61 protein-coding genes, 2 tRNA genes and 1 pseudogene (2 of these 64 running past the window's edge) are annotated in these 53917 nt (G+C 70.2%); 22 read left to right on the forward strand and 42 right to left on the reverse strand.

Annotation, left to right across the window (positions count from 1 at the left end; genetic code table 11):
- On the forward strand, positions 1-102 hold the 3' portion of the coding sequence (locus EI982_RS10525) for a phosphoribosylaminoimidazolesuccinocarboxamide synthase (protein WP_157689663.1). Its footprint begins 912 nt before the window's first position; only the last 102 of its 1014 coding nucleotides appear in the window; its start codon lies off the left edge, out of view; it ends in the stop codon at positions 100-102.
- On the opposite strand, the gene EI982_RS18910 is transcribed toward EI982_RS10525, so the two are convergent.
- On the reverse strand, positions 99-230 hold the full coding sequence (locus tag EI982_RS18910) for a hypothetical protein (RefSeq protein WP_257628153.1): 132 nt from the start codon (positions 228-230) through the stop codon (positions 99-101). The two genes, EI982_RS10525 and EI982_RS18910, sit on opposite strands and share 4 nt — an antisense overlap.
- Positions 231-324: 94 nt before the next feature.
- Here EI982_RS18910 and purS point away from each other — a divergent pair, with 94 nt between their 5' ends.
- Positions 325-576, forward strand: a complete 252-nt coding sequence (gene purS / locus EI982_RS10530; RefSeq protein ID WP_157689664.1) for a phosphoribosylformylglycinamidine synthase subunit PurS — start codon at positions 325-327, stop codon at positions 574-576.
- Positions 573-1265 (forward strand): phosphoribosylformylglycinamidine synthase I, encoded by a 693-nt coding sequence (purQ, locus tag EI982_RS10535; RefSeq protein ID WP_157689665.1) that lies wholly within the window; start codon positions 573-575, stop codon positions 1263-1265. Before purS ends, purQ begins: the two co-directional genes overlap by 4 nt.
- On the opposite strand, the gene EI982_RS10540 is transcribed toward purQ, so the two are convergent.
- From EI982_RS10540 to EI982_RS10550, 3 genes are all read right to left on the reverse strand, one after another.
- Positions 1262-3487, reverse strand: a complete 2226-nt coding sequence (locus tag EI982_RS10540; RefSeq protein WP_157689666.1) for a hypothetical protein — start codon at positions 3485-3487, stop codon at positions 1262-1264. The genes purQ and EI982_RS10540 overlap by 4 nt on opposite strands.
- Before the next feature lie 98 nt (positions 3488-3585).
- Complete coding sequence (locus EI982_RS10545; RefSeq protein WP_157689667.1) at positions 3586-4656, reverse strand: archaeosine biosynthesis radical SAM protein RaSEA; 1071 nt, start codon at positions 4654-4656, stop codon at positions 3586-3588.
- 53 nt (positions 4657-4709) lie between these two features.
- Entirely contained in the window at positions 4710-5087 is a 378-nt protein-coding gene (locus EI982_RS10550) for a VanZ family protein (RefSeq protein ID WP_157689668.1), read from the reverse strand.
- Between the two features lie 108 nt (positions 5088-5195).
- Here EI982_RS10550 and EI982_RS10555 point away from each other — a divergent pair, with 108 nt between their 5' ends.
- Complete coding sequence (locus EI982_RS10555; RefSeq protein ID WP_157689669.1) at positions 5196-7130, forward strand: aldehyde ferredoxin oxidoreductase family protein; 1935 nt, start codon at positions 5196-5198, stop codon at positions 7128-7130.
- A gap of 43 nt (positions 7131-7173) precedes the next feature.
- Here EI982_RS10555 and EI982_RS10560 read toward each other — a convergent pair whose 3' ends face one another.
- Together EI982_RS10560 and EI982_RS10565 are read right to left on the reverse strand one after the other, a co-directional pair.
- A complete protein-coding gene (locus tag EI982_RS10560; protein ID WP_157689670.1) occupies positions 7174-7770 on the reverse strand; it encodes an NUDIX hydrolase in 597 nt (198 codons plus the stop codon).
- Between the two features lie 38 nt (positions 7771-7808).
- Positions 7809-9116, reverse strand: coding sequence for a hypothetical protein (locus EI982_RS10565; RefSeq protein WP_199243811.1), 1308 nt, complete (start codon positions 9114-9116; stop codon positions 7809-7811).
- A gap of 112 nt (positions 9117-9228) precedes the next feature.
- Between EI982_RS10565 and EI982_RS10570 the strand changes: the two genes are divergently transcribed.
- Positions 9229-10158 carry a cell division protein CdpA domain-containing protein gene (locus EI982_RS10570; protein ID WP_157689672.1) on the forward strand — a complete coding sequence of 310 codons (930 nt, stop codon included), beginning with the start codon at positions 9229-9231 and terminating at the stop codon, positions 10156-10158.
- A 147-nt stretch (positions 10159-10305) separates the two neighbouring features.
- On the forward strand, positions 10306-11334 hold the full coding sequence (locus EI982_RS10575; RefSeq protein WP_157689673.1) for a disk-shape morphogenesis protein volactin: 1029 nt from the start codon (positions 10306-10308) through the stop codon (positions 11332-11334).
- Here EI982_RS10575 and EI982_RS10580 read toward each other — a convergent pair.
- Complete coding sequence (locus EI982_RS10580) at positions 11310-11858, reverse strand: TFIIB-type zinc ribbon-containing protein (protein WP_157689674.1); 549 nt, start codon at positions 11856-11858, stop codon at positions 11310-11312. The genes EI982_RS10575 and EI982_RS10580 overlap by 25 nt on opposite strands.
- Positions 11859-11978: 120 nt before the next feature.
- Here EI982_RS10580 and EI982_RS10585 point away from each other — a divergent pair, with 120 nt between their 5' ends.
- Complete coding sequence (locus EI982_RS10585; RefSeq protein WP_157689675.1) at positions 11979-12854, forward strand: hypothetical protein; 876 nt, start codon at positions 11979-11981, stop codon at positions 12852-12854.
- A 15-nt stretch (positions 12855-12869) separates the two neighbouring features.
- Here the strand turns inward: EI982_RS10585 and fer are convergent, their stop codons facing one another.
- From fer to EI982_RS10650, 13 genes and pseudogenes are all read right to left on the reverse strand, one after another.
- Positions 12870-13517: a ferredoxin Fer gene (gene fer / locus EI982_RS10590; RefSeq protein WP_157689676.1), complete on the reverse strand. Its 648-nt coding sequence runs from the start codon at positions 13515-13517 to the stop codon at positions 12870-12872.
- A gap of 342 nt (positions 13518-13859) precedes the next feature.
- A tRNA-Pro gene (locus EI982_RS10595) sits at positions 13860-13932 on the reverse strand.
- A 49-nt stretch (positions 13933-13981) separates the two neighbouring features.
- Positions 13982-14593 (reverse strand): tRNA (pseudouridine(54)-N(1))-methyltransferase TrmY, encoded by a 612-nt coding sequence (gene trmY / locus EI982_RS10600; RefSeq protein WP_157689677.1) that lies wholly within the window; start codon positions 14591-14593, stop codon positions 13982-13984.
- A gap of 34 nt (positions 14594-14627) precedes the next feature.
- The gene (locus EI982_RS10605; RefSeq protein ID WP_157689678.1) at positions 14628-15143 is read right to left on the reverse strand and encodes a DUF7974 family protein; all 516 of its coding nucleotides are present in this window, start codon (positions 15141-15143) and stop codon (positions 14628-14630) included.
- Between the two features lie 68 nt (positions 15144-15211).
- A pseudogene (locus tag EI982_RS10610) lies at positions 15212-16150 on the reverse strand (ABC transporter ATP-binding protein); the annotation flags it as partial.
- Entirely contained in the window at positions 16147-17184 is a 1038-nt protein-coding gene (locus tag EI982_RS10615) for an ABC transporter ATP-binding protein (RefSeq protein WP_157689680.1), read from the reverse strand. The gene EI982_RS10615 and the pseudogene EI982_RS10610, both read right to left, overlap by 4 nt.
- Complete coding sequence (locus EI982_RS10620) at positions 17184-18236, reverse strand: ABC transporter permease (protein ID WP_199243595.1); 1053 nt, start codon at positions 18234-18236, stop codon at positions 17184-17186. The genes EI982_RS10615 and EI982_RS10620 overlap by 1 nt, the downstream gene beginning before the upstream one ends.
- A 70-nt stretch (positions 18237-18306) precedes the next feature.
- A complete protein-coding gene (locus EI982_RS10625; RefSeq protein ID WP_157689681.1) occupies positions 18307-19254 on the reverse strand; it encodes an ABC transporter permease in 948 nt (315 codons plus the stop codon).
- A gap of 11 nt (positions 19255-19265) precedes the next feature.
- On the reverse strand, positions 19266-20891 hold the full coding sequence (locus EI982_RS10630) for an ABC transporter substrate-binding protein (RefSeq protein ID WP_157689682.1): 1626 nt from the start codon (positions 20889-20891) through the stop codon (positions 19266-19268).
- 85 nt (positions 20892-20976) lie between these two features.
- Positions 20977-22005: a DUF4350 domain-containing protein gene (locus EI982_RS10635; protein WP_157689683.1), complete on the reverse strand. Its 1029-nt coding sequence runs from the start codon at positions 22003-22005 to the stop codon at positions 20977-20979.
- On the reverse strand, positions 21992-22891 hold the full coding sequence (locus EI982_RS10640) for a S49 family peptidase (protein WP_157689684.1): 900 nt from the start codon (positions 22889-22891) through the stop codon (positions 21992-21994). The genes EI982_RS10635 and EI982_RS10640 overlap by 14 nt, the downstream gene beginning before the upstream one ends.
- Positions 22892-22967: 76 nt before the next feature.
- Positions 22968-23735 carry an ABC transporter permease gene (locus EI982_RS10645; RefSeq protein ID WP_157689685.1) on the reverse strand — a complete coding sequence of 256 codons (768 nt, stop codon included), beginning with the start codon at positions 23733-23735 and terminating at the stop codon, positions 22968-22970.
- A complete protein-coding gene (locus EI982_RS10650; RefSeq protein WP_157689686.1) occupies positions 23732-24679 on the reverse strand; it encodes an ABC transporter ATP-binding protein in 948 nt (315 codons plus the stop codon). Before EI982_RS10650 ends, EI982_RS10645 begins: the two co-directional genes overlap by 4 nt.
- Positions 24680-24894: 215 nt before the next feature.
- Between EI982_RS10650 and EI982_RS10655 the strand changes: the two genes are divergently transcribed.
- Positions 24895-25146, forward strand: a complete 252-nt coding sequence (locus EI982_RS10655; RefSeq protein WP_157689687.1) for a hypothetical protein — start codon at positions 24895-24897, stop codon at positions 25144-25146.
- Positions 25143-26207 (forward strand): isocitrate lyase, encoded by a 1065-nt coding sequence (gene aceA, locus EI982_RS10660; protein WP_157689688.1) that lies wholly within the window; start codon positions 25143-25145, stop codon positions 26205-26207. The genes EI982_RS10655 and aceA overlap by 4 nt, the downstream gene beginning before the upstream one ends.
- A 15-nt stretch (positions 26208-26222) precedes the next feature.
- Here aceA and EI982_RS10665 read toward each other — a convergent pair whose 3' ends face one another.
- The 10 genes from EI982_RS10665 to EI982_RS10710 all read right to left on the reverse strand — a co-directional run bounded on the left by EI982_RS10665 (position 26223) and on the right by EI982_RS10710 (position 32921).
- The gene (locus EI982_RS10665; RefSeq protein WP_157689689.1) at positions 26223-26561 is read right to left on the reverse strand and encodes a branched-chain amino acid transport AzlD family protein; all 339 of its coding nucleotides are present in this window, start codon (positions 26559-26561) and stop codon (positions 26223-26225) included.
- On the reverse strand, positions 26558-27298 hold the full coding sequence (locus EI982_RS10670; protein ID WP_157689690.1) for an AzlC family ABC transporter permease: 741 nt from the start codon (positions 27296-27298) through the stop codon (positions 26558-26560). The genes EI982_RS10665 and EI982_RS10670 overlap by 4 nt, the downstream gene beginning before the upstream one ends.
- A 51-nt stretch (positions 27299-27349) precedes the next feature.
- On the reverse strand, positions 27350-27724 hold the full coding sequence (locus tag EI982_RS10675) for a DUF8048 family protein (RefSeq protein WP_199243596.1): 375 nt from the start codon (positions 27722-27724) through the stop codon (positions 27350-27352).
- The gene (locus tag EI982_RS10680; protein WP_157689691.1) at positions 27717-27986 is read right to left on the reverse strand and encodes a MoaD-like domain-containing protein; all 270 of its coding nucleotides are present in this window, start codon (positions 27984-27986) and stop codon (positions 27717-27719) included. Before EI982_RS10680 ends, EI982_RS10675 begins: the two co-directional genes overlap by 8 nt.
- Entirely contained in the window at positions 27983-28267 is a 285-nt protein-coding gene (locus tag EI982_RS10685; protein WP_157689692.1) for a ubiquitin-like small modifier protein 1, read from the reverse strand. The genes EI982_RS10680 and EI982_RS10685 overlap by 4 nt, the downstream gene beginning before the upstream one ends.
- Positions 28268-28325: 58 nt before the next feature.
- A complete protein-coding gene (locus tag EI982_RS10690) occupies positions 28326-28712 on the reverse strand; it encodes a DUF7971 family protein (protein ID WP_157689693.1) in 387 nt (128 codons plus the stop codon).
- 78 nt (positions 28713-28790) lie between these two features.
- Complete coding sequence (locus EI982_RS10695) at positions 28791-28955, reverse strand: hypothetical protein (protein WP_157689694.1); 165 nt, start codon at positions 28953-28955, stop codon at positions 28791-28793.
- Complete coding sequence (locus EI982_RS10700; RefSeq protein ID WP_157689695.1) at positions 28952-30814, reverse strand: aldehyde ferredoxin oxidoreductase family protein; 1863 nt, start codon at positions 30812-30814, stop codon at positions 28952-28954. The genes EI982_RS10695 and EI982_RS10700 overlap by 4 nt, the downstream gene beginning before the upstream one ends.
- A gap of 25 nt (positions 30815-30839) precedes the next feature.
- Positions 30840-32600, reverse strand: coding sequence for an archaeosine synthase subunit alpha (arcS, locus tag EI982_RS10705; protein WP_157689696.1), 1761 nt, complete (start codon positions 32598-32600; stop codon positions 30840-30842).
- A 93-nt stretch (positions 32601-32693) separates the two neighbouring features.
- Positions 32694-32921 carry a hypothetical protein gene (locus tag EI982_RS10710; RefSeq protein ID WP_157689697.1) on the reverse strand — a complete coding sequence of 76 codons (228 nt, stop codon included), beginning with the start codon at positions 32919-32921 and terminating at the stop codon, positions 32694-32696.
- A 94-nt stretch (positions 32922-33015) separates the two neighbouring features.
- Between EI982_RS10710 and EI982_RS10715 the strand changes: the two genes are divergently transcribed.
- The gene (locus EI982_RS10715; protein ID WP_157689698.1) at positions 33016-33489 is read left to right on the forward strand and encodes a pyridoxamine 5'-phosphate oxidase family protein; all 474 of its coding nucleotides are present in this window, start codon (positions 33016-33018) and stop codon (positions 33487-33489) included.
- A gap of 94 nt (positions 33490-33583) precedes the next feature.
- Here EI982_RS10715 and EI982_RS10720 read toward each other — a convergent pair whose 3' ends face one another.
- The 4 genes from EI982_RS10720 to EI982_RS10735 all read right to left on the reverse strand — a co-directional run bounded on the left by EI982_RS10720 (position 33584) and on the right by EI982_RS10735 (position 37872).
- Complete coding sequence (locus EI982_RS10720) at positions 33584-33970, reverse strand: hypothetical protein (protein ID WP_157689699.1); 387 nt, start codon at positions 33968-33970, stop codon at positions 33584-33586.
- A 70-nt stretch (positions 33971-34040) separates the two neighbouring features.
- On the reverse strand, positions 34041-35531 hold the full coding sequence (tgtA, locus tag EI982_RS10725; RefSeq protein ID WP_157689700.1) for a tRNA guanosine(15) transglycosylase TgtA: 1491 nt from the start codon (positions 35529-35531) through the stop codon (positions 34041-34043).
- Positions 35532-35577: 46 nt separating this feature from the next.
- A complete protein-coding gene (locus EI982_RS10730) occupies positions 35578-36399 on the reverse strand; it encodes a CPBP family intramembrane glutamic endopeptidase (RefSeq protein ID WP_157689701.1) in 822 nt (273 codons plus the stop codon).
- Between the two features lie 237 nt (positions 36400-36636).
- Positions 36637-37872 carry a mandelate racemase/muconate lactonizing enzyme family protein gene (locus tag EI982_RS10735; protein WP_157689702.1) on the reverse strand — a complete coding sequence of 412 codons (1236 nt, stop codon included), beginning with the start codon at positions 37870-37872 and terminating at the stop codon, positions 36637-36639.
- Between the two features lie 117 nt (positions 37873-37989).
- Between EI982_RS10735 and pepF the strand changes: the two genes are divergently transcribed.
- The 3 genes from pepF to EI982_RS10750 all read left to right on the forward strand — a co-directional run bounded on the left by pepF (position 37990) and on the right by EI982_RS10750 (position 41585).
- Positions 37990-39789 carry an oligoendopeptidase F gene (gene pepF / locus EI982_RS10740; RefSeq protein ID WP_157689703.1) on the forward strand — a complete coding sequence of 600 codons (1800 nt, stop codon included), beginning with the start codon at positions 37990-37992 and terminating at the stop codon, positions 39787-39789.
- A 112-nt stretch (positions 39790-39901) separates the two neighbouring features.
- Entirely contained in the window at positions 39902-41131 is a 1230-nt protein-coding gene (gene pan2, locus EI982_RS10745) for a proteasome-activating nucleotidase Pan2 (RefSeq protein ID WP_157689704.1), read from the forward strand.
- Positions 41132-41201: 70 nt separating this feature from the next.
- Complete coding sequence (locus tag EI982_RS10750) at positions 41202-41585, forward strand: DUF5811 family protein (RefSeq protein ID WP_157689705.1); 384 nt, start codon at positions 41202-41204, stop codon at positions 41583-41585.
- On the opposite strand, the gene EI982_RS10755 is transcribed toward EI982_RS10750, so the two are convergent.
- Both EI982_RS10755 and infB read right to left on the reverse strand, forming a co-directional pair.
- Entirely contained in the window at positions 41566-41805 is a 240-nt protein-coding gene (locus EI982_RS10755) for a DUF8015 family protein (protein ID WP_157689706.1), read from the reverse strand. The genes EI982_RS10750 and EI982_RS10755 overlap by 20 nt on opposite strands.
- Before the next feature lie 188 nt (positions 41806-41993).
- Entirely contained in the window at positions 41994-43796 is a 1803-nt protein-coding gene (gene infB, locus EI982_RS10760) for a translation initiation factor IF-2 (protein ID WP_157689707.1), read from the reverse strand.
- A 144-nt stretch (positions 43797-43940) separates the two neighbouring features.
- On the opposite strand from infB, the gene EI982_RS10765 reads away from it, so the two are divergent.
- Together EI982_RS10765 and EI982_RS10770 are read left to right on the forward strand one after the other, a co-directional pair.
- Positions 43941-44186 (forward strand): PRC-barrel domain-containing protein, encoded by a 246-nt coding sequence (locus EI982_RS10765; protein ID WP_157689708.1) that lies wholly within the window; start codon positions 43941-43943, stop codon positions 44184-44186.
- The gene (locus tag EI982_RS10770) at positions 44187-44645 is read left to right on the forward strand and encodes an NOB1 family endonuclease (protein ID WP_157689709.1); all 459 of its coding nucleotides are present in this window, start codon (positions 44187-44189) and stop codon (positions 44643-44645) included.
- Here EI982_RS10770 and EI982_RS10775 read toward each other — a convergent pair.
- Positions 44642-45619, reverse strand: coding sequence for an LLM class flavin-dependent oxidoreductase (locus EI982_RS10775; protein WP_157689710.1), 978 nt, complete (start codon positions 45617-45619; stop codon positions 44642-44644). The two genes, EI982_RS10770 and EI982_RS10775, sit on opposite strands and share 4 nt — an antisense overlap.
- Before the next feature lie 85 nt (positions 45620-45704).
- On the opposite strand from EI982_RS10775, the gene EI982_RS10780 reads away from it, so the two are divergent.
- Entirely contained in the window at positions 45705-47441 is a 1737-nt protein-coding gene (locus EI982_RS10780; RefSeq protein ID WP_157689711.1) for a Rieske 2Fe-2S domain-containing protein, read from the forward strand.
- 57 nt (positions 47442-47498) lie between these two features.
- Entirely contained in the window at positions 47499-48017 is a 519-nt protein-coding gene (locus EI982_RS10785) for an OsmC family protein (RefSeq protein WP_157689712.1), read from the forward strand.
- Here the strand turns inward: EI982_RS10785 and EI982_RS10790 are convergent.
- A tRNA-Ser gene (locus EI982_RS10790) sits at positions 47999-48084 on the reverse strand. The two genes, EI982_RS10785 and EI982_RS10790, sit on opposite strands and share 19 nt — an antisense overlap.
- 137 nt (positions 48085-48221) lie before the next feature.
- Between EI982_RS10790 and EI982_RS10795 the strand changes: the two genes are divergently transcribed.
- Positions 48222-48665, forward strand: coding sequence for a CopD family protein (locus EI982_RS10795; protein WP_157689713.1), 444 nt, complete (start codon positions 48222-48224; stop codon positions 48663-48665).
- Between the two features lie 497 nt (positions 48666-49162).
- Here EI982_RS10795 and EI982_RS10800 read toward each other — a convergent pair whose 3' ends face one another.
- A complete protein-coding gene (locus EI982_RS10800; RefSeq protein ID WP_157689714.1) occupies positions 49163-49453 on the reverse strand; it encodes a hypothetical protein in 291 nt (96 codons plus the stop codon).
- A gap of 100 nt (positions 49454-49553) precedes the next feature.
- Here EI982_RS10800 and EI982_RS10805 point away from each other — a divergent pair, with 100 nt between their 5' ends.
- From EI982_RS10805 to EI982_RS18920, 3 genes are all read left to right on the forward strand, one after another.
- On the forward strand, positions 49554-49733 hold the full coding sequence (locus EI982_RS10805; protein ID WP_157689715.1) for a hypothetical protein: 180 nt from the start codon (positions 49554-49556) through the stop codon (positions 49731-49733).
- 140 nt (positions 49734-49873) lie between these two features.
- Positions 49874-50152, forward strand: a complete 279-nt coding sequence (locus EI982_RS18915) for a molybdopterin-dependent oxidoreductase (RefSeq protein WP_199243597.1) — start codon at positions 49874-49876, stop codon at positions 50150-50152.
- A gap of 228 nt (positions 50153-50380) precedes the next feature.
- Positions 50381-50503 carry a hypothetical protein gene (locus EI982_RS18920; protein ID WP_269846457.1) on the forward strand — a complete coding sequence of 41 codons (123 nt, stop codon included), beginning with the start codon at positions 50381-50383 and terminating at the stop codon, positions 50501-50503.
- On the opposite strand, the gene EI982_RS10815 is transcribed toward EI982_RS18920, so the two are convergent.
- The 3 genes from EI982_RS10815 to EI982_RS10825 are packed head-to-tail and all read right to left on the reverse strand — an operon-like array spanning position 50485 to position 52598.
- Positions 50485-50784, reverse strand: coding sequence for a DUF8036 family membrane protein (locus tag EI982_RS10815; RefSeq protein WP_199243599.1), 300 nt, complete (start codon positions 50782-50784; stop codon positions 50485-50487). The two genes, EI982_RS18920 and EI982_RS10815, sit on opposite strands and share 19 nt — an antisense overlap.
- A gap of 1 nt (position 50785) precedes the next feature.
- Entirely contained in the window at positions 50786-51058 is a 273-nt protein-coding gene (locus EI982_RS10820; protein ID WP_157689716.1) for an ArsR/SmtB family transcription factor, read from the reverse strand.
- A 49-nt stretch (positions 51059-51107) separates the two neighbouring features.
- The gene (locus EI982_RS10825) at positions 51108-52598 is read right to left on the reverse strand and encodes a molybdopterin-dependent oxidoreductase (RefSeq protein WP_157689717.1); all 1491 of its coding nucleotides are present in this window, start codon (positions 52596-52598) and stop codon (positions 51108-51110) included.
- Between the two features lie 190 nt (positions 52599-52788).
- Here EI982_RS10825 and EI982_RS10830 point away from each other — a divergent pair, with 190 nt between their 5' ends.
- On the forward strand, positions 52789-53917 hold the 5' portion of the coding sequence (locus tag EI982_RS10830; protein ID WP_157689718.1) for an MFS transporter. 53 nt of this gene lie beyond the right edge of the window; 1129 of the gene's 1182 nt are visible here — the first part of the coding sequence; the start codon lies at positions 52789-52791; the stop codon falls past the right edge of the window.

Genomic DNA, 53917 nt, shown 5'->3' on the forward strand with positions numbered 1-53917 from the left:
GTCGCCGAGATGTACACCGCGGGGGCGAACGCCTACACCGGCGAGGCGTGGTTCGACGCGCCGGACATCGGCGGTGCCGTCGACGCCGTGCGCGACCTCTAGGGGAGCGTGGCGGGCCACGGAAGGCCGGCGATCAGGAGCGTCACGAACCGGTAGAGCACGAGCGCGGCGAGCGCCGAGAGGACCACGAGAAAGAGGTGGTGGAACCAGTCGATCCCGTGGACGGACATACCGACCGTAGCGGCGGCAGGCACGTATAGCAACCGGCCGAGCACGGCGGCGACTCCAAAACGGCTTTCCCCCGCGGCCGCGCAGGGTCGACCGATGACGGAGTACACCGCCACGGTCACGGTCCGACTCAAGCGGGGCGTCCTCGATCCCGAGGCGGAGACGACCCAGCGCGCGCTCGAACGACTCGGGTTCGAACTCGACGACCTCCGGTCGGCCGACCGGTTCGAGATCGACCTCGACGCGGCGTCGGCCGAGGAGGCGGCCGACCGCGCCGACGAGATGGCCGAACGACTGCTCGCGAACCCGACCATCCACGACTACGAGGTCGCGGTCGAGGACCGATGACGGTCGCGGTGATCCAGTTCGGCGGGAGCAACTGCGACCGGGACTCGGTGCGCGCCCTCTCGCATCTCGACATCGACGCCGAACGCGTCTGGTACGAGGACGGCCTCCCCGCCGACGCGACGGGCGTCATGCTCCCCGGTGGCTTCTCCTACGGCGACTACCTCCGAGCCGGCGTGATGGCCGCCCGCACACCGATCGTCGAGTCGATCCGCGAGGCCGCGAGCGAGGGGGTGCCGGTCCTCGGCGTCTGCAACGGCGCCCAGATCGGCTGCGAGGCGGGGTTGACCCCCGGCGCGTTCACGATCAACCGGAGCGCGCGCTTCCAGTGTGAGCGCGTCCACGTTCGCGTCGAGAACGCCGACACGCCGTGGACCGCCGCCTACGACGAGGGCGCGGTGCTCGAACTCCCCATCGCCCACGGCGAGGGGCGATTCGAGGCCGACGACGAGACCTACGACCGACTGGTCGAGGAGGACCGGATCTTCCTGCGGTACTGCGACGCCGACGGCGCGGTCACCGACGCCGCCAACCCCAACGGCTCGCGGGGGAACGTGGCCGGCGTCATCGGCGACCGGGAGACCGTGGCCGTGATGATGCCCCACCCGGAGCGGGCGACGCTCCCGGACCTCGGCGGTACGGACGGCGCGGGGCTGCTCCGCGGCTTCGAGCGGCCGGCGGCGACCGTTTAGAGCTTCTCGGCCGCGGCGGCCTGTTCGGTGCGCCGCTGGGCCTGTCGGAGCCGGCGGTCGGCCGCTTCGGCGGCGGGTTCGGGGAGCGTCTCCCGGAGGCCGTCGAAGCGCTCGACCGCACGCTGGAGGTTGGCGGCCAGGGCGTCGAGTGCCCGATCAGTGCCGCCGCGGTCACCCCGTTCGGCCCGCTCGGCGGCCCGCGACGCGGCCCCGCTGACCGCCTCCATCGCCCGCAGTAGTCCGCCGAGCGTACTGGTCTCGCTGCCGCCGCCGTCCCCACGCTCCGAGGAGGCGTCGTCGTCGGACGGCGAGCCGTCGTCGTCGTCGGTGTCGCCGACCGACGCCAGCCCCTCGGCCGTCTCGTCGGTGATCGCGGCGACGAACGACGCGAGCGACGCCTTCCCGGTGCGCGGGCGGTCGATCCGGACCGGAGCCGGGTCGGCGGCGTCGGGGTTGACGCGGAAGGCGCCGACGGCGTCGTCGGCGTCCCGGACCTCGGCCGTGTAGGCACCACTCCGGTGGACGTAGACGGCGTCGGGGCCCGACAGCGACGCCTCGTAGAGCCGGCCGCCGAAGTCGTCGTCGACGGCGAGGGCCGTCAGTTCGGTGTCGGCGCCCTCGGTGTCGACCTCGACTTTGGTCGCCTCGCCGCGGGGGACGAGCGGAATCTCGCCGTCGACGCCGGCGAGGGTGGCGGTCCGGGCGACGTCGTCGGTGCCGGTGACGGTCGGCGTCGGACCCCCGCTCGTGGTCACGTCGTCGGGCGTGTCCCCGTCGCTGCCCACCTCGACCGGTTCCTCGTGAGGGGCGAGGCCGGCGCCGTTGATCGTCAGCCGGTGGGACCCGGTCTCGACGCCGCGGAGCATCGCCACGCCGCGGAAGGTCGGGGCGGCGACGGGGTCGCTCCGGAGGAGGGCGATGGCCTCCAGGGTCGTCTCGGCCGTCGTGACCCCGGCGCTGTCGGGGGCATCCGGCGACTGCACGACTTCGGTGACCGTCGCCACGATGTCGTTGACCGGGGCGGGCGGGGAGACGGCGTCGTACCGGTCGGCGAGCGCCGCCCGGTGGACCGGCTCGGTGATGTCCGCGACGGGGTCGTCGTAGCGGTCCTGCTGCCACGGCGTCCCGGCCGTCGTGATGTGGCCCGCGACGGCGTCCTCGGCGAACTCGGGGATGACGAACTCGAAGCTCAACTGCGGGCCGGTGAAGGCCGCGATGTCCTCGAGTTCGGTCGTCGAGACGAGGTCGTAGGTGACGTCGGCGTCGCCGTCGGGTGTCGCGTCGGCGGCGGGGCCGAAGACGACGTCCGTCTCGCGGGCCGGGAGGTCCGACGGGGGATTCGACAGCGCGTCGAACGACCGGATCGTCAGCGTCTCGTCGACGAGGGCGTCGCGGTCGACGGCCGGGAGGCGTTCGTGGTCGTAGATCGGCGATCCGTCGAGTTCGGGGACGACGTAGGGGAGCCGCAGCCCCTCGTCGCGCGGGAGGCCGTAGGCCGCCGGGAGCTCCGCGAGCTGCTCGGCGAGCCCGACCGCGCGGTTCGTGATGTCGGCCGTCAGGTCGTCGAGCGGGAGCCGCTGAAAGCTGTTTCGGCGGTCGTTCAGCGACAGCGCACTGGAGTGCGAACCGAGCTCCGAGAGGATCCGTGGCACCCGGTCCGGCGGGGGGTCGAGGAACTCGTTGTTCGGCACCCGCGACGAGTGAGAGCTCGCGACGAACAGCTGTGGCTCGTCGGCGTCGGTGTCGACGAAGACGTGCAGCACCTCCCAGTCGTGCCAGTGGAAGTTGGTCGTGAACTGGTCGAACGCCGAGTAGTACCAGTACTGGACGACCGTGAGCGGCGACGCCTCGTACTCGACGACGTGGTAGAAGACGGTGGGATCCGGGGGCGCGTCCGCCTCGGCGGCAGCGTGGGTGTAGCCGTCGAGGGCGGCGAACCCGTCGACGACCGTCTCGTCGTCCTGCTCGGCCGTGTACGGCCGCGGATCGGTCGGAAACCACTGTTCGGCGGCGTCGAAGCCGAAAGTGGGCGCGAACCGCTCGGCGAAGCGGCGGGCAGTCTCCGGGTCGGGTGTCGTGGTCGCCGTCCCGGTGTCGGTGTCGGTGCCGCCGTCGCCGCCGTCGCCGGGCGCGGGACAGCCGGCCAGCGACGCGGTGCCCGCGCCGGCGAGGGTGCCGAGGAGAGCCCGGCGGCGGAGACCGGTTGGGTCACCGTCGTCCATCGGACTCACCCGGCGTCGTGACCGGCGGCGCCGCGATCGACGGTGGGAAGAGGGACATACCGCCACCTGGCGGACGGCCGCCGAAAGCTCTTGTGGCGCTACCGCGTCAGCGGCATCGCGAAGCTCGTCTCCGCGTCGAGCACCGTCTCCCAGGTCGCCTCGCAGTCACAGGACACCTGATCGAACACCGCGGGATCCTGCCGGAGGTCGAAGTCCTTGATCGACCGCTGGACCCGGTCGTCGCAGTCGCCGCAGTTGTGCGGCCCGCGGTCGCTCCCCGCGCCGACGGGGTCGGAGACGACGATGGCGTCGGCGTCGGCCGTCCGTTCGAGGACGTCGGCGACCGACCAGAGCCACGGCGGCCGGTAGCCCCCCTCGAAGTAGAGGTCGTCGACCATGGTGTAGCTCTGGACGTTGCAGGGGTTCATCGAGACGGTGTGGCAGTACTCCGCACACCGGCGCACCGACTCGACCATGTCCTCGACCGCCTCGCGCTCGGTGAGGAAGGGCGGCTTCATGAGGAGATAGGCTTTCACGCCGGCGCCGGCGGCGTCGGCCTCCTCGGTCGCCGCCACGAAGTCCGCGAAGTCGAAGTACTTGTTCACGCAGTCGTGGCGGACGCGGTCGGTGGCCGTCTCCAGGCCCACCGCGACGTCGGTGGCGAGGTCGTTGTCGGTGAAATCGGCGAGCTTCTCCCGGTCGACGAAGTCGGGGAGCGACTCCACGACGATCCGCTCGCGGTCGGCGAAGGTGTCGGCGATGGCCCGGCGGGTCTCGGCGCCGACCTCGCGCTCGTCGAGGAACGAGCCGGAGGTGTAGATCTTGATCAGGTCGGCCGGCTCGTCGGCGTTCTCGCGTTCGTGCTCGAGACAGACCTGGATCTGATCCATCAGCGCGTCGTGGGGGACCGAGCCGCCCTCGACGCTCTCGGCGACGTAGCCACACATGGTACAGCCGCCGGCCCGCGCCCAGCGACAGCCGCCGGTGTTGAGGATGATCGTCAGCGAGCGGTACACACCACCGGGCGTGTTGTCCTCGTCGAGCCACACGCGGGTCGGCTCGTGTGGGTCGTACGTCTCGTCCTTCCGGGAGCGGATCTCCCGCATCACCTGGTTGTGGGCGTCCATTCCCCGCCCCCGTTCGTAGACCTCGGGGCTCGGCTGACTCATTACCGACCGGTAGCCGACCGACGCGTAAAGCGGCTTCGGGGTGGACCGCCCGCTCAGCGCTTCGTCCGCCCGGCCCCGGGGCGGCGTTCGACGCCGTCCCGGACCGCGACGCCGAGGAGCGCGCCGGTCCCGTTGATCGCGGCGTCGACGAGGCTGGCAGTGCGAAAGGCGAGGGCGGACTGCAGACATTCGATGCCGGCGCCGTACCCGGTCGCGAGCGCGACGGCGACGGCCGCGCCGCGCCACCCCGGACGGAAGCGGGGGCGGAGGGCGGCGCCGAGGGCGGCGTAACCGACGAGATGGAACCACGCGGTGAGCCCGAGAACCGCGTCGGCACCCGACGCGCCGATCCACCGGGGGTTCAGCACCGAGGCGCCGAGGATCGCGAGCGCGACGGCGACCGTGATGGACGTTCGGGAGGTTCGTGACACGTTTTCGGCACATTCCGGCGACATAAAGAATCGGCGTAACCGATCGCGGTTACACTCCCGAAGCAACGACTAACAGCTTGGAGGTGTTATGAACTAACGTACGTTACCATGACAGAATTAGGCGGATTCAACGATCACGTAGCGCACGTGGACCTCGGCGCTAGCGATGTCTCGTATCGGAGCATCGACGACGAGGACGCGAAAAAGTACATCGGTGGCCGCGGACTGGGCGTGAAGTACGTCTTCGACGCCGGTCCGGACGTCGAACCGCTCGGCCCGGACAACCGGCTCGCGTTCATGACCGGGCCACTCACGGGCTCGCAGGCGGTCATGAGCGGTCGGATCGCGATCTGTACGAAGTCCCCGCTCACGGGGACGGTGACGGACTCCCACCACGGTGGCTGGTCCGGCGCCCGACTCAAGTGGTCCGGCTTCGACGGCATCCTCTTCGACGGCCAGGCGGACGACCCCGTCTACGCCGTCGTCGAGGACGGCGAACTCGAACTCCGTGATGCCTCCCACCTCTGGGGCAAGGGCATCCACGAGACCCGAGAGATCATCGAGGAGGAAGTTGAGGGGTCCTACGGCAAGAACCTCTCCTGTATGGCCATCGGTCCGGCCGGCGAGAACGAGGTTCGTTACTCCTGTATCGTCAACGAGGACGACCGCGCCTCGGGCCGCGGTGGCACCGGTGCCGTGATGGGCAACAAGGGCGTCAAGGCCGTCGTCGTGAAAGCGGGGACGGACATGCCCAAGCCCGCCGACTCCGATACGTTCGGCGAGGGTGCCCGGCAGGCGATGCAGGTCATCCAGGAGTCCGACGTCACCGCGCCCAACGAGGGCGCGCTCTCGATGTACGGGACGAACGTCCTGATGAACATCACGGAGGAGATGGACGGCCACCCGACGAAGAACGGCCAGTACACCTCCGGGTTCGCGATGAACGAGGAGGAAGGCTCCGACCTCGTCGCCGAACGCATCAGCGGCGAGAACGTCCGCGAGAACATCCTCGTGGACGAGCCGACCTGTCACTCCTGTCCGGTCGCCTGTAAGAAGGAGGTCGAGGTCAACTACAAGCACAAGGGCCAGGACATGAACGTCCAGATGGAGTCCTACGAGTACGAGAGTGCTTGGGCCCTGGGCACCAACTCCGCCAACGACGACCGTGACTCCATCGCGATCATGATCGACCGCTGTAACGACATGGGGGTCGACACCATCGACATGGGCAACATGTTCGCCATGGCGATGGAGATGAGCGACGAGGGTTACCTCGACGACCTCGACGACCAGATCGACTGGGGCGACGAGGAGCACATGATCGACCTCATCGAGGAGGTCGGCCACCGCAACAGCGACCTGGGCGACTTCCTCGCGAAGGGCCCGGAGCGCGCCGCCGAAGAGGTCGACGGCCACGAGTGCCGCCTCGACGTCAAGGGTCAGACCATCGCCGCCTACGACCCGCGCTGTATGAAGGGCATGGGCATCGGCTACGCCACCTCGAACCGTGGCGCCTGCCACCTGCGCGGCTACACGCCGGCCGCCGAGATTCTCGGCATCCCGGAGAAGGTCGACCCGTACGAGGAGGAAGGCAAGGGCGAGCTGTGCGCCACCTTCCAGGACCTCCACGCCATCTCGGACTCCTTCGACATCTGCAAGTTCAACGCCTTCGCGGAGGGCATCGAGGAGTACGTCAAACAGTACAACGGCATGACCGGTCGTGACCTCTCCGAGGAGGAGCTCATGACGGCCGGCGAGCGCGTGTACAACCTCGAACGCTACTTCAACAACCTCGCCGGCTTCGACGGCGCCGACGACTCGCTGCCGGGTCGGTTCGTCGAGGGCGACGACGAGGCCATCCCCGGTCAGGGTGGCTCCGAGGGCGAACTCTGCGACCTCGCCTCGATGAAGGCGGAGTACTACAGCCACCGCGGCTGGGAGGACGGCGTCGTCACCGACGAGACGCTCGAACGTCTCGACATCGACGTCGGCCCCGGCACGGGCGTCTCCGGCTCCAGCGGTCAGGCTCCGGCGGACGACTGAGGACCCGACGACTTCTCCGTTTTTTCACGTCGCGTAGCGACGCCTACGGCGACGGTGCGCGACCGGCGCCGTGGCGGAGTTCGTAGCCGGTGACGGCGGCGACCGTACGGCCGTCGCGCACGCCGCCGGCGCGGTCCGTCCGCGGATCCGCGTCCCCGCCGTCGAGGACGGCCGCCAGCAGGTCCTCGTAGTCGGTCGTCGAGACACGGATGCTCTCGTTGAAATCGAGGTCGCGCTCGCCGGCGGGGACGCAGTCACGGGCGACGAAGTAGTGGTGGACGGAGTTGGCGATGCCGTTCGTCGGCTCGGCGGAGAACAGGTGTGTCGTCGTGTCGGCCTCGTAGCCCGTCTCCTCGCGGAGTTCCCGGCGGGCGGCCGCTGCCAGAGTGGCGTCGGCGGCCTCGACGGACCCCGCCGGGAGCCCGCGGTTCACCCGCCCGACTGCCTGGCGCCACTCGTCGATGACCACGACGTCGCCGTCGGGCGTGAACGGCAGGACCACGACCGCCGCGGGCTCGTCGACGTAGTGGAAGTCGGTCTCGGTGCCGTCGGGCAGGCGGACCTCGTCGCGGCGCACGTCGAAGCCCGGGCAGGTGTAGTCGACGGCCGAGTCGGTCGTCTCCCACGTCAGATCGTCCATGTGGGATGTGTCGACCGGGCGGTGCAAAAGTTCGGGGCCTAGTCCCGCCACCGGACGACCAGACCGACGCCGATCAGGCCGAGCGAGAGCAGCGTCGAGAGGAGGTGGACCTCGCCGACCCAGCGGGGGAGGCGGACGGCGGCGCTGACGAGGCGAAGCAGAGGGGTGAGGACGGGGACGCTCCCGCCGGACGCGGCGGCCGTGTCGGCGTCGCCGTAGGTCGGCCCGCCGACGGGTTCGCCGGAGGGCAGGCGGTCGGCCTCGTAGGGCAGGGCGCGGTAGTCGAGCTGGTGCTCCCAGACGACGCGCCCGGACTCGTTGACCTGGACGAGGCGGGCGTTGCGCGTGTCGGTGATCAGCGTGGTGCCGTCGGGGAGTCGGTCGGCGTCCCGCGGCCAGTCGAACCGTTGTCCGGCGGCGCCTTCGAGGACCCAGGCCGGCTCCCAGTCGCCGTCCTCGGTGCGGTGGAGTTCGACCACGCGGTGGTTCTCGCTGTCCGCCACGAGGACGGCACCGTCGCCGAGCCACTGCGGGTTGTGTTGCTGGTGGATGACGGTCGGATCGCCGACGAGCCCGTCGTCGTCGGTGGCGTCGTCGTGGTCCGCGTTGATCACCTCGACGACCCCCTCGCCGCGTTCGAGGACGAGCAGCTGGTTGGCGTTGCGGACGGAGACGAGGAACCGGCCCTCGCCGATGCGGTCCACGTCGTTGATGTGGAGCCAATCGGTCCGCGTCGGATCGTCGGGGGCCTCGTAGCGGGAACTCGCCTCCCACTCCCAGGTCACCTCGCCGCCCTCGACGATCACGATCCGTTCGTGTTCCATGTCCGCGAGGACGAACCCACCGTCCGGCAGGGGTTCGACGTCGTGGACTTCGCTGGCGACCCGGTTGCGCACCGGGTAGGACCACTCGGCGACCACCTCGGGCGTGGGCTCGGGGTCGATGACCCGGTAGCCGGTGCGGTGACAGGGGGCCTCGTAGGGGCCACAGTCCTCGTAGCCGCCCGACAGGTAGCCCGCGAGCACCGATCCGTTGTCGAGTCGCGTCACGTCGAAGTAGACGTCGGCCGAGGACTCCCGCCACCGCTCTTCGGATCCCGAGAGCATCCGGACGGAACCGCCGTCGACGTAGCTCCCGACGCCCTGGACGCCGACGACGGTCGTACGCTCGCCGTCGGCGCCGGCCGGCGGGGCGGCGGTCGGATCGGGACCCGCCGTGCCGGAGGGGCCGAGGGCGGCCCCCAAGGCGGCCGTAGCGAGCAGGCACAGACAGCCGAGGACGACGAGGGCGTCGCCGCGGCCGAGGCCGATATCGAACTCGATGTCGGGGTCGAACCGGGAGGGCATCTGCTCTACGTTCGGCGTCGGCAAGTTCGCGCATAAGCCTTCGGATACGGCGTCAGACCCGCGTCAGACGGGGCGCCAACAGTCAAATGGGTTGAGCCTGTAACGGTCACCAATGAGCACGGACGACCCCCCCGACAACGTACTCTTCGAGTGGTACGGTCGATACATCGGCGACCCCGAGACGGAGACGGACGTCTACCTCGGGTTCGCGCTCTTCTTCGGCGGCATCGCGCTCGGCGCCGTCGGCATCGCGGTGTTCTTCCTCTCGGCGTTCGCCAGCGACCCGGGGAACACGGCGTTCGCGCTCCGGGAGGTGGCGGTCGTCGCCTCGGCCGGCGGGTTCCCGGTGCTGTTGCTCGGCATCGTCGTCCTCCTGCCGGGCGACGAGCGGATGCGGTACGCCGCGGTCGGCGGCCTCGTCGTCTGTCTCGCGGCCGTCGCGGCGTTCGTCTCGGTGTACCCGATGAACTGGAACGTCACGCGGTCGCCGGACTACAGCGCACAGATCATCGCCGTCTACGCCGTCGGCCTCGTCGCCGTCGTCGGGGCGACGGGCGCGGCGCTGGTCGGCCACCAGGTCCAGCGCGCGTCGCCTGGCGAGCGCGCCGCCGAGGTGCGCACCGCGACGGAGGGCGGGGCGGGCGACGCGGACGCGGAGGCTGGGGGGGAGACGGTGTCCGACGAGCAGGTGCGACGCGACATCGACGAGGCGATGGCCGACGCCGACCTGTCGTGGGGGGGCGTCAGCCGGAAGGAGACCAAGCGCCTGGAGTTCGACACCGACACCGACGTGGAGGTCGACCGCGAGGCGTTCGAGAACGCCGAGGCGACGACGGTGCGGTCCTCGGGGGACGGCGTCGACGACGCGCTCTCGAACCTGCGAAAGCTCCAGGGTCGCGAGCAGAAGACGGACTCCTCGACGGGCGTCGACGACCAGACGGCCGCGCTGACCGAACTCAAACAGCAACAGCAGGCCGAGGAGGTAGCGACCGAGGACGAGGGGAGTATCGTCGACCGGGCGAAGGGGCTGTTCTCGCGGTAGGTCGTCCGACCGTCGGCCCGTCCGGCGTTCGGGGGAGGCGGATCGCCACCAACGTGACGATTTCGGCCGTCTGACGCCCGTCAGACCTAGGTAAGCGGTCGGACACTTGGGCGAACGTTTATGATGGCGACGGGGTATCACACGCGTATGGCTAAAGGCCTAGACGTCGGCACCATGAACCTCATCTCGGCACAGCAGGAGGGGACGGAGACGGTCTTCGTCCAGCAGCGGAACTCCTTCGTCGAAATCGAGTACTCCGACATGGCAGAGCAGATGCTCTCGCGGAGCGACGTCCTCCACATCCGGAAGGACGACAAGGTGTACGTCGTCGGCGACGACGCCCTCAACTTCGCGAACATCTTCAACGAGGAGACCCGCCGCCCGATGCAACACGGCATCCTCTCCTCCGAGGAGTCGTCGGCGATTCCGATGATCAAGCTCATCACCGAGCAGGTGGTCGGCCAGCCCAACCACCCCGGCGAGCGTCTCTACTTCTCCTCGCCCGCGGACCCCATCGACTCCGACCTCTCGACCCTCTATCACGAGAAGACCCTGGAGTCGATGCTCGGCGACATGGGTTACGAGACCGAACCGATCAACGAGGGGATGGCAGTCATCTACTCCGAACTCGCCAACCACAACTTCACCGGCCTCGGCGTCTCCTTCGGCGCCGGCATGACCAACGTCTGTCTGTCCTACTACGCCGTCCCGGTCATGAAGTTCTCCATCGCCCGCGGGGGCGACTGGATCGACGAGCAGGCCGCTCAGGCGACGGGCACGCCCGTCGACAAGGTCACCTCCATCAAGGAGGACGACTTCGAACTCGACTTCCGCACCGACGTGGGCGGCGTCGAGGGCGCGCTCGCCATCTACTACGAGAACCTGCTCGACTACGTCATCGAGAACATCGCCCGCGAGGTGGACGAGGAGGACGTCGAGGAGGACTTGGACGTCCCGGTCGTCGTCACCGGCGGCACGTCCAGTCCCCGCGGCTTCGAGAAGCTGTTCGAGGATCACCTGCGTGACGCCTCGATCCCGTTCTCGATCAGCGAGGTCCAGAGCGTCGACGAACCGCTCTACAGCGTCGCCCGCGGCGCGCTCGTCGCCGCGCGCTCCGACGAGGAACAGGAGGACGGCGACGAACGGCAGGCTCAGGAGTCGCCCGCCGAGGACTGAGTCCGCGTCGCCGCGCCGTCGCCGTCCCCGTCGGTCCCCGCAGCCGACGTCTCCGCCGACGCGTCGCCGGCGCGGTCCGAATCGTCCGAACCGGTCGCGTCGCTCTCGCCTTCGTCGACTCCCTCCTCCGAACCGGTCGCGTCGCTCTCGCCTTCGTCGACTCCCTCCTCCGAACCGGTCGCGTCGCTCTCGCCTTCGTCGACTCCCTCCTCCGAACCGGTCGCGTCGCTCTCGTCGTCGCTCGTCCGTCGCTCGTGGAACCGGCGGAGGGCGTCGTCCCACGATTCGTCGCTCGACCCCTCGGAGGGACGGGAGAGCGGCGGTCGGAGTTCGACGCCGGGTTCCGCGTCGGCGCCCTGGGCACGGTAGAACCGGCGGAGTGCGTCGTCCCACGATTCGATCCGGCGGGGTTCGCCACGGTGTTCGGCGGGGATACCGACGTAGCCGCAGTCCTCGCAGACGGACGCCTCCTGTCCGCCCAGGGCGTACGTGGCGAGCGTCCCGTCACACTGCGGACAGTCCATACAATCGGGTTTCCGCCCCACGTATTTAGCCTTCCCCCAGCCTCCCCCCGGTGTCCAGGGTCGCTGAGGGGCGGTCACCCGGGTATAGGTTTATGCGTTCGGTTTCCCAACACCCGAACGATGACCCGCGACGTCGGACGGTTCACGGCCGTCGCTGTCGCGCTCGCGGTGCTCGTCGTCGCGACGGCGCCAACGGCCGTCGCCCTGAGCGAGCCACGGGACGAACCCGCGGACACGCGCCCGCCGGTTCGGGTGTACGCGGGCGAGACGCTCGACATCTCGTCGGCGGGGCTCACCGGCGACGGAACGGTCGGCACCAACGAAACGACCTTCGTCGCCGTCGGCGGCGGCCCCTCGTTCACCGTCGACCCGACGGACGCGAACTTCACTGGGGTCCCGGTCGGCGCCTACTACGCCAGAAACGACACCGATATTCGGGCCGACCTACAGGTCGTCCGGCCCCGGATCGAACGGCTCGAACTCCGCGGCGAGGATCAACAGGCCGTCACCGACGACCCGGTCGACCCCGAGGACCTCCGACGGGTGTACGTCCGGGCGAGGTTCAACTTCGACGACGCCGACCGACTGGACGTCTCGGTCGTGGGACCGGCCGGGAACGAGGTCGGGAACGGCTCCATCGCGACCAGCGGCGAGCGGACGACAGTCGAACTCGGGGAGCCCACGCCGGGGAGATACACCGTCACCGTCGCGGGCAGCGAACTCACGGACGGCAACCGGACGGCGACGATCCGGGTCGCCGGCGCGACGCCGACGCCCACCGCGACGCCGACGGCCACGCCCACCGCCACCGCCACGTCGACCCCGACACCCACCGCGACGCCGACACCCACCGCGGCGCCGACCCCGACGGCCACACCCACCGCCACGCCGACGGCCACGCCCACCGCCACGCCCACGACGCCCGCCGCCGGCGACGGGTTCGGCCCGGTCGCGGCCCTGCTCGCGCTGCTCGCCGTCGGCCTCGTTCGGCGCTGACCGGCCGTCCGGGGATCAGTCGACCGACTGGGTCCGCTCGAACCGGTAGGGCGGGAGGATGAGGTCGTCGAGGTCGGGCATCTGCTTGACGTTGTAGACGACCTTCAACTCGGCCGTCGTCGGGGCGCCGATACAGGAGAGCTGAATGCCGCGTTCGAGCATCTCAGTCGAGAGGACGTGATCGATGGGCACCGTCATCTCGCCCTCGACGACGGCGACGGCGCAGTTCGCACACGCGCCGCCCCGGCAGGCGTAGGGCCACGCGAACCCGCGGTTCTCGGCGGCCTGCAGGAGCGTCTCGCTCGGCTCGGCCAGGAACTCGCCGTAGTCCGTCGGATCGAGGTCGGCCGCGGCCGCCTTCTCGAACAGGTCGTCGTCGTCGAGGCTCCACCCGTGGTCCTCGATCACCGCGTAGTTGAGATACTCGACCCGGGAGCCCTCCGGTCGCGACGGCTCGCGGCGGTCGGCGCCGTCGCCGTCGCCGTCGCCGTCGTGGAGCCGGCCCTCCATGATCGCCTCGTAGGCCGCCTTGACGCGTTGGAACGCGCGGGCGGAGCCCCCCTGGTCCGGATGCGTCTCCATCACGCGCCGGCGGTACGCGCGGTCTATCTCCGACTCGTCGGCGTCCGGATCGACCCCCAGAACCTCGAACGGAGCGTCCACGTTCGGGGTAGGGGAACGGACGGATAAATCACCTTGGAACGCGGGCGTCGGTCGTGGGCGCGCGACGGCCGTCGCTCCGAGCGTGAGAACGCGGGAGAAGTGGGCCGGCGCGAATTCGAATCACGCGAGACTCGCTCTCGTTCGCTTCGCTCACGAGAACGCGGTTACGGCCACCCGAACCTATCGCTCACCGAGTGGAAGTGGGGAAAAATGGGCCGGCGCGAATTCGAATCACGCGAGACTCGCTCCGCTCGTCTCGCTCGCTCTCGTTCGCTTCGCTCACGAGAACGCGGTTACGGCCACCCGAAGGCCGTTGCTAGGTGTGTGAGAACGCGGGAGAAGTGGGCCGGCGCGAATTCGAATCGCGGTTACGGCCACCCGAAGGCCGAAGGATACCAAGCTACCCCACCGGCCCGCGGTCGGACGAACGCCGGCAGCGAGTTTAACAGTTGTGATTCCCGGCGTCAGTACGATCGAAAGCCATCGGTGTCGAGGAAGTTGTGCGCGACGGTGACGGCGTGGTCGGCGTGGAGCGCTCGCGGTCCGAGGCGGACGCGGGCGTCCGCGCGCTCGGCCAGCAGGTCCGCCTCGGCACCGGTGAAATCGTGGTGGTCGGAGAGGACGAACACGGGGTCTGCCGGCGGGTCGTAGTCGACGACGGGGGTCCCGGCCTCGTGGAGATGGACGAGCGTGGCGTCCCCGGCGCGGCGCTCGTCGACGGCGGCGTCGAGGGTCGCCGCGAAGCCGCGGCGGCGGATGGCGACGCCGGGGCTCGACTCGACGGGCTGGTGGCCGATGGCGTCCTCGCGGCGCTCCAGGGCGCCCCGGATCAGCGCGGCCGTGCTCCGCTCGTCGGGGTTGAGCCGGCGGAGGTCGTCCCCCTCGAAGGTGACGGTGAACGTGTCGTCGAGGACGAGGTGGACGCGGACGTCCTCGCGGATGGCATGCGAGAGGAAGAAGGCGGACGTGACACACCGACAGAGGACGTCGAGGCGACCGGCCGCGCCGGCGAGGTCGTCGAGTGCGAACTCGGGGGTCGTGGGGGCGTCGTGTCCCACGACGACGAACTGGCGCATGGCGGGCGTGGGGGACCGACCGTCTTGGCTCTACTCATTCGATCCGGACGGTCGTCGACGCGGCGAGTCGGGGGTCGTCGACGAGGAGGCGCGCGGTCAGGGTGTGGTCGCCGGGGTCGGCGGCGACCCACTCGTCGTCGGCGACGCGAAACCGCTGGTACCACCGCGTGTGGAACGTCTTCCGCTCGCGAGCGGCGAACGCGACGGCGCCGGTCTCCCGGGGCAGGTCGTCGGCGGTCGACGCGCGGTCCACGCCGTCGACGGCCCAGGTCCACGGGGTCGGCGCGGTCGTCCGCAGTCTGAGGGGGATCGGCAACCGGTTGCGGACGGTGACGCGGAGGTCGACGGGGTCGTCGGGGGCGTAGCGCTCGCGGTCGGTCGCGCACGCGACGGTGAGAGCGCGACGGCGAAGCGCCCGCGGGAGGAGGGCGTGACTCGCGCTGGCGGCGTCGATGGAGCGGGTCGCCTTCGGGGCGGGAGCGGGCGACGAGGGGTCGTCGTCACGCCGGAGCGCGTCGGTCCGTTCGACGCGACGGGGCGGGCGGGTCATTCGTATTCCTCCAGCAGGTCGTGATAGGGGCAGGCGATCTCGTGGCCGCCGTCGCCGTCGACCGGTTCGAGGTCGGGGTGGGCGTCCCACGCCCCGCAGTCCGACTGTGCGATCGGACAGCGGGTGTGGAACGCACAGCCGTCCGGTGGGTCGGTCGCGGAGGGGACGGTCCCGTCGAGGACGACCCGGTCGCCGTCCCACCGCGGATCGGGTTCCGGGATCGCAGAGAGGAGCGAGTAGGTGTAGGGGTGATACGGCGGCGAGAACACCTCGTCGACGGTGCCGCGTTCGACGACGTGGCCGAGGTACATCACCGCCACCCGGTCGGCGAGGTGTTCGACCACCGAGAGGTCGTGGGCGACGAGGAGGAAGGCGATGTCACGTTCGGCCTGTAAGTCGGCGAGCAGGTCGAGGATCCCGGCTTGCACCGAGACGTCGAGGGCGCTGACGGGTTCGTCGCAGACGACGAACTCGGGGTCGACGGCGAGCGCGCGGGCGATGCCGACCCGCTGGCGCTGGCCGCCGGAGAGTTCCCGGGGGTAGCGCGTGGCGTGCGCGGGGCGGAGGCCGACCGTCTCCAGCAGTTCGGCGATCCGCCGGGCACGAGTGCGGTCGTCCGGAACGAGGTCGTGGGCGTCGAGCGCCTCCCCGACCGCGTCGCCGACGGTGAGGCGGGGATCGAGGCTGGCGGTGGGGTTCTGGAAGACGTACTGGAGGTCGCGGCGCCGCGCCCGGAGCGCCGAGGACGACAGGGATCCGAGGTCGTCGCCGCGGTGGGTGACCGTCCCGGCGGTCGGTTCCTCGAGGTGGACGAGGGTGCGCCCGAGCGTACTCTTGCCACAGCCGGACTCGCCGACGAGCGCCAGCGTCTCGCCGGCGCGGACGGTCAGGTCGACGCCCTGGAGCGCCTGCACCCACCGACGGTTCCCGAGCAGGCGGTCGAGGAAGCGCTCGGAGGTGGGATACTCCTTGACGAGCCCCTCGGCGCGGAGCAGGGGGTCGGTCACCGGTCGGCACCTCCGTCGTCCGTGTCGTCCACCACGTCGACCGAGAACGACAGGTCGCCGTCCAGATCGCCGGTGTAGGCGAAGCAGGCGGCGTAGTGGGGCTCGCCGTCGCCGTCGTCGGTCGAAACGAGCGGCGGGTCGCGTTTCGTGCAGACGTCCTCGGCGTAGGGACAGCGGGGGTGGAAGCGACAGCCCGGGGGCGGGGCGGAGAGGTCTGGCGTCGTCCCCGACAGCGACGAGAGGCGGTCGCGGTCGGCGCCGATCCGGGGGACGGCGGACAGCAGCCCCGCGGTGTAGGGGTGTTTCGGCTCGTAGAAGAGGTCGTCCACGGTCGCGCGTTCGACGGCCTCGCCGGCGTACATCACCAGCACGCGGTCACAGAACTCGGCGACGACGCCGAGGTCGTGGGAGACGAGCTGGACCGCGAGGTCGTCGGTCGCGAGGTCGTCGAGCAGTTCGAGCAGCTGAGCCTGGACGGTCACGTCGAGGCCCGTCGTCGGCTCGTCGGCGATCAGCAGGTCGGGCTCGCCCGCGAGCGCCATCGCCACGAGGGCGCGCTGGGCCATGCCGCCGGAGAACTCGTGGGGATACTGGTCGGCCCGCGTCGCCGGATCGGGGATGCCGACCCGATCGAGGAGGGCAACGGCGCGGTCGCGCGCGGCCGCGCCGTCGCGGTCGGTGTGGGCACGCACCGCCTCGGCAACCTGTTCGCCGACGGTGTAGACGGGGTTGAGCGCCGCTTCGGGATCCTGGAACACCATGCCGATCCGACCGCCCCGGATCGCCCGCAGTCGGTCGTCGTCGGCCGCCCGGAGCGACTCGCCGTCGAACCGAACGTCGCCCTCGATCCGCGCCGGGTCGTCGAGCAGGCCGAGGACGGCGAGCGCGGCGACGGTCTTACCGGCGCCGCTCTCGCCGACGACGCCCAATCGCTCGCCGCGGTCGAGGGTGTACGAGAGGCCGTCGACGGCCCGGACGACGCCGGCCTCGGTGTAGAAGCGGACGGCGAGATCCTCGACTTCGAGCAGCGCCATCAGCGTTCGGCCTCCCGGTCGTCGCGACGGGCGCCGCCGCGCCCGCGGTAGGTGTCGGCGCCGGCGTCGGGATCGAGCGCCAGCCGGACGCCGTCGCCGACGAGGTTGATCGAGAGCACGAACAGGAAGATGGCGAGGCCGGGGAAGACGGTGACCCACCACTCGCCGCCGACGAGGGTGTCGCGGCCGGCCGAGAGCATGCTCCCCCACTCGGCGGTGCCGGGCGGGAGGCCGAGACCGAGGAAGCCGAGCGCCGCGGCCGAGAGGACGACGGTCCCGACGTTGAGCGTCGCCTGGACGACGACGGGCGCGACGGCGTTGGGCACGACGTGGCGGACGAGGATCCGACGGTCGGTGACGCCGAGCGCCCGCGCCGCGAGGACGTACTCGCGTTCGACGACGCTCAGCACCTCGCCCCGGAGCAGGCGGGCGTAGCCGATCCAGCCGACGGCGACGAGCGCCCCGACGAGCTTCCAGAATCCTTGGCCGAAGGTCGCGACCAAGGCGATGGCGAGGACGAGAAAGGGGAAGGCATAGAGCACGTCGACCAGCCGCATGATCGCCTCGTCGACCCAGCCGCCGACGTAGCCGGCGAGCGCCCCGAGGGGCACGCCGACGGCGAGCGCGAGGGCGACGGCGATGCCGCCGATGGAGAGGCTGTACCGGCCGCCGTAGAGGACGCGGGAGAACACGTCGCGCCCGGCCCAGTCGGTACCGAAGGGGTGGGTCGGGGAGGGCGGGAGGTAGGACTCGGCGACCCCGGACGCGGCGGGGTCGTAGGGCGCCAGCGCGACGGGCTGGACGACGACGCCGCCGACCTCGACTGGGCGAGCGAGGACGGCCAGGAGCGCCAGGACGCCGATGACGGCGAGGCCGGCGACGGCGACCCGGTCGCGGCGGAACCGGTCCCAGGCGCGTCGCCAGCGGTCGGTCGAGGTGGCGGGCGTGGTCTCGGTGTCGCCGTCGCCCTCGGTGTCGCGGGCGGCGGCCGCGTCCGTCGGGTCGAAGCCCCGAACGCGCAGTCGGCCGCGGTCGTCGAGCGGGCCGCTCACGGGCGGACACCTCGCGTACGTCGGGTGTCCGGGGTGGACGGGTCGGAGAGGGGTGTGTGTGCGGGCATAGTCAGTAGCGAATCCGCGGATCGAGCCAGGCGTACACCACGTCCGCGAGCAGGTTGGCGAGGACGACGGCGACGGCGACCAGCAACACGACGGCCTGCACGACGGGGAAGTCCCGCTGGAGGATGGCGCGGACGAGCAGGCGACCGAGGCCGGGCCAGGAGAACACCCGCTCGATGACGACGGCGCCGTCGAGGAGGACGGCAACCTGGACGGCGGCGACGGTGACGACCGATATCAGGGAGTTGCGCAGGACGTGTTTGACGATGACGGTCCGCTCGTCGAGTCCCTTCGCGCGGGCGGTGCGGACGTACTCCTTCCGGAGTTCTTCGCCGACGGCCGAGCGGGTGAGGCGGGTGAACAGGGCGGCGGAGGCGGTGCCCAGGGTGATCGCCGGCAGGGCGAGGAAGGCGAGCGATTCGGGGGCGAGAAGCGGCGCGACGGGGGGGATCACGGGCACGAGGTTCAGGTGGACGCCGAACAGGAGGATCAGGAGGAGGCCGAGCCAGAAGTTCGGGGTGGCGATGCCGGCGAGCGCGACGACCCGACTGCCCTCGTCGATCGGTCCGCCCCGGTTCACCGCGGCGAGGACGCCGGTCGGCACGCCGACGAGGAGGGCAACGAGGAGGGCGGCGACGCCGAGGGCGAGCGTCTCGGGCAGGCGGGCCGCGATGGCGGCGCGGACGCTCCGGTCGGAGACGACCCGCTCGCCGAAATCGAGGTGGAGGACGTCCCACAGCCAAAGTGCGTACTGCCGGTGGAGGGGCTCGTCGAGGTGATACTGGGCGCGAAGCGACGCCCGGAGTTCGGGCGTCGCCTCCTGAAACTGGAGGACGTAGTCGACGGGCGTGCCGGGCAGGAGCTTCACGAGGGCGAAGGTGAGCACGGAGACGCCGAAGAGCACGGGGAGCGTGAGCAGTGCCCGCCGAACGACGTACCGTCGGAGCGACATCGGCCGGTCGATCACCCACCCCCGACGGTGGTGTAGGCGTCGGCCCAGGGGGCGTAGATGGCGGTGAACTCGCCGGTGTCGAGCGGGTAGGTGCGAAAGCCCTCGACCCGCTCGGACCGGTGGGCGTCGAGGCGCTTGCTGAACCGGACGAACGCGACGGGGGCGTCCGCGGCGATCCGTCGCTGGGCGTCCTCGTAGAGCGCGCGTCGCTCGGCGGCGTCGTAGGTGGCGAGCGCCTCGTCGAGCAGGCGGTCGACGTCGTCGTCCGCGTAGTGGGCGGCGTTACAGCAGGCGGGCGTGGCCTGCCCGCTGTAAAAGAGGTTGCGCAGGAAGGTGTCGGGGTCCCAGCCGCCGGTCCAGCCGAGTGCCATCATCGAGTCCGAGCGGTGGGAGTCGCCGGCGAGTACCCGGGAGGTGTAGGTGTTCCACTCGAACTGGTCGAGGGTGACGTCGAAGAAGTCGGTGGCGTCGAGTTCGTCGCGGACGAGCTGGGCCCACCGCACCCGCTCCGGCGTCTCGTTGGTGACGATGCTCGTCTCGTAGGGCGGCGAGATGCCGAGGGCGTCGAAACCGTCGGCGAGCAGTTCGCGGGCCCGCTCCGGATCGTAGCCCTGGTACTTCTCGCGCATCTCCGCCTGGAACGACTCGGAGGAGTAGTCGTCGAGGAGCGGCGAGATGGGGGCGTACGCGGGGCGGCCGACCCCCGCAAACACCGAATCGAGGATCTCCTCGCGGGGGATCAGCCGGGCGATCCCTCGTCGCACCTCGCGGTTCGAGAACGGGTCCGAGTCGAGGGGGAAGACGAGCATCTCGAAACCGCCGGCGAGGCGCTCGGTGACGGTGATCTCGTCGTCGTCCCGGAGGTCGGAGATCGAGTCCGCCGGGGGGTTGTTCGCGAGGTCGACGTCGCCCGCCCGGAGGGCGGCAACCTGCGACGATCCCTCGACGATGATACGGAAGGTGAGCGTCTCGATTGGTGGGGTGGCGGGCGCCTCGCCCGACCCGTCGTACCAGTGGTCGTCGGAGCGGGTGAGTCGGAAGAGGCGGTCGGGTTCGTGCGTCTCGAAGGCATAGGGGCCGGTCCCGACCGGTCGCTCCGAGAGGTCGATGTCGCCCGCTGCGGCCGCCTCCGGGACGATGGGGACGCCCCCGAGCGACGTCTCGAAGGGGGCATACTGATCGCTGAGGCTCACGTCGAGGGTGTGCTCGTCGACGACCGTCGCGTCGTCGTACCAGAGGAACACGTCGGACTCGCGGGGCGTCCCCTCGTAGCGGTCGAAGGTGGCGACCACGTCGGCGGCGGTAAAGTCGCTCCCGTCGTGGAAGGTGACACCCTCGCGAAGCGAGAGTCGCCAGGTTCGATCGTCGAGCCGTTCGGCGTCGGTGGCGAGCCTCGGCCGGACCTGCCCCTCGAAGTCGACGGAGAGGAGCGGTTCGTAGACGAGGCCGATGAGCTTCCGTGAGGTGGTGTCGTTCGCCAGCGTCGGATCGTAGTTCTTCACGTCGGCGCCGAGAGTGGCGACGAGTTCCGGGCCGCTCGACCCGCCGGACCCGCCCGCACAGCCGGCGACACCGGCGACACCCGTGGCCCCGACCAGACGGAGCAGTCGGCGGCGCGATGTGGTGGCCGGTAGCATACTGTATCACCGACGGGCGACGAGGAAATAGGCTACGGTCAGCGGGACCGCCGGACGACCGGTCGGTACCGTCGCAGCCGGTCGGTCAGGCGGGGGCGGGCGTGGGTTCCCGCGGCGGCTCCGTCGGGCCGGAACCGGGGGCGGGACCGGTGCCACCGTTCGGCGCGTCGGCGCCGGGTGGTTTGGGGGCGCCCTCTGCCTTGTCGCCGGTCACGAGGAAGTCGGCGAGGTTGCCGATCAGCACCTCGTTGTCGGCGTCGTACGCGTTCTCGCGGGAGAGGAAGGAGGTGTCACCGACCGCGGTGACGTTCCCGCCCTGGCTCCGCGCGAGGACGGCGTACTCGCCGGTGTCGCGGGTCGTCGACAGGGTGGTGCCCTCGGTCCCGACGAGGACCTGCGTGCCGCCGTCGGTCCGGATCGGCACCGCGTCCCGGACCACGACGCGCTCGACGCCGTCGGCGAGGCCGCCGCTCGACGCCGGTTCGGCGTAGATGCTCTTGTAGTTGTTGTCGTTCTCCTCCATGTTGTAGAGGTAGCCCGACCCGTAGGCGATGCCGTAGGTCGAGGCGAGGTCGGTCGTCCGGGGCGCGGTGGGTTCGAACCCACCGAGGCCGAACAGCAGGCCGCCGGAGGCCTGAATGGAGGGCGGCCCTCCCATCACGAGCATGCGCCCGCCGGCGTCGGTGAAGGCCTCGACGCCCGCGAGTTCGTCGTTCGTGAACCGCTCCCGTGGGTTGGCGACGACGAAGGCGTCGGCCGAGCGGAGCGATTCGTTGAGGTCCTGTCGCTGCCCGCGGTAGAACCGGACCTCGTGTCCGTTCTCGACGAGCGTCGTGAGCAAGGGTTCGAGGTCGGTCTCCGAGACGTCGTTGCTGTGTCCCACGTCCACGAGGACGGTCTTGCCGCGCTCGGAGCTGGCCATGCTGATCTCGCCGTCCTCGGGTTCCTCGTCGGGGAGGACGGTGTCGGGCTGGAACTGCTGGTTCTCGATGGGCGCGGCGTCGTCGGCGTCGCCGCCGGTACCGAGGGCGTACGGCGCGACGGCCGCGGCACCGACGAGAACGGCGACGACGATCACGAACACGGCGACGAGTCTGGACTTAGGCGCTGACATTACCGATCACCTCGCTTTCGGTCTGCACGGTTCCGTACACCATCAACAGCGTCGGGGTGTCGACGGTTTCGTAGCCGACGGGGCTACGCTCGACGACCACCGCCCCGCCGTCGTCGGCGCTGAGCAGGAAGAGGCCGCCGGTCTGTGGCGGCTCCTTGCGGTACACCTCGTAGTCGTCGAGGTCGGCCGCGTTCGCGGCCTGACGGATGGCGTCCTGGGTGGAGCCAATCTCGTCGGCCATCCCGTTGTCGACGGCGCGGGCGCCGGTGTACACCTTCGCATGGGCGACCTCGGTGCGGGAGAGTTCGAGGTCGTCGCTCCGGTGTTTCATGACGCTGCCGACGAACGCACGCTGGAGCGTCTCGACCTGCGCGCGTCGTTGGTCGGCGGTCGCGCTGGCCTTGTCCGGACCGCTCTTGACCTCGCCGGGGAGCGAGGGTCCGGGGGACGCGGCGCGGACGCCGACGCTGCCGACGATGGAGGCGGGCGTGACGTAGATATCGCTGGTCGGGAGCATCGCGTAGTAGGCGCCGGACGCGCCGGTCGATTTGACGCTCGCGACCACGGGCATCTCCGCCGCGGTGCGCTGGACAGACAGGTAGAGCTGTTCGCTCGCGGCCGCGCCACCGCCGGGGCTGTCGACGTTCAGTACGACCGCGTCGATCGATTCGTTCTCGCGGGCCTCGCGGAGGTCCTCCTGGACGGCCGTCGCCGAGTTCGAGGTGATCGGCCCCTCGATAGTGATGACGGCGACGGTCCCGTCGGGTTGGGTCGCCCGGTCGTAGGCGACCGGCGCGAGGATCGCGCTCAACAGGACGGCGGCGACCACGACCAAGGCGTACGACTGGGCCTTGGTCAGTGAGCCGCCATCGGGACTGTTCGACATGATGCACTCCCCACTGACCACTCCGTCGGGTAATAAGCTCGCTTGACGAAAACGCGGATTGTACCTTGGCAGATCGTCACTCGGTCAGGCCGTAGCCCCGCTTGAACAGGAGGAAATCGACGAGCAGGACGGCAAGCGTCGCGGCGGTGAGGACGAGCAGCGAGACGTTCGGATCGATCTCGGTGACGCCGATCATTCCGTACCGGACGCCGTTGACCATGTACACCATCGGGTTCAGCAGGGAGACGTCCCGCCAGAGCGGGGGCAGGACCTCGAGGGAGTAAAACACCGCCCCGAAGAAGACCAGCGGCCGGAGGATGAACTGGTTCATGACGGTGAGGTAGTCGAAGTCGTCGGCCCACAGCCCGCCGACGATGCCGAGCCCGCCGAACAGCGTGGTGATAACGACGACGAAGGCGATCAGATACAGCGGGTGCGAGAGCGGAACCGCGGTGAAGATCAGGCCGACGGCCACGATCAGGACGGCGGTGAGGATCCCCCGGGTCGCGCTCGCGATCACGTAGGACGCGACCATATTGAAATTCGACATGGGCGTGACGATGACGGCGTCGATGTAGTTGTTCCACCGGCCGTGGAAGATCGAAAAGGAGGCGTTCTCGAAGGCGTCGGAGATGGCCCCGAGGACGACCAGCCCGGGGAGGACGAACTGGATGTAGCTCACGCCGGCGATGGCGCCGATCCGGCTCCCGAGGATCACGCCGAACACCGCGAAATACAGGGTGTTCGTGATGATCGGCGGCAGGAACGTGTTGTACGGCCGTCGGACGAACCGGAGGATCTCCCGCTGGACCAGCGTCTTCAACTGGACGGTGCTCCGGCTCACGCTTCCCCTCCGTCGGCGACCGACGACCCGTTCCGTGTCATCTCGACGAACACCTCCTCCAGCGAAGTCCGGGAGACGTCGAGGTCGACGATCTCGTAGCCCGCGGCGTCGAGTTCGCGGACGAGGTCGGGCGCGACGAGGCCGCCACGTGACGCCGAGATGACGAGACGGCCGTCCTCGACGCTGACGCTGTCGACCGTCCCGTTGGTGGCGATGTCGGGCGGCGACCGAATCGGCTCCCGGAAGGTGACCGTGATGCGGTCGGTGCCGCGGTCCATGAGTTCGTCCGGCGTGCTCACCGTGGCGACCCGCCCCTGGTCGAGGATCGCCACCTCGTCACAGAGGCGTTCGGCCTCCTCGATGTAGTGGGTGGTGAGCAGGATCGTCGTCCCGCCCTCGTTCAGGTCGGTGATCAGCTCCCAGAGGTCGTGGCGGAGTTGAACGTCGACGCCGGCGGTGGGTTCGTCGAGGATCAGCAGGTCGGGATCGGTGACCAGCGCCCGCGCGATGAGAAAGCGCCGCTTCATCCCGCCGGAGAGCCAGTCGAAGCGCGTGTCGCGTTTCTCGTAGATGCCGACCTGTTTCAGGGCCTCGTCGGCCCGCTCGCGGGCCTCGTCCGCGGGGATGCCGTGGTAGCCCGCCTTGTGCTCCAGTACCTCGCGGATCGGGAAAAAGCGGTCGACGTTGAACTCCTGGGGCGCGAGGCCGATCCGGTCCCGTGCCTCGCGGTACTCCGTCTCCACGTCGTGCCCGAAGACCCGCGCCTCGCCGCCGCTTTTCCGCACGAGGCCGACGAGAATGTTGATGAACGTGGTCTTGCCCGCGCCGTTCGGCCCGAGGAGACCGAAGAAGCTCCCCTCGGGCACCGACAGCGAGACGCCGTCCAGCGCCGTCACGTCGCCGTATCGCTTCCGGAGGTCGTCGATCTCTATGGCGGCTACCATCTACCGAAACCACCGCGCTGGACGGAATTAAGCCCCGTGAAGTGGGTGTGGGTACTGGTACCACCCGACAATTAAAGTCATTAACGAATATTATCATTATCAATCATTAACTTTATTGGCCCGCCGGTGCACCGGTCGGATGCGATGCACGTACGCGACCACGTCACCGACGCGAGGCGAATCGGCGGAGGACCGACGACCGACACCCCACACACATGGACCCCACGATCCAGCGACCCGACGAGGAGCTAGCACAGCGCGCCCCGCTCGTCCCCGACATCGGCCACGCCGACACCCGGACGGACGGCGGTCGGACGGCGGACGGCGAGACGACGCGACGGGCGACGAGGCAGCCCCCCAGGACCGACGCCACGCGGCGGCGGGCGGACGACGAACTGGCTCAGGAGGCGCCGCTGGTCCCCGACCTGGGACGACCCACCCGGCGGCCGACGGAGGACCGCCGATGACGCCGGAGGAACTCGACACCGACACCGTCACGCGGGACATCGACAACCCGGCGGCCGTGGAGTTCCGCGAGCGACTCGCCGACCAGCAGTTCGTGTTCGCACCGGGACTCTATCACGCGCTCGACGCCCGACTGGCCGAGATGACGGGCCACGACGCCGTCTACATGAGCGGCTACTCGACGGTCCTCGGCCAGTTCGGCTTCCCCGACCTGGAGATGGTGACGATGACCGAGATGGTCGAGAACGCGAAACGGATCGCCGAGGCGACGACGCTCCCCGTGATCGCCGACTGCGATACGGGCTACGGCGGAATCCACAACGTCCGCCGGGCGGTCCGGGAGTACGAGAAGGCGGGCGTCGCGGCGGTTCACATCGAGGACCAGACGACGCCCAAGCGGTGTGGGCACATCGCGGGCAAGCGGATCGTCTCCCGCGAAGACGCCGAGGCCCGCTTCCGGGCGGCCGTCGACGCCAAGCAGTGCGAGGACACCGTGATCATCGCCCGCACCGACGCCTACGGCTCCGCGAACGGCGACTGGGAGGAACACCTCGAACGCGGACGGATCTACGCCGACGCCGGCGTCGACCTCGTCTGGCCCGAGATGCCCGACCCCTCCCGCGAGGACGCCGTCGAGTACGCGGAGACGATCCACGAGACCCACCCCGACCTGGACCTCGCCTTCAACTACTCCTCCTCCTTCGCGTGGTCCGAGGAGGCGGATCCGCTGACGTTCGCCGAACTCGGCGATCTGGGCTACAAGTACATCTTCATCACCCTGTTCGGCCTGCACTCGGGCGCCCACGCCGTCTACGAGGATTTCCAGCGCCTCGCCGACGCGGACGAGGCGGCGCAGTTCGACCTGGAGGAGCGTTATCTGGGTCACCCCACGGAGAGCCACCACGAACTCTCCTTCGTGAGCAAGTACCAGGACATCGAGGCGCAGTTCGACCCCGAAGCCAAGCGCCGGATGGAATCCTCGGAGGGGTTCACCGAGACGGAGAGCGACCCCATCTCGAGCGGGGACGGGGAGGCGCCCGAGCCGTCGGCGAACGACGACTGAGTCGGGGTCGCCGCCTCACAGGACGAACCCCACCGTCCAGAGCGTGAGCATCCCGGCCACGAGCGTCGCGAACATGTTTTCCGTCGTCCAGGCCACGCCGGCGGCGACGACGCCGGCGAGCAGGCGGCCGTCGAGGAACGTCGCGGCGACGGTCGGGCCGGGGTCGACGAAGGACGGGGCGACGAGCGCCGCGAGCACTGCCGCGGGGACGTAGCGGAGCGCCCGTTCGAGCCGCGGGGGCACCCCCGAGACGCGGCCCAGCAGGTAGATGAAGGAGTACCGGATGGCGAAGGTCAGCGCGCCGACGACGAGGACGACCGCCCAGACGGCGAGCGGGCCGTGCGTGGTCGTCACGCCGCGGCCCTCCCCTCGACGACGACGCCCGCGACGACGCCGGCGAGCGCCCCGCCGAGCAGTCCGAGGTTCAGCGGCCACCCGGCGCCGGCGACGGCGACGCTCCCGCCGACCAGCGCCGCGACGATCCGTGGACGGTCCGACAGTTCGGGGACGAGCAGGGAGAGGAAGACCAGCGGCACCGCGAAGGAGACCCCCCAACTCTCGGGGATGCTGGCCCCGAGGACGACGCCGACGACGGTCGCGAGCTGCCAGACGAGCCACATGAACGCCGCGGCGCCGAAGTAGTACCACCGGTCGCGGACCGCCCCGTCCTCGCCCGTGGAGCCGCCGTTCGGGGCGGTGGTGGAGTCGGCGTCGCCGTCCCCGTCGGTGAACTCGGCGATGGCGAGTGCGTAGGACATGTCCGTCAGGAGGAAGGCGTACGCCGCCGACCAGCGCCGGCGGAGCGCCTCGAAGTAGGGCGCGATCGATGCCGAGTACATGCTCATCCGGAGGTTGATGACGACCGCGGTGAGGACGACCACCGCGAGGGAGGCGTCCTGCGCGAGGAGGTCGACGGTCGCGAGCTGTGAGGCGCCGGCGAAGACCACCGCCGACAGGCCGACCGCCTGGGCGGGCGAGAGGCCGGCGTCGACCGCGGCGACGCCGGCGACGAGGCCGAAGGGGATCAACCCGAGGAGGAGGGGGAGCGTCGCCCGCACGCCGTCGAGGAAACCGTCGGGAACGGTGGGCATGTCAGCCCGTGGACCCGGGTTCGGCAACCGTCTTTCGGTTCCGGACGGCGATCACCGACCGACGACGACCGCCTCGCGGATCTCGAGGGCCGTCTCGAACTCCTCGCGGCGGTCGGTCTCGGAGCCGATCCGCCGGAGCTGTTCGGCGTGGGTGCGGGCGACGGCTTCGATCTCCCGGCGGTCGAGACCGAGGCGGTCGCCGACCGTCTCCCAGTGGTCCATGGGGACGAGGAACACCTCGCGGTCCTCGCCGTCGACGACGCGTTCGAACTCGCGGCGGTAGGTGTCGAAGCGGTCGTCGAGGTCGCGCTGGACGCATGTCAGCAGCTCCGACAGCCGTCCGGGGCCGACGCTCGCCTTGGCGGCCGCGAGCATGAACACCTGGCCGTCGACGGGGGAGTCTTCCGGGCCGGACACGTCAGCCACCCGCGCGCATCGCCTTCTGTGCGAACCGTTCGATGAGCGGGTCGAGGACGTCCGGGTCGCCCTCGAAGACGAAGTCGATCTGTGTCAGCGACACCGACGGACCGACGCCGACCGTCTGTGCCGAGAGGTCGGCCGCCCAGTCGTCGGCCTCGACGCGGCCCTCGCTCACCTGCTCGGCGCCGAGGGTTTCGAGATACTGGATCGCCAGCCGCTTCGAGATGCCGCGGAAGGAGCGCTCCCGACGAACCCACTCGTCGTTCATGCCCCGCCCGCCACCGGCGGGAACACCGACAGCGTGTCGCCGTCCTCCATCACCGTCTCGGTGCCCTCCATATGTAGCACCTCCCGACCGTTTTTCAGGATGTTCAAGTTCGGCTGGAGGTCACCCTGATCGTCGATCAGCTTGCCTTCCAGGCCGTCGTACGCCGATTCGAGAGTCAGGAGAACCTCGCCGACGGTGGCGCCGTCCTCGAACTCGTGTTCCAGAGTCTTCTGACCGACTGCCTCGCGGAACGTGGCGAAAAACCGCAGTTCCAGATCCATGTCATCCGTTGGGGGCTCGGTCGTAAAAAGTGACGTGACACGGTGTGCCGCCGGCGCCCTACCGATCGCTCAGGCGGATGCCGTCCTCGACGGTTCGGTAGTTGCGCTCACGGTCGATGCGCTCGGCGACCCAGCCGACCTCCTGAATCTGCATGATGAGGTCGGCCTGCAGGTTGCGCCACGCGATGGCGTAGATGGGCGACTGCCCCCACGCGCGGAGTTCGGGGACGAACTCGTCGTACTGTTCGAGCTGTTCCTCCAGGCGTTCGAGGGCACCGACGACGTTCTGTGCGGCCTCGCGTTCGTCGTCGGCGGATTCGACGGCCTCGTTGAGTCGGCCTTCGAGGCCGACGACGGCCCGCTGCATGTCCTCTCGGGCCGCGTCGTCGTCGTCGGGAAGCGAGTCGAGGATCTGTCGGGGAACGCCGAGGTCGAATTCGTCCATACGGTCGGGTGGCCCGCGAGGGGTAAAAGGCTCCCGACAGCGGCTCGACAGGGTCGCCGTCTCCGGCCGGGTCGGCGCTCATTCGAGGAAGTCGCGCAGCGCCGCCGAACAGGAGCGACAGAGCAACACCCGCAGTTCGCCGTCGGCGTCGAGGAGGTCGAGCGCACCGTAGATGTCCCCCGGTTCGATGGTCTCGCCACAGCGATGACAGTCGTGTGGCCGGGCTGGGTTCGACCCGGTCACGGCTCCCGACTGCGGGGGTGGCGGTCGCGTCCGCCGACCCCGTCCCCGGATCCGGCGTCGACGACCACCCCGTCGGCGGCGTTTCCGAGCGGCGTCTCGGCGTCGACGACGGCGGCGAGGTCCAGTCGGTCGACGAGCGCGTCGGTCGGGCGGCCGTCGACCGACCACCCGCGGGCCGCGTAGTAGGCGTCGAGCATGTCCTCGAACGCCCCGCGGTCGACGGTGCGGCCCGCCGCGGGCCCGTCGGGAAGCGGGTCCTCGAACAGGGCGGGTAGGGTGTCGTCCTCGCGGTCGAAGCCCTCGCGGACGTTGAACAGGCGGACGAGCGTCCAGACGCGTTCGCCGACCCGCGCCAGCGAGTCGCGGTCGTACTCGAGGCCGACGGCCGTCAGCCACTCGGCGCCGAGGTCCTCCCACATGGTCTCGCCCGCGAAGTCGTCGACGACGAGGCTCCAGAGCGTCGAGCGGACGTTCTGGGCGCCGACGACGGTCCTGACGCGGTCTGCGGTCGTCCACGCGTCGCGGGCGAAGGCCTCGCGTTCGACCGGGCGGGCACGGCGGTGACAGCCGCCGCGGTCGCTGGTGGCGTAGGCGAGTGCCATCCCCGCGGCACCCCGTGGGTCGTAGGCCGGGAGTGCCATCGACTTCACCGTCGGCACGGCGCCGGCCCCGTACCGCTCGCGGGCGTCGTGGACGCCGTCGGCGAGGGTGTCGCCCAAGTCGGTCGATCGGGTGGCGATGGCCGACAACAGTCGCTCGGCCGCGTCGGCGTCCCCGAACGCGAGGTCCGGGTCGACGTCGGGGTCGATGGCCCCGTCGTCGGCGGCGCGGGTGGCCCAGGCGACGGCGTTGCCCGCGCTGATGGCGTCCATCCCGAGACGGTCACAGGCGGCGCCGAGGCGGGCCACGGCGTCGAAGTCGTCGACCCCGAGGCCGGCGCCGAGGGACATGAGCGCCCCGCCACGGGGGACGGATTCGCCGTCCTCGACGTCGACGCGGAAGCCGCCGGGCACCGCGTCGTCCGCGTTCTCGCGGCCGGTGGCCGCCTCGCGGACCGCCTCGATGCCGATATCGCCGGCGTCCTCGAAGCGGCCGCCCTGCCAGCCCCGGGTCGAGAGGACGCCCACTTCGTTGGCGAAGTCGACGCTCTCGACCGTCTCGCCGGCGGCCTGCCAGCGGCCGGTGTCGTCGTCGCGGTAGGCAGCGCCGTAGCGCTCGCGGAGGTTGGCGAGCGCCGGCGACGGGTCGGGCGGGTCGCCGTGGACCGCGACCGCCTTGAGCCGTTTCGCGCCCATGACGGCGCCGGCGCCGCCGCGGCCGGCGTGGTGGTCGCCGGCGTCACACGCGATCGTCGCGTAGGCGACCCGGCGTTCGCCCGCCGGGCCGATACAGGCCACGGCGCCGTCGAGGGCGGCGTCCGTCTCGACGGTGTCGGCCCCCCACAGGTCGCCCGCGCCGGTCAGGGTCGCCTCGCCGTCACGGACGGTGAGGACCGTCGGATCGTCGGCGACGCCCTCGATCACCAGGCCGAAGGCCTCGGGGAGGGCGCCGGCGAGGGCGTCGGCGAAGGACCCGCCGCTGTAGGAGTCGAGGAAGGCGCCGGTCAGGGGCGACTTGGTGACCGCCGCGTAGCGCGACTCGCCGGGGAGGTAGCCCGAGAGCGGGCCGAGGAGGAGACAGAGCCGATTGTCCGGCCCCAGCGGATCGGTGCCGGCGTCGAGTTCGTCGTAGAGGTAGCGGGCGCCGAGGCCCTTGCCGCCCAGGAAGTCGCGTCGCCAGTCGTCGGGGACCCGTTCGCGGGAGACGGTCCCGGCGGAGAGGTCGACCCGCAACACGTCGCGTCGAACGGGCGGTGACATCGCCACACGTAGTCGGGAGACGGTGTTAAGCGTTGTCCTCGGTCGCCTCGACGTGGCGCATCTCGACGGCGACGCCGCGGGTGCTCTCCCGCATCTCGTCGCCGTGCATCGTCGCGCGGCCGATACCGAAGGCGGCCGGCCCCTCGACGACCACCTCGTCGCCGACGCGGACGTCGGCGTCGGCGTCGGTCACGCCGGGCGCGAGGACGCTCCCGTGGGGGACGAAGCCGTCGATGTCGACCCGTTTGGTCGGCGCGTCGCTCTCGACCCAGTGGCGGGCACCCGCGAGGGTGAAGGCGAGGACGCCGTACTGGGGCACCTGCGCCGCGAGCTGGACGCCGTCGCCGTCGCGTACCTGGAGTTTTGGGTGCCGGCTCGTCGTTTGCAGGTCCGGGAAGAGGTCGTCGCCCGCGTCGGCGCCGAACTGGTAGTCCGCGATGGCCCGGATCGTGTTGTGCTGGCGCTCCCGCTTCGAGTATTTGAGCTCGCCGGCGAGCGCCGCGTCGAGGTTCGACAGCGACTCGGTGGTGGTGGGGTGGTCCGCGACGGTGAACTCGAAGGGGACGTCCACCCGGTCGGCCACCCGCTCGCAGATGTCGCGGTAGCCCTCGCCGGGCACGTGGGCGATCACCCGCGGGTAGTCGTTGCGCTCCAGGTAGCGCTCCAGTACCGCGGCGACGAAGGCCTTCTCGCCGTCGGTCCAGTCGCCGGTGACCACCGCGTCGTAGTGCTGGGCGGGATACGTACACTCCAGTTCCTGGGGGACGACGCCGATGGGCGAGGTCATCGAGGCGACGTGGCCGCGGTAGCCGATGGCGCGGTGGAACTGGGCGTGGCTCTGGGAGTCGCTGTAGGGCTTGCGCGCCGAACACGGCACGAGCACGAGCGGGTTCGCAAACCGGTTGCGATAGCGGGTCGTCACCCGGTCGGCGAACCGCTGGATCTCCACACGGTTGAGTGTATCTTCGCTCGCCGCGCTGAGTTCCGTATCGCGGATCACCGGCGTCCGCCGCTCCAGGTAGCGGTACTGCTGATCGAACTCGCGGAACGAGGCGGTTAGCCAGTTCTCGTGGCGGGCCTGCCCCTCGAGGTAGTCGCGGAGCCGCCCCCGTCGGATCCGGGTGCGGACCGTGCGGAGTTCGGCCTCGAGGGCGGCGACGTTGTGGGCGACACAGTCCTCGCGGGTGAACGCCGCGAGCGGCGGATCGTTCGGGTGGGCGCCGGGGAGTTCGTCGAGTTCGTCGAGGTGGTACTCGCCCTCGGGGGTGAGGTAGCGACCCTGTCGACCCTTCACCCGGGCGAGTTTGGTGTCGACGAGGTCGACGCCCGCGGCGACGAGCGTCGCGACGTTGCGGGGCGTGGCGACGCCGGCGAGGTAGAGCGCGGTGTCGGCGGGGATCGACTCCCGAACGGCGATCAGTTCGTCGCGGAAGGAGGCGCCGTGGCCCACGACGCCCGGAGCGTTCGAGAGCACGTAGGCGTCACAGCCGTAGTCGGCGGCCGTCTCGGCGGTGACGACGCCGACGCTCGGGTAGTCCACGTCCGGGTAGTCGACGGCGAAGGAGTCCTGGACGGTCGGGTCGGTGCCGGCCGGGAACGCCCGGTGTGGGAGGACCGTGAGTTCGGCCTCGCTCCCCTCGGGATGGTCACGGTCGGCCCCCCAGAGGCTCCCGCCGTCGACGACGACGTCGTCGGCGAGGGCGGGCGTGGCCACGGGGTCGCGCAGGCGGAGTTCGCCAAGACGGGCGGCCCCGTCCCGCGCGTGGACCTCGAAGTACTCGGTCATGGGCGATGGTGGAGGGGGGCGCGGAACTACGTTTCGTTCCCGGGCGCCGCTCGGTGCGCGGGTCCTCGCGGCCAGCGGGCGTCCGCGGCGGGCCTACGGACCGACCTCGTCGCGGACGACGTAGTAGAGCACCCAGACCACGAGGCTGCCGAAGAAGGCACCGAGGGCCCAGGCGAGCGCGTGGCGGCTGTTCCGACCCTTCGCGTCCCGGTAGATCAGCACGGAGACGACGAGCGGGACGGCGAACGAGAACACCAGCATGAACAGGACGATCAGGAGTTCCGGACCACCCGGAACGCCGAACTGGAGTGCGGGGAACACGACCGGGTATCGAACCCCGGGCGACAAAGTCGTTTCCCGCCCGGAACGGCCGGGCCACCCACGGCCTTTAGCCGCCCGCGTTCCAACGCGGGCCATGACCGAGTACACCGGCGAGTGGGACCGGGCGGCGGTCGCGGCGTTCCTGGCCGACGCGCGGGTGCCCATCCGGGTGGCCTGCCGGACGCCCGGTGGCGACCTCTGGATGCTCTCGCTGTGGTACGACTTCGACCCCGACGCCGGCCGGTTCGTCTGTGCCACGTCGGCGGACGCGGACGTCGTCGCGTATCTCGGACACGACGACGGCGTCGCCTTCGAGGTGTCGACCAACGAGCCGCCGTACCGGGGGGTCCGTGGCCGTGGCTCGACGACCGTCGTCCCCGACGACGACAAGTCGACGCTGCGCGGGTTGCTCGAACGCTACCTCGGGGGTACCGACTCGGCGCTGGCCCGGCAGCTGCTCGACCCGGACCGCGACGAGGTGGCGATCCGGATCGACCCCGAGCGCGTCTACTCGTGGGACTTCACCGACCGGATGCGCGACGCGGCGTCGGGTGACCCGTCGGAGTAGGGAGGGTCGCGGCGGGCCCGACGGATGCGTGTCGCCAGCCGCCGGGCGACCCCTGCGGAGCGGCTTTCGTCGGCTCGATCCGTGACCGTACGGATCAGCCGTAGATGACGTCGCTCGCCTCGCGGGTCGCGGGCAGTGCCTCCTCGTACAGGAGTTCGAGGAGCCGGTACTGGGAGCGGCTGGCTTCGGCCTCGTCGGCGGCGTGGCGGAGTGCCGTGACGAGTTCGCCGAGCGCGACGCGCCGGGCGACCAAGTCGGCGTCGTCGTCGGCGGCGGTGCGGGCGGCCGTGGCGGCCCGCCGGGCGTGGTGGCGTGCGGGACCGATCGGGAGCGCATCGGCGAACCCGTCGATCCGGTCGGCGAGCGATCGGAGGCTCCCGGCGACTCCCGACGGGAGTCGGTGTTCGTCGGCCGCCCCGTCGGCGGAGGGTGTGCCTGACTCGCGGTCGGTCGCCCCGTCGGAACGCGGCTGATCGATCATCGGTCGGGCGTAACTGACGTTCCGCTATCATATCAATCGTCGGTGCGTGTGTGGGCGGCGCGAACGGGGGTCAGGCGTTTCGATCCGGGCGCGCGCCGAGGGGTTCGACCCGGACCGACGCCGGGAGGCGGTCGAGCGCCGTGTCCGCCCAGTCGTCGTGGGCGACCGTCACGTCCGTCTCGGGGTTGGCGTCGACGAGGCGGGCGACCCCGCGCGCCGCGGCCTCCTGGGCGGTCCGGTCGGTCCGGTCGGGGAGTTCGGCCGTGAAGGGGTAGGTCTCGGAGAGCGCCCGGGGGACGGGTCCGAACGGCGGCAGGAGTCGCCAGGCGGCGTCGAATCGGTCGCCAGAGGGCGCGTTCCCCTCGGTTACCAGTAGCCGGTCGGGCGCGTCGAGTCGGTCGAGGCGGTCGTGGTGGCGGACGACCTCGGGGCGGCGGGCGCTCTCGGCCGAGCAGTAGAAGAAAGAGCCCTTGGAGGCGGGGTCGTGGCGCTCCAGTTGGGCGGCGTGATCGAGCAGCGCGCGGTAGCCGTCGAGCATCGCGGGGTGGGCGCGGGCGCGCGTCTCGACGAGTTCGAGGAGGTTCCCCTCGCGGATGGCCGCCTTGATGCGGCGCAGTTCGCCGAAGGAGACGTGGAGGTTGTGTTCGGCGAGGAGCCGTTCGCGCTCGTCGTCGTCCGCGGCCCGGATGTCGTCCGGGGTGTGGGCGGTACAGATCGGACACTCGCAGGGGAGATACGTGAGGTCGTCGAGGTGGCGCGTGCCGCGGACGGTGAGATAGCGGTCGTCGCGGGCGTAGATGGCGTAGGCGGCGGAGTCGAAGAGGTCGGCGCCCATCGCGGCCGCGAGCGCGAACATCATGGGGTGGCCGGCGCCGAAGAGATGGACGGGGCGGTCGGCACCGAGGCCGCGCTTGGCGGCCGCGAGCACGTCGACCACGTCCGCGTACCGGTAGTCGTTCATGAGGGGAACGACGGCGCCGACGGGAAACACGTCGAGGTCGGTGCCGTCGGCGTGGCGGGCGGCGGCCTCGCGGAGGTCGAGGTAAGTCGATCCCTGGACTGGGGCGTTGACCAGCATCTCGCCGGTGTCGACGGCCTGGGCGTCGGCGAGTGCCCGCTCGGTCGTCTCCAGGTCCGCCTCGGCGGTCTCACGGGCGGCGTCGGGCGGTGTCGGCACGTCGACCGGGGTGGCGACGTCCGAACCGATCTCCCGCTGAAACTCCAGTATCTCGCGGGTCGTCACGTCGATGTCGCCGTACTCGGCCAGCTGGAAGGAGCCGGAGTCGGTGACGATGGCGCCCGAGAACTCGAGCATGTCGTGGAGCCCCCGATCGAGGGCCCGCTCGCGGAGGTCGTCGGTCCCGCGGATGATGTAGGCGTTGGTGATGAGGGCGTCGGCACCGAACTCGGCTTCGAGGCGGGCCGGCGACACCGTCCGGATGTTGGGGTTGATGACGGGCAACAGGGCCGGCGTCTCGACGGTCCGGCCGGCGCGGGGGACCGTCAACTCCCCGATCCGACCGAGCGCGTCGCCGTCGCGGGTCTCGAAGCAGTCGCGCATACCGCCACTGTTCGGGCCGGCGCGGTAAGGGTTCCGTTCCGGCAGCCTACACCGGCAACGCGGTCAGGCCGTCGACGAGGACGGCCGCCGCCGTCCCCGTTCCCGACCCCGGCTCCTGGAGCCCCCCGGACTCCGAGAGCCGGATGGCCAGGTACGCGAGCGAGAACAGCGTCGCGTTGTAGGCACCGTGGACCAGCGCCGGCACGACGATGTTGTCGGTGAGTTCGTAGACGGTCCCGAAGACCAGCGCGGGGAAAAACAGGATGGTCACCGTCACCAGACGGCCGCCGGTCCCGCCGGTCAGGGCGAGGAAGTGGATCGCGGCGAAGAGGGCGCTGGCGATGGCGACACCCGGAATCGGGTCGAACGTCTCGCGGAGACGGCCCTGGACGATGCCCCGGAAGAGCAGTTCCTCGCCGGGACCGATGAGCAGGAAGGAGGCGGGGACGAGCCACAGGAGGACGCTCGGATCGGCGCTGGCGAACTCGGTGACCTGGTTCTCACCGGCAGGGGCGCCGGTCACGCTGACGAGGAGGGCCCCGGAGATGGCGGCCACGAGTGCCGTCACGTACCCCCCGACGACGAACAGGAGGTCGCGAACCGAGGGGAGTCGAACCCCGAGGTCGTCGGGGGTCCACCCACGGACGAGGAGATAGCCCACGGCGACGCCGCCGAAGGCGATCCCCTGGATCGAGATCAGCGAGATTACGAGGAGGACGAAAGGAGAGGGCTCCACGCCGAGGCCGACCGTTAGCAGGGAGAGGGCGAGGACGAGACCGATGCCGACACCGAGGCCGATCCCCGACACCAACAGGGCGACGACGACCGCCCGCAGTCGGGCGATCGTCCGATCGTCGAGCGAGGGCATACTCGTCCGTGGGCGCGGGAGCCTGGAAAAGCTTCCCACCGGTGGCGGTCGACAACGCGGATCGGAACGCCGTTCCCTTGCTCGACGGCGCTACGCTTCGTCGAACGACGCCAATCGGAGATTCCCTTGCTCGACGGCGCTACGCTTCGTCGAACGACGCCAATCGGAGATTCCCTTGCTCGACGGCGCTACGCTTCGTCGAACGACGCCAATCGGAGATTCCCTTGCTCGACGGCGCTACGCTTCGTCGAACAGCGTCTCGCCCTCGACCATGTGTTCCGACACGGCGTCGAGGTCGAGCGTCAGGCCGAGACCGGGCTTCTCGGGGACGGCCATGCGACCGCCCTCGATGAGGTCGTCCTCCTCGACGAGGTCCTCCCACCAGCCGAGCTGGTAGGAGTGGAACTCCAGCGCGAGGGAGTTGGGGATGGCGGCGGCGACGTGGGCCGAAGCCATGGTGCCGATGGGCGAGGAGACGTTGTGCATCGCGACGGGCACGTAGTACATGTCGGCCAGGTCGGCGATCTTTCGGGTCTCGCGCATCCCGCCGACACGGGGGAGGTCGGGGGCGACGATGTCGACGGCCTGCGGTTCGATGAGGGTCCGCTGGCCGAACTTGCGGTAGACGTTCTCCCCGACGCCGATGGGCGTCGACGTCGACTTCGTGACCGTCTCCTGAACCTCGTGGTTCTCCGGGGGGACGGGGTCTTCGAGCCACCAGACGTCGTAGGGTTCGATGGCCTCGGCGAGGCGCTGGGCGGAGTTGGCGGTGAAGGCCCAGTGGCAGTCGAAGGCGACGTCGGCGCGGTCGCCGACGGTCTCACAGACCTCCCGGACGATGTCGACCTTGTGCTCGACCTCCGGGCCGCGGAGGTGGCGGTTGGCGCGGTCCTTTTCGTGGCCCGAGGGGACGTCGAGGTCGAACTTGATGGCGTCGTAGCCGAGCTCCGAGACGACGCGTTCGGCCTCGGCGGCGTTCGACGCGGGCTCGGACTCGTCGCCGGCGTGACAGTCACAGTAGACGCGGACCTCGTCGCGGTACTTGCCGCCGACGAGCTGGTAGGCCGGTACGTCGAGGATCTTGCCGGCGACGTCGTGGAGGGCGATTTCGATCCCGGAGATGGCCGAGATGACCTTGCCGGCGATCGATCCCTCGCCGCTCATCTTCTGGACGAGGTGCTCGTAGAGGCGGTCGATGTCGAGGGGGTTCTCGCCGACGACGAAGGGTTTCATCCGGTCGATGATCTCCGTCTCGCCGCCACCCCAGTAGGACTCGCCGGTGCCGACGACGCCCGCGTCCGTGTAGACGCGGACGAGGATCCACGGGTAGTTGCCGTCGACCATCGTCGTCTGTACGTCGGTGATCTCGACGTCGCGAGGGCCACGGTCCGCGGTGAGACCCATCGTCGGCGCCGAGAGGTCGCGCATCGTATACTCCGCGTTCGGGTCGCGGAGACTGGCGTGGTCTACCATCGTATGCCGAGAACTCCGCCCCGTGTAGTAAACGTTGGGTACACGGAGGCACGCGCCGAACCTCGACCCCGGCCGGAGTACGAACCCTTACGGCGGGCGCCGCCGTACGGGGCGGCGATGAGTTCGGTTCCCGAACGCGGCGAGATCGACGCCAAGGACAAGTGGGCGCTGGAGAGTATCTTCGCGACCGACGCGGACTGGGAGGCGGCCTTCGAGGACGTCCGCGACCGGATCGACGACCTCGCGGCCTACGAGGGCCGGGTCACCGAGAGCCCCGAGACGCTCCGCGAACTGCTCGAACTGCGCGAGGACCTCCTCCGGGACGTTGCGACGGTGTCGACCTACGCCAACCTCCGGAGCAGCGAGGACACCCGCGAGAGCGAGTATCAGGCCATGTCGGCCCGCGCGGAGTCGCTGGCGGCCGACGCCCGGAGCGCCGCGAGCTTCGTCGAACCCGAACTGCAGGAACTCGACGAGTCCGACCTCGAGGCGTTCGTCGAGGCCGAACCCGCGCTGGCCGAGTACGAACATTACTTCGACGACGTGTTGCGGGGGAAACCTCACACCCGGTCGAAGGAGGTGGAGGAGCTGCTCGCCGACCTCTCGGACGTGACCGACGCGGCGAGCGAGGTGTACTCCATGCTCTCGAACGCCGACATGGAGTTCCCGACGGTCGAGGACCCGGACGGCGAGGACGTGGAGATATCGCTCGGCAACTTCACGAAACTCCAGAAGCGGCCGAACCGCGAGTTCCGGCGCGAGGTCCACGAGGCCTTCTACGACCGGTGGACGGAGGTGCGAAACGGCGTGGGGACGGCGCTGAAAAAGAGCGTGATCAAGGACGTGAAACTCGCCCGCGCACGCAACTACGAGACGGCCCGCGAGGCGGCTCTCGACGGTCCGAACGTCCCCGTCGACGCGTACGACACCCTGGTCGAGACGGTGCGGGCGAACCTCGACTACCTCCACCGGCACGCGGACCTGAAAGCCGAGGCGCTCGACGTCGACGACCTGCGGATGTGGGACCTCTACGCGCCGATGGCCGCCGGCGACCCCCCGGAGATTTCCTACGAGGAGGCGGTCGGCCACGTCGTCGACGCGGTGGCGCCGCTCGGCGACGCGTACCAGGAGCGGATGGCCGAGGGGCTCGACTCGCGGTGGGTCGACGTCTACGAGAACCGGGGCAAACGCTCGGGTGCGTTCTCGGCGGGGACCTACGACACCCAGCCGTTCATCCTGATGAACTACCAGGACGACGTGGCCTCGATGTTCACGCTGGCCCACGAACTCGGCCACTCGATGCACTCGGAGCTGACGAACGAAAGCCAGCCCTGGCAGTACAGCGACTACGATATCTTCGTCGCCGAGGTGGCGAGTACGGTCAACGAGACGCTCCTGACACACCACCTGCTGGAGACCGTCGACGACGAACGGGTGCGCCGACACGTCCTCGACGAGTACCTGGAGCGCTTCCGGTCGACGCTGTTCCGACAGACCATGTTCGCGGAGTTCGAACTCCGCATCCACGAGGTGATCGAGGAGGGCGGGGCACTCACCCCCGACCGCTTCGACGAACTCTACCGCGACCTGAAGGCGGACTTCTACGAGCCGGCGGTCGTCGACGACCGCATCGCCCGCGAGTGGATGCGGATTCCCCACTTCTACTACGGTTACTACGTCTACCAGTACAGCACGGGCATCAGCGCGGCGACGGCCATCGTCGACCGGATCCGGACCGAGGGCGAGGACGCCGCGGCGGACTACCGCGAGGCCCTGCGGATGGGTCGGTCCGCGTATCCGGCCGAGGTGCTGGAACGGGCCGGCGTCGACACGACCGACGCCGCATACATCGAGACGGCGCTGTCGACTTACGGCGAGCGGCTGGACGAGATGGAGCGGCTGATCCACGAGCGCTGACGCCGGGGCGGATCCGGCGGCGGCGATGGGCGTTCCGCCCGGAGGGGCGGACGTCCGGGAGGACCCGCGACCCAAAGGCACATTTACACCCGCTTCTTAGGAGGCACAACCAATGTCACGGAGTCCGTCGCTGCCGGATCGGCCGCGGCTCGACCTCGATCCGGAGATGTCAGACGCGGAGCGTCTCGACGCCATCCGCCAGCATTACGAACGCATGGTCCGCGTCAACGAGGAACTCTCGGAGCGACTCGACGAGACCGACGACCGGCGCGAGGAACTCATGGAGGAGGTCGACCACCTCAAGCGGCGCAACGAGGTCCTGAAGACCTCCTCGCTGTACGTCGCCACCGTCGAGGAGGTGAGCGACGAGGGGACGATCATCAAACAGCACGGCAACAACCAGGAGGTGCTCACGGAGCCCTCGCCGCGCATCCGCAAGGAACTCGCGGCCGGCGACCGCGTCGCCGTCAACGACTCCTTCAGCGTCCAGACGGTCCTCGACGACGAGACGGACTCCCGCGCCCAGGCGATGGAGGTCGAGGAGTCGCCGACGGTCACCTACGACGACATCGGCGGCATCGACGACCAGGTGCGCGAGGTGCGCGAGGCCGTCGAGGACCCGCTGTTGACGCCGGAGCTGTTCGAGGAGGTCGGCGTCGATCCGCCCTCGGGCGTCCTGCTCCACGGGCCGCCGGGCACCGGGAAGACGATGCTCGCGAAGGCCGTCGCGAACGAGACCGACGCGACGTTCATCAAGATGGCCGGTTCGGAGCTGGTCCGGAAGTTCATCGGCGAGGGATCGCGGCTCGTCCGCGACCTGTTCGAACTCGCCGCGGAGCGCCAGCCGGCGGTCATCTTCATCGACGAGATCGACGCCGTCGCCGCCAAGCGGACGGACTCGAAGACCTCCGGCGACGCCGAGGTCCAGCGGACGATGATGCAACTGCTCTCGGAGATGGACGGCTTCGACGACCGGGGCGAGATCCGGATCATGGCCGCGACGAACCGCTTCGACATGCTCGACGAGGCCATCCTCCGGCCCGGCCGGTTCGATCGCCTCATCGAGGTGCCGAAGCCCAACGCCGAGGGACGGGCACAGATCCTCCGCATCCACACCCGCGATATGAACGTCGCCGACGACGTCGCCTTCGCGGAGCTGGCCGACGACCTCGACGGCTACAGCGGCGCCGACCTCGCCTCGCTCGCCACCGAGGCGGGGATGTTCGCCATCCGTGACGACCGTACCGAGGTCCGGATGACCGACTTCCTCGACGCCAAGGCGAAAATCGAGGAGAACGAGGACTCGGGACCGGTCATGGCCTTCACCGACTACCAGTACTGACGCCGCCTGTCACCGGGTCACACGCTCCGACGGCTTTTTACACGGGCTCCGCGTACCCTCACCGACTCGGATGAACGGAAACACGCCGTACGGAGGCGCACCCGGAGTCGCCGACGCCGGCAAGCCGTCGACGGACGTCGAACTGACACAGGACCAACGGCAGTCCCTCCAGCGGGCCGTCGCGGGGATCGTCTCGCAGACCCGCTCCTACCTGCCCAACAGTTACACCGTGGGCTCGGAACTGTCCTACGGCTCGAACGGGCCGACGGCGACCGTCGCCGTCCGCCCGCCGGCCGGCCACCCGGTCAGCGCCGGCTTCACGCCCGACATCGACGACCTCGAAGCCGGAATCGGCACCGACGAACGCGACGAAGTCGCCCGCGGGCTGGCCGCCAGCGCCGCCCTGCAGGTGATGGATGCCGTCGGCGACGGCATCACGCCGACCGCCCGTTGAGGTCCGGACGGGTCGGCGCCGCGACCCAGATGGCGTAACCGAACATCAGCGCCGACGGCAGGCTCCCGACGCCGATACCCAGTTCTAACGGTACCGACGTGACCGCCGAGAGCGCCGCCCCGAGGAGCAAGGGGAGCGGCAACAGTACCAGTAACAGATCGTACCGCGTCGGCGTGGTCGTCACGGCGGTACCCTCGCTCGGGGTGGTTCGAACGCTCATCGGTACTCACCTCGTTTCGTACTCGTCGTTCTTCTGACTAAAAAGTTTCCCCGAGTGTACCGAAAGAGTCGAACGAACGTCCGCAGAACCACGGGAGAACCGCGAGCCAACGACGTCGAAACCTCTGTAAATAATATGAATACGATATCGATGGACGGCGGGGTGAAACGAGGGCGCCGGGTGGGGGGTTACTTCCCCCAGAAGGGGTCCCGCCGGCGGTGGTTGTCGAGGAAGCCCTGGAGGGCCTCCAGTTCGTCGGCGGGAATCTCGTCGGTGAGTTCCTGTTCCAGGATCTTGGCGTGTTTCTCGGGGAGGTCGACCCAGAGTTCGTCGCCCTCGTCGATCCCCCGGCCGACGGTGGGGCCGTCGATGGCGACGCTGACGCGTTCGCCCGCCCGCGCCTCGGAGACGTCCTCGCCTTCCTTCTGGATGCCGCTGAGTTGGCCGAGCCGCTCGAACTCGTTGCCGTCGAACCGGCCGACGTGGGTGTTGTTCTTCAGCGTCCCCGACAGCACCTCGACGCCGACGACGGCGGGGTCGTTCTGCCGGAAGACGTGATCGGGGAGGATCCGGAAGCGCGCGGGGCGGATGATCTTGTCGAGGACGGTCTCCTGTTGGGCGCGCTGGCGCTCCTCGACGAACGTCTCGTAATCCTCGACCAGCTGGTAGATCACGTCGTCGTGGAACAGGCGGACGTCGCTCTCCTCGAGTTCGTCCGCGGCGTTCGAGAGGACGTCGACGTTGAACCCGAGGATGACCTGGTGTTCGGCCTCGGCGGCGGTGCTGGCGACGGCAACGTCGCGGGGCGCCACGTCGCCGACCTCGGCACGGAGGATGGGGACCTCGGCCTCGACGAGGGCGTTGGCCATCGCCTCCAGACTGCCGAGGGTGTCGGCTTTCACGACGACGCCCTCCTCCTCGGTCTCGACCTCGATCTCGGCGAGTTCGGACTCGACGTCGGCGACGACGAGTTCGCGGTCACGGTCACGGACGACGCGGACGGGGGCGCCGGCCATGGCGTCGTCCAGATCGGGCGCGGCGATCTTCACCCCGGCCGCCGCGGCGACGGAGTCGACCCGGTCGAACCGCTTCTCGGTCCGGATCTCCGCGAGCGGTTTCGGTTGGAGCAGCGCCCGCACCTCGGTGACGATCGGATCGCCCATCCCGCCGACGACGATCTCGTCGCCCTCGCGGATCGTCCCGTCGTACATCACGACGTCGAGGGTGGTCCCGAAGCCCTTCTCCTCCTTGACTTCGAGGACGGTGCCCGCGCCGGGCCCCTCGACGTCGATGGCCATCTGATCTTTCATGTACCGCTGGGAGAGGCCCATGAGGACGGTCAGGAGGTCGGGGACCCCCTCGCCGGTGACGGCGGAGACGGGGACGACGCCGACGTTGCCCTGGAAGTCCTGGACGCGCCAGTAGAGGTCGGCCGAGAAGCCGGAATCCGAGAGCTGACCGATGATCTCGTAGAGGTTCTCGTCGAGGCGGGAACTGGCGCGGTCGCTCTGGGCCTCGTAGGAGACCTGGATCGGTTCGCCCTCCTGTGGATTCCAGCCGGGCGTGGTGTCGATCTTGTTCGCGGCGACGACGAAGGGCGTTCCCGTTCGCTTGAGGATGTCGATGGCCTCCTCGGTCTGGGGCTGGAAGCCGTCGTTCACGTCGACGACGAGGACGGCGATGTCGGCGAGGGCGCCGCCCCGTGAGCGAAGCGTCGAGAAGGAGTGGTGACCGGGCGTGTCGATGAAAAGCAGGCCGGGCAGGTCGAAGTCGTCGGGGTCGACGAGGCTGCCGGCGATGCTAGAGATGGTGTCGAGCGGAACCGCGGTGGCACCGATGTGCTGGGTGATCGCGCCGGCCTCCCCCTCGCTGACGGCCGAGCCGCGAATCTTATCGAGCAGGCTGGTCTTCCCGTGGTCGACGTGCCCGAGCACGGCGACAATGGGGGTGCGAAGCGCGTCGGGTCGGTCGCGTGTGTCCGAATCTGACATGATATCCCCCGGCAGAACGTTCCTTGTCCCCGAAGAACCGTGGACCGAAGTTAAGTCTTTCAACATACCGACGGCAGGTCCGGCGTTCGGTGGGTGGCCGACGACCCCGTGGCGTTTAAGGTCATCCCCGCGAATATCCCTTTCATGTCCGACGTACTCGCCGAAAACCTCTCGGGGAAGTCCGTGATGGGCTCCGACGGGACGGAACTCGGTATGCTGTACAACATCACCATGAACCTGAAGACGGGAGCCCTGAACGACCTCCTCGTCTCCCCGAACGAGGAGTTCCCGGCCGCGGACTCCCGGTTCCAGCAGGACGAGGAGGGACGGCTCCACGTCCCCGTCTCACGCGTGCAGGCCGTGAAAGACTACATCGTCATCGACCGGTAGATGCACGTCCTCGACTCTTCTGCGTTCATCCACGAGTATCACACCGCCGAGGAGATGGCTTCGATCCCCGCCGTCGAGGAGGAACTCGAAGACGAGAGCGCCTACCGCTACGACGCGATGGAGGGCGCGGGGATGCACATCCACATCCCGGCGGACAACACCGTCGAGACCATCGAGCGCGCGGCCGCCGAGACGGGCGACGCGGAGGAACTCTCGGACACCGACGTGCGCCTGATCGCCGCCGCCTTCGAACTCGACGGCACGCTCGTCACCGACGACTACGCGATGCAGAACGTCGCGGAACACCTGGGCGTCGTCGTCGAGGTCATCGCCCGCGAGGGCATCTCCGAACAGCGCGAGTGGCGGTTCCAGTGTCAGGGCTGTGGGCGTGAGTTCGACGACCACCGCGACCGTTGTCCGATCTGCGGGAGCGACCTCTCGCGGAAGAACCCCGCCTAGGGGGCAAGCGCCGCGACGGTGCGCTCGGCCGTCGCGTCGTCGACACCGTCCGGGACGACCACGATGGGGTGATCCACCACGTCGAGGTTAGCGACCGCCTCGAACCGCTCCCGCGCCGTCTCGGGGCGACCGGCGACCCCCAGCGCGTCGACCATCTCGGCGGTGACGGCCGCCCGGGCGGCGTCGCGCGCTCCCTCCCCCCACGCCGCGGCGATCCGCTCGGCCTCGTCGGGGAACGCCGTCGCCACGGCGCGGCGGTACCCCTCGCCACTCCCGACGTAGTAGGCGAGGTGGTCGCGGATCGCGCCGCGGGCCGCCTCGGGGTCCGCGTCGACCGCCGCGGGGACGTAGGGGGCGACGGTGATCGCGTCGGGGTCGCGGCCGGCCTCGCGGGCCGTCGCGGCCACCGTCTCGAAGGCGTCGGACAGTTCCGGGAAGGGGACGTTGTGGGGAAGCCAGCCGTCGGCGACGCGACCGGTCGCGCGGCGGGCCGCGGGGCCGAGGGCCGCGGTGTAGACCGGCACGTCGGCGTCGAGCGCCGGCACGTCGGCGACGGAGACGGTCTCGCCGTCGTAGTCGACACGGCCCGTGCCGCCGGCGAGGGCGGCGACGAGTTCGGCCGTCTCGTGGAGACGCCGTACCGGGCGGTCGTAGTCGCGGCCGTGGAGACCCTCGACCGCCGTCCGCGTACTGGGCCCGAGGCCGAGGCGGACGCCCGCCGGCGCCACGGACGCGAGCGAGGCGGCGGCGGCCGCGAGCGTCGCCGGCGACCGGGAGAAGACGTTGACGATGGCGGTGCCGAGGACGAGGTCGTCGACGGCGTCGGCGACGGCCGTGAGCGTGACGAAGGCGTCCCGTCCCCAGAGTTCGCCGGTCCAGCAGGCGTCGTAGCCGAGCGATTCACACCGAACGGCGAACTCGCGGGCGTCGGACACCGGCCCGTCCGGGACGACGACGCCACGTCCGAGGGTCATACCGGCGTGTGGGTGCGGGGACGGCATAAATGAGGGGAGTGAGCGGGAGCGGAGGCTTATGACCCTCGGTGTGTTACCACTGCCCATGACCGGTTTCGAGCGGGTGGCGGCCGCCGACGCGATCCGTGAGTCGAGTCCGCAGGTCGTCAGCGTCGGCGGGCGGACGGTCGGCCTGTTCCACCACGAGGGGTCGTTCCACGCGGTCGACAACCGCTGTCCGCACATGGGGTTCCCGCTCAGCGAGGGCTCCGTCGACGCGGGCGTCCTCACCTGCCCGTGGCACCACGCGCGGTTCGAACTCTCCTGTGGCGACACCTTCGACCCCTTCGCCGACGACGTCCCCACTTTCCCCGTCGAGGTGCGGGACGGCGAGGTGTACGTCGACCCGGACCCGGATCCCGAGACGCCGCCGGCCGACCGCTGGAAGGAACGCCTCGAACATGGCCTCCGGGAGGCCCTGGACCTCGTGATCGCCAAGGCGACCCTCGGCCTCGACGGCGCGGACGTGCCGCCGACCGTCCCGTTGACGGTCGGGACGACCTTCGGGGCCGACTACCGGCGGGACGGATGGGGAAGCGGGCTGACGACCCTCGCCGCGATGGGGAACCTGGCCGAGGACCTGCGGCCCGCCGACCGTCGCCGGGCGCGCTACGTCGGCCTCGGGGCGGTCGCGGACGACTGCGCGGACGAACCGCCGTTCTTCGCGCAGGACCGGCTGGCGACCGACCGGGTCCCGCCCGACCGCCTGATCGAGTGGTTCCGGGAGACGATCGACCTGCGCGACGCCGACGGGGCCGAGCGGGTGGTGCGGACGGCCGTCGCCGAGTGCGACCGGTCGACGCTCGCGGCGATGTTCGTCGCCGCGGCGACCGACCACCGGTATCTCGACTCCGGACACCGCCTCGATTTCGTGAACAAGGCCTTCGAGTTGCTGGACCGAATCGGCTGGGAACACGCCGACAGGGTCCTCCCGACGCTCGTGCCGGCGCTGGCCGACGCCGACCGGGCCGAGGAGCGGTCGTCGTGGCGCCAACCGATCGACGTGGCGGGGCTCGTCACGGACGCCGCCGCCGACCTGCCGGACCTGGTCGCGGCCGGGGCGGGGCGGACCTGGACCGAACCCGAGGACTTCGTCGAGCGACTCCTCGACGACGACCCGCACGCGGCGCTGTCGGCGTTGACCGACGCCGTCGCGGCGGGGGCGAGCGCCGACGCACTCGCGCGGACGGTCGCCCGCGCGGCCGCCCGCCGCGTCGCGCAGTTCGGCACGGCCAACGAGTTCCGCGACTGGAACACCGTCCACCACACCTACACCTACGCCAACGCGGTCTGCGGGCTGGCGGCACGGACGGACGCCCCCGAGACGTACCGGGCCGTCTTCGACGGCGCCGTGAGCGTCTACCTCGACCGCTTTCTCAACACGCCGCCGGTCCCGCTTCCGGATCCGGACGGCGACCGTGACCCGGACGCGACGCTGACGGACCTGCTGGAGACCTTCGAGGTCGAGGCCGACGACACCGTCGGCCGCGCCGGGCGCCTGACCGCCGAGTTCCTGGCGTCGGGGGGCGACGCCGCCCGGCTGAAACGCGCGCTCGGGGAGGTTCTGCTCCGCGAGGACGCCGGTTTCCACCCCCGACAGAACGTCGAGGCGGCGTTTACCCGCCACGGCGCGGTCGTCGACGACGACCCGGCGGCCGCACGGCTCCACCTCGTCGCGACGGCCCGCTACCTCGCCGCCCACACGCCGACGCGGCGGGAGGGCGAACAGACCTTCCGGATCGCGGAACGCCTCGACCGCGGGGAGGCCATCCACGAGGCGTGAGGGCCCGCAACGCCGTAGCCGGGAACGCTTTTCACGCCTCGTGACCCACGTCAACGTATGACGGAGGACCTCCGCGAGACACAGGAGCCGTTGAAGGAAACCTACGAGTCGGACCCCGAGGCGGCGCAGGTGACGCTGACGGCGACGGGCGAACGGGCGGACGCGACGAGCTGTAGCGTCGAGGTGGGCGAGGCCGTCTACGAGGCACAGCTCCACGAGGGCGCGGGCGGATCGGGCACGGCGGCGTGTTCGGGGGACCTGTTGCTCGGCGCGCTCGCGGCCTGTTCGCAGTTGACCGCACAGGCGGTGATCGAGAACTTCGGCGTCGAGGCCGACGTGTCGGTCGAGGTGGCCGGCGACCTGGACCTCCGGGGCACGATGGGCGTCGCCGACGTGCCCGTGGGGTTCCAGGCGATCCGGATGGACGTGACGCTACAGGGGGATCTGAACCCGGAGACGGCGGCGTCGATTCGGGACGCGACCGAGCGGTACTGCGTCGTCTACCGGACGCTCGTCGAGTCGCCGGACGTGACTACCGAGTGGACGTTCGAGAGAAGCGCCGAGGATGAGATTTGAACTCATGTGTCCTGAACGGACAGTTGCTCTCGAAGCAACCGCCTTGGCCGGGCTAGGCTACCTCGGCTCGTCCGATGATGGGGGAGCGGGCGTTTAATCGGTTTCGATTCACCGCGGGCGGTCGATCCCGACGGTCCGTGGCGTCGCCGACGGCGGCTCGCGGGATTCCCCGGATTCAAGTCGGCCGCGTTCCCAGCGACGGGCATGGCGACCATCGACACGGCGATAAACGCGACACACCTCTTGTTCGCCGGACTGTGGGCTGGAAGCGTGCTCTTCGTCGCGCGGGGGCTGTTGCCCGCGGCGCGGGACGGTGACATCGACGCGGCGCCGCTCCGGTCGCTGATCGGTCGGTTCCGGACGTGGTCGCGCGTCTCGTCGCTGGCGCTCTTTCTGACCGGCGGCCACCTCGCGGGGACCCAGTACACGGCCGAGAGCCTGCTCGGCACCTCGCGTGGCTACCTCGTCGTCACGATGGTGGTGCTCTGGTTCGTCATGACCGGCCTGATCGAAGTCGGCTCGGGACGGCTCGTCGACGGACTCGACGAGCGGAAGGTCCGGGAGCCGGCGCGGGCGGCGACGCCGTTTCTCACCGCAGCGGCCGTCGCGGGCGTCGGCCTGCTCGTCATCGGCGGGGTGCTGCTCTGAGGCCCGTTCGGTCACGGCCTGAAATCCGGTAAGGACCGATTAACTATGCGCTAGGGAGTCCGTACCCGCGTGTGGGGACCGTGTCACACGCTCCCCACCCCCCTATGTCACGGTGTCCGAACTGCGGGACGAAGATCCCACGTCGTCGGATCGTCAGCTCGGAGGACGAACGGCCGACGCACGCGGAGTGTCCGGACTGCTGGGAAGTACATCCGGTGCCGTCGCCCGCGTAACGGCGGGCGGGCCCCGTGACCGGCGGCCACACCGACTCGGGGTGGCCCGCCGGTCCGCCCGACCCGTCACGCTGCCAGAACGATCGGTAGCGTCAGCCGCGCGCCGGTCGTGACTCGCCGTGGACGATCCGTTCGACGATTTCGTCGAGGTCGGGTGGTGTTCGGTCGCGCCTCGGTTCGTCGGCTGGCACGTGTGGGACGAGGGACATCTGCCATCACCCCACGCGCACGTGACGGCGTCCCGACACAAAAACGTCCCGCCGGTCACCGGGGAGTGCTTCGAACGAGGTCGCCGACGGCGACGATGGCGACGCCGACCGTCGCCGCGGCACCGCCCCCCACCGCGACGGCGGTCTTCACCAGCGTCCGGACCGCCGAACAGGAGAGTTCGAGGCTCTCGGTGCCGGAGGCGCCGACCACCATCGTCCCCGCCGGCCCGCCGGAACAGGAAACCAGAAAGCCGACGGCGGCGCCGGTGACCAGATACAGGAAGATCGGTGCGAAGACCGTGACCGCGAGGAGCGTGGCGACCCAGCCGAGCACGTCCCGGTACATGTCGGGTGCATCCATCCACGGGTACAAATGCGTCGCGGTCGCGACGGGGTGGCCGCCGGAACCGCATCCTTTTTATTTTAGGTCCCCCTAAACACTCCCAATGCCCACTGGTACGCAGTCGGGGACGGACGACGAGTCGGAGTCGGCGCCCGAGCCGGAGTTTCCCGAACGACCGACGGTGTCGGTCTGTGAGAGCTGTCCCGGCCGCACCGTCTTCCTGGAGACCGACAACACCGACGGCTGGATCGCGAGCGACCTGACGGTCGAACCGACGCAGTGACCGGCGAGCCACAGCCCCGTCCGCCCTCCTCCAATACATAAACCCCTCGCGAAGCGGTTCGTGAGGGTCCCAAGCCGCTGAAATCACGCGTATCGTGTTTTCCGGTTCCCGTGTTGTCCGTTGACGTATGCGGTTCGACCATGACGGACCGACGGGAGGTGAGGGGGCTGACGCTCCACCGGCGCACGTTCGAGCCCTCGCGGATCAAGTATCCGATGGTCCGGAAGGGCTGGGACCCCGAGGACCCGAGCCCCGAGGACCGCGGCGAGGACGAGTTCGAGCGTGTCTCCTGGGATGAAGCCATCGACCTGATCGCCGAGAAGATGGCGAACCTGGAGGACGAAAAGCGGTTCCACGTGTTCAACGCCAGCAAGTCCGACGGCCTGATCACGCGTCACGGGGTGGGCCGGCGGCTGTGAGTGCACCGAGTGCGACTGGTACGCCGACCTGCCGCCGGGACACGTGATGACGACGGGCTACCAGACCAGCGACTCGGACGCCTCGGCGTGGCGCGCCGCCGACTACACGAAACAGGACGGGGAGATCTGTGCGCTCGTCGCCGAGAAACTCGACGAGAACCTCCCGCGGAACGGAACGTCGACTCCTACCGCGGGTACTTCGCCGAGTTCCTCGACGAGGACGGCGACGTGCGCAACTACATCCAGGAGGCGCTGGACGCCGGGATGACGACCCGCGACATCGACGTCGAGGACCACGAGGCGCTCGAGCCGGTCGACCGAGCGCGACCGTCCTACCGCAGCGTCACGTAGGTGAGGAAGGCGAGCGCGACGAACTGCAGGGCGCGCATGGTGAGGACGGCCATCTGGGCGGTGGGATCGGCGGCGTACAGCATCCCGGAGCTGAAGAAAAAGCCGATAGCGACGACGTTCTCGACGGCGAGGACGACGGCGAAGGCGACGAGTCCGAGCGTGAGCGGCGTCCCGAACTGTCGGTAGTTGCGCCACCAGACGACGAGCAGGGCGGCCAGTAGCGCGATGTTCAGCCCCGAGAGGGCGCTCGCTATCGACAGGGTGGGGGTCATGGGTGCCATGTTAGACGTGGTCCGTGATCTCCTCGAACCGGTCTCGGTGTCGGTCGAACCGGTCGGTGAGGAAGTAGAGCCGACCGTACTCCTGATCGCCGCTCTCGATCACGTCGTGGTCTTCGAGCATGTCGAGGTGGTGGCGGACGGAGTTGTAATCGAGGCCGAGTTCCTCGTGTAGCTGGTTGGCGTTGCGCGGCCGCTCGTCGAGGAGGCGGATGATCCGCGCGCGGTTCTTTCCGCCGCGCGTCCCGGCGAGCAGATACCAGAGTGCCTTCTCCATCGGCGGCCGTAGGGTGGTTGGGTCCGCGGGGGATAACCGTTGGCCCGGCTCACAGCGAGTCGGGGTCGATCGATTCGGACACCCACCCGCTCGGCCCGCTGGGGAAGGCGTCGGCCTCGTCTTCGGGCTGGAGGGTGCCGGTGTCGTCGACAGCGCGGACGACCACCTCGTGGGGGTCGGTGGCCTCGTAGCGGTGGACCCACTGTCGCCACACGTCCTCGCCCGGGAGCGGGTCGGAGAGATCGGCCTCGGTCCAGGTGTCGCCGCCGTCGGTCGATACCTCGACGGTCCGGATCCCGCGGGTGCCGGCGTACGCGGGGCCGGCAACCTCGATCCGGCCGTCCGCGAGCCGGTTGGTCGCCCAGAGCTTCGCGACGGTGTTGACCGGGCCGGTGCCGTGCCACCCGCGCTCCTCCCAGTAGCCCGTCGCCGGTTCGTCCAGGATCTCGATCTCGGTGAGCCACTTGACGTTGATCTCGCCCCAGTGGCCGGGGATCAGCGCCCGCGCCGGCGCCCCGTGGCCGCGGGGGAGCGGTTGGCCGTTCATCCCGACGGCAAGGAAGCCGTCCTCGAGCGCCGCGACGGGGAACTCCTCGTAGAAGCCGTCGGCCGCCCGGAGCATCACGTACTCCCCCTGGAGGTCGACGGGGTCGAGTAAGTCCATCAGGGGCACGCCCGTCCAGAGCGCGGTGTCGAGTTTCCGGCCGTTGAGCGACTCGCCCACGCAGCGAAGCGAGACGAACCGGTGGTCGTGGTCCATCGCCTCGACGTCCGAGAAGTCGTAGGTCGTCTCCGCGTCGACGGCGCCGTGGATCCGGAGCGACCAGTCCTCGCGGGACGGCTCGGGGTCGACGTTGGCGATGTCGACCTGGTAGAAGTTGTCGCTGACCAGCGGTTCCAGCCCCTCGACGTCGAGGGACTTCGCCGCGGCGTCGTCGAGGCGGGCGGCCACGTCCTCCGGGACGGGCCTCGTCGGAACCGGCTCGGCGGGAGCGAACGCCCGCCGGCCGCCGACGCCGACGGCGGCGACGGCGAGGGCGGCGACCCCCGAGAGGAGCGCGCGTCGGGAGCCGTCGGGGGGGGACGCGGCGGCTCCGGTCCCGGTTCCGGCTCCGAAGTCGGCGACGGTGGCCACCACCGCCGCGCCGACGGCCGCGCCGACCGCCGAGTCGGCCGCTCCGGTCAGCGCCGCGGCGACGACCCCGACGGCGACGCCGACGGCGGCGGGCGCGAACAGGGGGCGTTCGGCCCACGTCGCGGCGGCCCGGCCGACGGCGACGACGACGCCGAGGAGGGCGGCCGTCGCCGCCAGTCCCGACGCGTAGGCCAAGTCGCTCCCCAGGTCGCCGAGGACGGTGATGGCGAACGTGACGAGGGCCGCGGGGGCGAGCGTGTTGGTCAGGTTCGCGACCGGTGCCGCGACGAAGGTGGACGCGCCCCCGACGACGGCGTACGAACCGGCGAGGGCGGCGACGCCGCTCGCCAGCGCGACGGCGGCGGCGGGGAGGCGGGTGCGCCACGCGGCGGGGATCACCGGCACACCTCCGGGCGGTCGGTCGGCGCGAGTCCTGGCGGACCGGTCCGTGCGAGTCGGAGCATATCCGGATCGAGGGGAGCCACCCGGTAATGGGTTTTTCAAGGTCCGGCCGAACTCCGTCTAGAGTTCGTCGCAAGTCGGCGTCCCGAAAGACAGTAGACGGTGGACGCCCGCGTTCCGACGACGGAGAGTCGTGTCCCGGATCCGCAGTCGCGCCGCGCTCGCCGGCGTCGTGTTCGCGACCCTGTTCGCCCAGGTGCTCCTCTATCCGGGGATCGACACGCTCGTCGGCGCGCTCGGCGCCACGACGGACCTCGACGCGAGCATGTGGTTTCTGGCCGTCGAGTTCGCGGCGTTCGTCCTCTTCGCGGTCCCCTGGGGGATGGCGAGCGACGCCGCGGGTCGACGGGTCCCCTTCGTGGCCGCGGGGGCGGCCCTCGGCGCCGTCGGCTACGCCCTGCTCGCGGTCCTGCCGGGCGCCCTCGGCCTCTCGTTCGCCGCCGTACTGGCACTCCGGGCGTTCCAGGGCGCGGCCGTCGTCGGCGCCTTCTCCCTGTCGATGACGATGCTGATGGACCTGGAGGGCTCTCACGGCCGCAACATGGGTGCGGCGGGCATCGCCATCGGCCTCGGGACGGCCACCGGCGCTCCCGTCGGCGGCGCGCTCTACGGACTGGGGCCGTTCGTCCCCCTGTACGCCGCGAGCGGCGTCTTCCTCTTGGTCGCGCTCTGTGTGCCGTTCGTGGTGGATCGGGCGCCCGCGTCCGGGGAGCGGGAGTCGCCGTTCGCCGGCCTCCGCCGGACGCCGCGGCTCGCGCTCCCCTACTGTTTCGGCTTCGCGGACCGGCTCACCGCCGGCTTCTTCTCGCTGGTCGGCACCCTCTACTTCCGGTCCGTCTTCGATCTGAGTCCGGGCGCGACGGGGCTGACGCTCGCGCTGTTTTTCGCCCCCTTCGCGCTGCTCCAGTACCCCTTCGGCGTCGTCTCGGACCGGATCGGCCGGACCCTGCCCATCGTCGGGGGATCGGCGCTGTACGGCGGGGCAGTGATCCTCGTCGGCGCCGTATCGAGCCTGCGGGCCGCCCAGGCGGGGATGGTGCTCGTGGGGGTCCTCGGGGCGCTCATGGTGCCGGCGACGCTGGCGCTGGTGACGGACCTCGCGGCCCCCGCGGACCGTGGCGTCGCCATGGCCGGATTCAACATCGCCGGGAGCGTGGGCTTCCTCGTCGGCATCGTCGCGGGCGGCCTCGTCGCCGACGCCTACGGCTACCGGGCGGCGTTCCTGGTCGTCGGCGGCCTCGAAATCGCACTCGCGGCCGCGA

It is taken from the genome of Haloplanus salinarum, from assembly GCF_009762275.1.
GTDB classification, from domain to species: Archaea; Halobacteriota; Halobacteria; order Halobacteriales; family Haloferacaceae; genus Haloplanus; species Haloplanus salinarum.

Coding starts and splice junctions, on each gene's coding strand:
- EI982_RS18910 (WP_257628153.1), bottom strand. CDS start 230: ATGTCCGTCCACGGGATCGACTGGTTCCACCACCTCTTTCTCGTGGTC.
- purS (WP_157689664.1), top strand. CDS start 325: ATGACGGAGTACACCGCCACGGTCACGGTCCGACTCAAGCGGGGCGTC.
- purQ (WP_157689665.1), top strand. CDS start 573: ATGACGGTCGCGGTGATCCAGTTCGGCGGGAGCAACTGCGACCGGGAC.
- EI982_RS10540 (WP_157689666.1), bottom strand. CDS start 3,487: ATGGACGACGGTGACCCAACCGGTCTCCGCCGCCGGGCTCTCCTCGGC.
- EI982_RS10545 (WP_157689667.1), bottom strand. CDS start 4,656: ATGAGTCAGCCGAGCCCCGAGGTCTACGAACGGGGGCGGGGAATGGAC.
- EI982_RS10555 (WP_157689669.1), top strand. CDS start 5,196: ATGACAGAATTAGGCGGATTCAACGATCACGTAGCGCACGTGGACCTC.
- EI982_RS10560 (WP_157689670.1), bottom strand. CDS start 7,770: ATGGACGATCTGACGTGGGAGACGACCGACTCGGCCGTCGACTACACC.
- EI982_RS10565 (WP_199243811.1), bottom strand. CDS start 9,116: ATGCCCTCCCGGTTCGACCCCGACATCGAGTTCGATATCGGCCTCGGC.
- EI982_RS10570 (WP_157689672.1), top strand. CDS start 9,229: ATGAGCACGGACGACCCCCCCGACAACGTACTCTTCGAGTGGTACGGT.
- EI982_RS10575 (WP_157689673.1), top strand. CDS start 10,306: ATGGCTAAAGGCCTAGACGTCGGCACCATGAACCTCATCTCGGCACAG.
- EI982_RS10580 (WP_157689674.1), bottom strand. CDS start 11,858: ATGGACTGTCCGCAGTGTGACGGGACGCTCGCCACGTACGCCCTGGGC.
- EI982_RS10585 (WP_157689675.1), top strand. CDS start 11,979: ATGACCCGCGACGTCGGACGGTTCACGGCCGTCGCTGTCGCGCTCGCG.
- trmY (WP_157689677.1), bottom strand. CDS start 14,593: ATGCGCCAGTTCGTCGTCGTGGGACACGACGCCCCCACGACCCCCGAG.
- EI982_RS10605 (WP_157689678.1), bottom strand. CDS start 15,143: ATGACCCGCCCGCCCCGTCGCGTCGAACGGACCGACGCGCTCCGGCGT.
- EI982_RS10615 (WP_157689680.1), bottom strand. CDS start 17,184: ATGGCGCTGCTCGAAGTCGAGGATCTCGCCGTCCGCTTCTACACCGAG.
- EI982_RS10625 (WP_157689681.1), bottom strand. CDS start 19,254: ATGTCGCTCCGACGGTACGTCGTTCGGCGGGCACTGCTCACGCTCCCC.
- EI982_RS10630 (WP_157689682.1), bottom strand. CDS start 20,891: ATGCTACCGGCCACCACATCGCGCCGCCGACTGCTCCGTCTGGTCGGG.
- EI982_RS10635 (WP_157689683.1), bottom strand. CDS start 22,005: ATGTCAGCGCCTAAGTCCAGACTCGTCGCCGTGTTCGTGATCGTCGTC.
- EI982_RS10640 (WP_157689684.1), bottom strand. CDS start 22,891: ATGTCGAACAGTCCCGATGGCGGCTCACTGACCAAGGCCCAGTCGTAC.
- EI982_RS10650 (WP_157689686.1), bottom strand. CDS start 24,679: ATGGTAGCCGCCATAGAGATCGACGACCTCCGGAAGCGATACGGCGAC.
- EI982_RS10655 (WP_157689687.1), top strand. CDS start 24,895: ATGGACCCCACGATCCAGCGACCCGACGAGGAGCTAGCACAGCGCGCC.
- aceA (WP_157689688.1), top strand. CDS start 25,143: ATGACGCCGGAGGAACTCGACACCGACACCGTCACGCGGGACATCGAC.
- EI982_RS10670 (WP_157689690.1), bottom strand. CDS start 27,298: ATGCCCACCGTTCCCGACGGTTTCCTCGACGGCGTGCGGGCGACGCTC.
- EI982_RS10680 (WP_157689691.1), bottom strand. CDS start 27,986: ATGAACGACGAGTGGGTTCGTCGGGAGCGCTCCTTCCGCGGCATCTCG.
- EI982_RS10685 (WP_157689692.1), bottom strand. CDS start 28,267: ATGGATCTGGAACTGCGGTTTTTCGCCACGTTCCGCGAGGCAGTCGGT.
- EI982_RS10690 (WP_157689693.1), bottom strand. CDS start 28,712: ATGGACGAATTCGACCTCGGCGTTCCCCGACAGATCCTCGACTCGCTT.
- EI982_RS10700 (WP_157689695.1), bottom strand. CDS start 30,814: ATGTCACCGCCCGTTCGACGCGACGTGTTGCGGGTCGACCTCTCCGCC.
- arcS (WP_157689696.1), bottom strand. CDS start 32,600: ATGACCGAGTACTTCGAGGTCCACGCGCGGGACGGGGCCGCCCGTCTT.
- EI982_RS10715 (WP_157689698.1), top strand. CDS start 33,016: ATGACCGAGTACACCGGCGAGTGGGACCGGGCGGCGGTCGCGGCGTTC.
- EI982_RS10720 (WP_157689699.1), bottom strand. CDS start 33,970: ATGATCGATCAGCCGCGTTCCGACGGGGCGACCGACCGCGAGTCAGGC.
- tgtA (WP_157689700.1), bottom strand. CDS start 35,531: ATGCGCGACTGCTTCGAGACCCGCGACGGCGACGCGCTCGGTCGGATC.
- EI982_RS10730 (WP_157689701.1), bottom strand. CDS start 36,399: ATGCCCTCGCTCGACGATCGGACGATCGCCCGACTGCGGGCGGTCGTC.
- EI982_RS10735 (WP_157689702.1), bottom strand. CDS start 37,872: ATGGTAGACCACGCCAGTCTCCGCGACCCGAACGCGGAGTATACGATG.
- pepF (WP_157689703.1), top strand. CDS start 37,990: ATGAGTTCGGTTCCCGAACGCGGCGAGATCGACGCCAAGGACAAGTGG.
- pan2 (WP_157689704.1), top strand. CDS start 39,902: ATGTCACGGAGTCCGTCGCTGCCGGATCGGCCGCGGCTCGACCTCGAT.
- EI982_RS10750 (WP_157689705.1), top strand. CDS start 41,202: ATGAACGGAAACACGCCGTACGGAGGCGCACCCGGAGTCGCCGACGCC.
- EI982_RS10755 (WP_157689706.1), bottom strand. CDS start 41,805: ATGAGCGTTCGAACCACCCCGAGCGAGGGTACCGCCGTGACGACCACG.
- infB (WP_157689707.1), bottom strand. CDS start 43,796: ATGTCAGATTCGGACACACGCGACCGACCCGACGCGCTTCGCACCCCC.
- EI982_RS10765 (WP_157689708.1), top strand. CDS start 43,941: ATGTCCGACGTACTCGCCGAAAACCTCTCGGGGAAGTCCGTGATGGGC.
- EI982_RS10770 (WP_157689709.1), top strand. CDS start 44,187: ATGCACGTCCTCGACTCTTCTGCGTTCATCCACGAGTATCACACCGCC.
- EI982_RS10775 (WP_157689710.1), bottom strand. CDS start 45,619: ATGACCCTCGGACGTGGCGTCGTCGTCCCGGACGGGCCGGTGTCCGAC.
- EI982_RS10780 (WP_157689711.1), top strand. CDS start 45,705: ATGACCGGTTTCGAGCGGGTGGCGGCCGCCGACGCGATCCGTGAGTCG.
- EI982_RS10785 (WP_157689712.1), top strand. CDS start 47,499: ATGACGGAGGACCTCCGCGAGACACAGGAGCCGTTGAAGGAAACCTAC.
- EI982_RS10795 (WP_157689713.1), top strand. CDS start 48,222: ATGGCGACCATCGACACGGCGATAAACGCGACACACCTCTTGTTCGCC.
- EI982_RS10800 (WP_157689714.1), bottom strand. CDS start 49,453: ATGTACCGGGACGTGCTCGGCTGGGTCGCCACGCTCCTCGCGGTCACG.
- EI982_RS10805 (WP_157689715.1), top strand. CDS start 49,554: ATGCCCACTGGTACGCAGTCGGGGACGGACGACGAGTCGGAGTCGGCG.
- EI982_RS18915 (WP_199243597.1), top strand. CDS start 49,874: ATGACGGACCGACGGGAGGTGAGGGGGCTGACGCTCCACCGGCGCACG.
- EI982_RS10815 (WP_199243599.1), bottom strand. CDS start 50,784: ATGGCACCCATGACCCCCACCCTGTCGATAGCGAGCGCCCTCTCGGGG.
- EI982_RS10820 (WP_157689716.1), bottom strand. CDS start 51,058: ATGGAGAAGGCACTCTGGTATCTGCTCGCCGGGACGCGCGGCGGAAAG.